The 56,586-nt window shown below is 43.9% G+C and carries 61 protein-coding genes (2 of these 61 running past the window's edge); 23 read left to right on the forward strand and 38 right to left on the reverse strand.

Going from position 1 to position 56,586, the window contains the following annotated elements; all coding sequences use genetic code 11:
• Positions 1–313, forward strand: the end of a protein-coding gene (locus tag ACFGVR_RS05005; RefSeq protein ID WP_448701552.1) for a transglutaminase family protein. It extends 665 nt beyond the left edge of the window; the window shows 313 of its 978 coding nt (coding positions 666–978); the start codon falls outside the window, past its left edge; its stop codon occupies positions 311–313.
• Between the two features lie 83 nt (positions 314–396).
• Here the strand turns inward: ACFGVR_RS05005 and ACFGVR_RS05010 are convergent, their stop codons facing one another.
• Positions 397–1,764 (reverse strand): DEAD/DEAH box helicase, encoded by a 1,368-nt coding sequence (locus ACFGVR_RS05010; RefSeq protein WP_448701553.1) that lies wholly within the window; start codon positions 1,762–1,764, stop codon positions 397–399.
• 463 nt (positions 1,765–2,227) lie between these two features.
• Between ACFGVR_RS05010 and ACFGVR_RS05015 the strand changes: the two genes are divergently transcribed.
• On the forward strand, positions 2,228–2,569 hold the full coding sequence (locus tag ACFGVR_RS05015; RefSeq protein ID WP_448701554.1) for a hypothetical protein: 342 nt from the start codon (positions 2,228–2,230) through the stop codon (positions 2,567–2,569).
• Between the two features lie 63 nt (positions 2,570–2,632).
• Here ACFGVR_RS05015 and ACFGVR_RS05020 read toward each other — a convergent pair whose 3' ends face one another.
• Positions 2,633–4,024 carry a DNA/RNA non-specific endonuclease gene (locus ACFGVR_RS05020; RefSeq protein ID WP_448701555.1) on the reverse strand — a complete coding sequence of 464 codons (1,392 nt, stop codon included), beginning with the start codon at positions 4,022–4,024 and terminating at the stop codon, positions 2,633–2,635.
• 203 nt (positions 4,025–4,227) lie between these two features.
• On the opposite strand from ACFGVR_RS05020, the gene ACFGVR_RS05025 reads away from it, so the two are divergent.
• Complete coding sequence (locus tag ACFGVR_RS05025) at positions 4,228–4,704, forward strand: nuclear transport factor 2 family protein (RefSeq protein WP_448701556.1); 477 nt, start codon at positions 4,228–4,230, stop codon at positions 4,702–4,704.
• A 201-nt stretch (positions 4,705–4,905) separates the two neighbouring features.
• On the opposite strand, the gene ACFGVR_RS05030 is transcribed toward ACFGVR_RS05025, so the two are convergent.
• Complete coding sequence (locus ACFGVR_RS05030) at positions 4,906–5,394, reverse strand: hypothetical protein (protein WP_448701557.1); 489 nt, start codon at positions 5,392–5,394, stop codon at positions 4,906–4,908.
• A gap of 74 nt (positions 5,395–5,468) precedes the next feature.
• The gene (pepT, locus tag ACFGVR_RS05035) at positions 5,469–6,701 is read right to left on the reverse strand and encodes a peptidase T (RefSeq protein WP_448701558.1); all 1,233 of its coding nucleotides are present in this window, start codon (positions 6,699–6,701) and stop codon (positions 5,469–5,471) included.
• 121 nt (positions 6,702–6,822) lie between these two features.
• On the opposite strand from pepT, the gene ACFGVR_RS05040 reads away from it, so the two are divergent.
• The 4 genes from ACFGVR_RS05040 to ACFGVR_RS05055 all read left to right on the forward strand — a co-directional run bounded on the left by ACFGVR_RS05040 (position 6,823) and on the right by ACFGVR_RS05055 (position 10,139).
• On the forward strand, positions 6,823–7,611 hold the full coding sequence (locus tag ACFGVR_RS05040) for a hypothetical protein (RefSeq protein WP_448701559.1): 789 nt from the start codon (positions 6,823–6,825) through the stop codon (positions 7,609–7,611).
• Between the two features lie 124 nt (positions 7,612–7,735).
• Complete coding sequence (locus tag ACFGVR_RS05045; RefSeq protein WP_448701560.1) at positions 7,736–9,040, forward strand: serine hydrolase domain-containing protein; 1,305 nt, start codon at positions 7,736–7,738, stop codon at positions 9,038–9,040.
• A gap of 45 nt (positions 9,041–9,085) precedes the next feature.
• Positions 9,086–9,400, forward strand: a complete 315-nt coding sequence (locus ACFGVR_RS05050; protein WP_448701561.1) for a YbaB/EbfC family nucleoid-associated protein — start codon at positions 9,086–9,088, stop codon at positions 9,398–9,400.
• 61 nt (positions 9,401–9,461) lie between these two features.
• Positions 9,462–10,139, forward strand: coding sequence for a metal-dependent hydrolase (locus ACFGVR_RS05055; protein ID WP_448701562.1), 678 nt, complete (start codon positions 9,462–9,464; stop codon positions 10,137–10,139).
• Between the two features lie 48 nt (positions 10,140–10,187).
• Here the strand turns inward: ACFGVR_RS05055 and ACFGVR_RS05060 are convergent, their stop codons facing one another.
• The 3 genes from ACFGVR_RS05060 to polA all read right to left on the reverse strand — a co-directional run bounded on the left by ACFGVR_RS05060 (position 10,188) and on the right by polA (position 16,065).
• Positions 10,188–11,450, reverse strand: a complete 1,263-nt coding sequence (locus ACFGVR_RS05060; protein WP_448701563.1) for a glucose-1-phosphate adenylyltransferase — start codon at positions 11,448–11,450, stop codon at positions 10,188–10,190.
• 12 nt (positions 11,451–11,462) lie between these two features.
• A complete protein-coding gene (locus ACFGVR_RS05065) occupies positions 11,463–12,875 on the reverse strand; it encodes a glycogen synthase (protein ID WP_448701564.1) in 1,413 nt (470 codons plus the stop codon).
• 412 nt (positions 12,876–13,287) lie between these two features.
• Positions 13,288–16,065 carry a DNA polymerase I gene (gene polA / locus ACFGVR_RS05070; protein WP_448703029.1) on the reverse strand — a complete coding sequence of 926 codons (2,778 nt, stop codon included), beginning with the start codon at positions 16,063–16,065 and terminating at the stop codon, positions 13,288–13,290.
• Positions 16,066–16,244: 179 nt separating this feature from the next.
• On the opposite strand from polA, the gene ACFGVR_RS05075 reads away from it, so the two are divergent.
• Complete coding sequence (locus tag ACFGVR_RS05075; protein ID WP_448701565.1) at positions 16,245–16,736, forward strand: hypothetical protein; 492 nt, start codon at positions 16,245–16,247, stop codon at positions 16,734–16,736.
• An 11-nt stretch (positions 16,737–16,747) separates the two neighbouring features.
• Positions 16,748–17,071: a hypothetical protein gene (locus tag ACFGVR_RS05080; RefSeq protein ID WP_448701566.1), complete on the forward strand. Its 324-nt coding sequence runs from the start codon at positions 16,748–16,750 to the stop codon at positions 17,069–17,071.
• On the opposite strand, the gene ACFGVR_RS05085 is transcribed toward ACFGVR_RS05080, so the two are convergent.
• Complete coding sequence (locus ACFGVR_RS05085; RefSeq protein ID WP_448701567.1) at positions 17,064–17,636, reverse strand: DNA-3-methyladenine glycosylase I; 573 nt, start codon at positions 17,634–17,636, stop codon at positions 17,064–17,066. The two genes, ACFGVR_RS05080 and ACFGVR_RS05085, sit on opposite strands and share 8 nt — an antisense overlap.
• Before the next feature lie 108 nt (positions 17,637–17,744).
• Positions 17,745–19,040, reverse strand: coding sequence for a nucleoside hydrolase-like domain-containing protein (locus tag ACFGVR_RS05090; protein ID WP_448701568.1), 1,296 nt, complete (start codon positions 19,038–19,040; stop codon positions 17,745–17,747).
• 63 nt (positions 19,041–19,103) lie between these two features.
• On the opposite strand from ACFGVR_RS05090, the gene ACFGVR_RS05095 reads away from it, so the two are divergent.
• Positions 19,104–19,250: a hypothetical protein gene (locus ACFGVR_RS05095; protein WP_448701569.1), complete on the forward strand. Its 147-nt coding sequence runs from the start codon at positions 19,104–19,106 to the stop codon at positions 19,248–19,250.
• Between the two features lie 8 nt (positions 19,251–19,258).
• On the opposite strand, the gene ACFGVR_RS05100 is transcribed toward ACFGVR_RS05095, so the two are convergent.
• From ACFGVR_RS05100 to trmB, 5 genes are all read right to left on the reverse strand, one after another.
• On the reverse strand, positions 19,259–19,603 hold the full coding sequence (locus ACFGVR_RS05100) for a carboxymuconolactone decarboxylase family protein (RefSeq protein WP_448701570.1): 345 nt from the start codon (positions 19,601–19,603) through the stop codon (positions 19,259–19,261).
• 115 nt (positions 19,604–19,718) lie between these two features.
• Positions 19,719–21,515, reverse strand: a complete 1,797-nt coding sequence (locus tag ACFGVR_RS05105; RefSeq protein ID WP_448701571.1) for an ABC transporter ATP-binding protein — start codon at positions 21,513–21,515, stop codon at positions 19,719–19,721.
• Entirely contained in the window at positions 21,499–23,253 is a 1,755-nt protein-coding gene (locus tag ACFGVR_RS05110; protein WP_448701572.1) for an ABC transporter ATP-binding protein, read from the reverse strand. The genes ACFGVR_RS05105 and ACFGVR_RS05110 overlap by 17 nt, the downstream gene beginning before the upstream one ends.
• A 55-nt stretch (positions 23,254–23,308) precedes the next feature.
• A complete protein-coding gene (locus ACFGVR_RS05115; RefSeq protein WP_448701573.1) occupies positions 23,309–23,644 on the reverse strand; it encodes an MGMT family protein in 336 nt (111 codons plus the stop codon).
• Positions 23,645–23,733: 89 nt separating this feature from the next.
• Positions 23,734–24,384 carry a tRNA (guanosine(46)-N7)-methyltransferase TrmB gene (gene trmB, locus ACFGVR_RS05120; RefSeq protein WP_448701574.1) on the reverse strand — a complete coding sequence of 217 codons (651 nt, stop codon included), beginning with the start codon at positions 24,382–24,384 and terminating at the stop codon, positions 23,734–23,736.
• An 82-nt stretch (positions 24,385–24,466) separates the two neighbouring features.
• Here trmB and ACFGVR_RS05125 point away from each other — a divergent pair, with 82 nt between their 5' ends.
• Positions 24,467–25,405 (forward strand): GDP-L-fucose synthase family protein, encoded by a 939-nt coding sequence (locus tag ACFGVR_RS05125; RefSeq protein ID WP_448701575.1) that lies wholly within the window; start codon positions 24,467–24,469, stop codon positions 25,403–25,405.
• A gap of 8 nt (positions 25,406–25,413) precedes the next feature.
• Here the strand turns inward: ACFGVR_RS05125 and ACFGVR_RS05130 are convergent, their stop codons facing one another.
• From ACFGVR_RS05130 to ACFGVR_RS05170, 9 genes are all read right to left on the reverse strand, one after another.
• Positions 25,414–25,833 (reverse strand): hypothetical protein, encoded by a 420-nt coding sequence (locus tag ACFGVR_RS05130; protein ID WP_448701576.1) that lies wholly within the window; start codon positions 25,831–25,833, stop codon positions 25,414–25,416.
• Positions 25,830–26,207, reverse strand: a complete 378-nt coding sequence (locus tag ACFGVR_RS05135) for a phage holin family protein (RefSeq protein ID WP_448701577.1) — start codon at positions 26,205–26,207, stop codon at positions 25,830–25,832. The genes ACFGVR_RS05130 and ACFGVR_RS05135 overlap by 4 nt, the downstream gene beginning before the upstream one ends.
• Before the next feature lie 47 nt (positions 26,208–26,254).
• Positions 26,255–26,524 (reverse strand): YtxH domain-containing protein, encoded by a 270-nt coding sequence (locus ACFGVR_RS05140; RefSeq protein WP_448701578.1) that lies wholly within the window; start codon positions 26,522–26,524, stop codon positions 26,255–26,257.
• Positions 26,525–26,623: 99 nt separating this feature from the next.
• Positions 26,624–27,673, reverse strand: a complete 1,050-nt coding sequence (locus tag ACFGVR_RS05145) for an AI-2E family transporter (RefSeq protein WP_448701579.1) — start codon at positions 27,671–27,673, stop codon at positions 26,624–26,626.
• A 75-nt stretch (positions 27,674–27,748) separates the two neighbouring features.
• Positions 27,749–27,955 carry a histidine kinase dimerization/phospho-acceptor domain-containing protein gene (locus ACFGVR_RS05150; protein ID WP_448701580.1) on the reverse strand — a complete coding sequence of 69 codons (207 nt, stop codon included), beginning with the start codon at positions 27,953–27,955 and terminating at the stop codon, positions 27,749–27,751.
• Position 27,956: 1 nt separating this feature from the next.
• Positions 27,957–29,366 (reverse strand): sigma-54-dependent transcriptional regulator, encoded by a 1,410-nt coding sequence (locus tag ACFGVR_RS05155; protein ID WP_448701581.1) that lies wholly within the window; start codon positions 29,364–29,366, stop codon positions 27,957–27,959.
• Between the two features lie 181 nt (positions 29,367–29,547).
• A complete protein-coding gene (locus ACFGVR_RS05160; RefSeq protein WP_448701582.1) occupies positions 29,548–30,123 on the reverse strand; it encodes a hypothetical protein in 576 nt (191 codons plus the stop codon).
• 179 nt (positions 30,124–30,302) lie between these two features.
• Entirely contained in the window at positions 30,303–31,085 is a 783-nt protein-coding gene (locus tag ACFGVR_RS05165; protein ID WP_448701583.1) for an enoyl-CoA hydratase/isomerase family protein, read from the reverse strand.
• A gap of 52 nt (positions 31,086–31,137) precedes the next feature.
• Positions 31,138–31,626: a cobalamin B12-binding domain-containing protein gene (locus tag ACFGVR_RS05170; protein WP_448701584.1), complete on the reverse strand. Its 489-nt coding sequence runs from the start codon at positions 31,624–31,626 to the stop codon at positions 31,138–31,140.
• A 397-nt stretch (positions 31,627–32,023) separates the two neighbouring features.
• On the opposite strand from ACFGVR_RS05170, the gene ACFGVR_RS05175 reads away from it, so the two are divergent.
• Positions 32,024–33,682 carry a glutamine--tRNA ligase/YqeY domain fusion protein gene (locus ACFGVR_RS05175; protein WP_448701585.1) on the forward strand — a complete coding sequence of 553 codons (1,659 nt, stop codon included), beginning with the start codon at positions 32,024–32,026 and terminating at the stop codon, positions 33,680–33,682.
• Between the two features lie 6 nt (positions 33,683–33,688).
• Here ACFGVR_RS05175 and ACFGVR_RS05180 read toward each other — a convergent pair whose 3' ends face one another.
• Positions 33,689–34,207 carry a hypothetical protein gene (locus tag ACFGVR_RS05180; RefSeq protein ID WP_448701586.1) on the reverse strand — a complete coding sequence of 173 codons (519 nt, stop codon included), beginning with the start codon at positions 34,205–34,207 and terminating at the stop codon, positions 33,689–33,691.
• Positions 34,208–34,562: 355 nt separating this feature from the next.
• Between ACFGVR_RS05180 and ACFGVR_RS05185 the strand changes: the two genes are divergently transcribed.
• A complete protein-coding gene (locus tag ACFGVR_RS05185; protein WP_448701587.1) occupies positions 34,563–35,864 on the forward strand; it encodes a UDP-N-acetylmuramoyl-tripeptide--D-alanyl-D-alanine ligase in 1,302 nt (433 codons plus the stop codon).
• A gap of 10 nt (positions 35,865–35,874) precedes the next feature.
• The gene (locus ACFGVR_RS05190) at positions 35,875–36,990 is read left to right on the forward strand and encodes a redoxin domain-containing protein (RefSeq protein WP_448701588.1); all 1,116 of its coding nucleotides are present in this window, start codon (positions 35,875–35,877) and stop codon (positions 36,988–36,990) included.
• A 1-nt stretch (position 36,991) separates the two neighbouring features.
• Here the strand turns inward: ACFGVR_RS05190 and ACFGVR_RS05195 are convergent, their stop codons facing one another.
• A complete protein-coding gene (locus ACFGVR_RS05195) occupies positions 36,992–38,131 on the reverse strand; it encodes an NAD(P)/FAD-dependent oxidoreductase (RefSeq protein WP_448701589.1) in 1,140 nt (379 codons plus the stop codon).
• A gap of 65 nt (positions 38,132–38,196) precedes the next feature.
• Between ACFGVR_RS05195 and ACFGVR_RS05200 the strand changes: the two genes are divergently transcribed.
• A complete protein-coding gene (locus ACFGVR_RS05200) occupies positions 38,197–38,925 on the forward strand; it encodes a zinc metallopeptidase (RefSeq protein ID WP_448701590.1) in 729 nt (242 codons plus the stop codon).
• Between the two features lie 64 nt (positions 38,926–38,989).
• The gene (locus ACFGVR_RS05205; protein WP_448701591.1) at positions 38,990–39,469 is read left to right on the forward strand and encodes a DUF6252 family protein; all 480 of its coding nucleotides are present in this window, start codon (positions 38,990–38,992) and stop codon (positions 39,467–39,469) included.
• Positions 39,470–39,559: 90 nt separating this feature from the next.
• Here ACFGVR_RS05205 and ACFGVR_RS05210 read toward each other — a convergent pair whose 3' ends face one another.
• Positions 39,560–40,159 carry a matrixin family metalloprotease gene (locus tag ACFGVR_RS05210; RefSeq protein WP_448701592.1) on the reverse strand — a complete coding sequence of 200 codons (600 nt, stop codon included), beginning with the start codon at positions 40,157–40,159 and terminating at the stop codon, positions 39,560–39,562.
• An 81-nt stretch (positions 40,160–40,240) separates the two neighbouring features.
• Here ACFGVR_RS05210 and ACFGVR_RS05215 point away from each other — a divergent pair, with 81 nt between their 5' ends.
• Positions 40,241–41,149 (forward strand): hypothetical protein, encoded by a 909-nt coding sequence (locus ACFGVR_RS05215; protein WP_448701593.1) that lies wholly within the window; start codon positions 40,241–40,243, stop codon positions 41,147–41,149.
• A gap of 188 nt (positions 41,150–41,337) precedes the next feature.
• The gene (locus ACFGVR_RS05220) at positions 41,338–42,087 is read left to right on the forward strand and encodes a hypothetical protein (RefSeq protein ID WP_448701594.1); all 750 of its coding nucleotides are present in this window, start codon (positions 41,338–41,340) and stop codon (positions 42,085–42,087) included.
• Positions 42,088–42,097: 10 nt separating this feature from the next.
• On the opposite strand, the gene ACFGVR_RS05225 is transcribed toward ACFGVR_RS05220, so the two are convergent.
• From ACFGVR_RS05225 to ACFGVR_RS05235, 3 genes are all read right to left on the reverse strand, one after another.
• Positions 42,098–42,499 (reverse strand): hypothetical protein, encoded by a 402-nt coding sequence (locus ACFGVR_RS05225; protein WP_448701595.1) that lies wholly within the window; start codon positions 42,497–42,499, stop codon positions 42,098–42,100.
• 164 nt (positions 42,500–42,663) lie between these two features.
• Positions 42,664–43,179: a YcxB family protein gene (locus ACFGVR_RS05230; RefSeq protein WP_448701596.1), complete on the reverse strand. Its 516-nt coding sequence runs from the start codon at positions 43,177–43,179 to the stop codon at positions 42,664–42,666.
• 80 nt (positions 43,180–43,259) lie between these two features.
• A complete protein-coding gene (locus ACFGVR_RS05235; protein WP_448701598.1) occupies positions 43,260–44,798 on the reverse strand; it encodes a YifB family Mg chelatase-like AAA ATPase in 1,539 nt (512 codons plus the stop codon).
• A gap of 154 nt (positions 44,799–44,952) precedes the next feature.
• Between ACFGVR_RS05235 and ACFGVR_RS05240 the strand changes: the two genes are divergently transcribed.
• Positions 44,953–45,318: a hypothetical protein gene (locus ACFGVR_RS05240; RefSeq protein WP_448701599.1), complete on the forward strand. Its 366-nt coding sequence runs from the start codon at positions 44,953–44,955 to the stop codon at positions 45,316–45,318.
• A 94-nt stretch (positions 45,319–45,412) separates the two neighbouring features.
• Here the strand turns inward: ACFGVR_RS05240 and ACFGVR_RS05245 are convergent, their stop codons facing one another.
• Both ACFGVR_RS05245 and ACFGVR_RS05250 read right to left on the reverse strand, forming a co-directional pair.
• Positions 45,413–47,908, reverse strand: coding sequence for a TonB-dependent receptor (locus ACFGVR_RS05245; RefSeq protein ID WP_448701600.1), 2,496 nt, complete (start codon positions 47,906–47,908; stop codon positions 45,413–45,415).
• 168 nt (positions 47,909–48,076) lie between these two features.
• Positions 48,077–48,397 (reverse strand): hypothetical protein, encoded by a 321-nt coding sequence (locus ACFGVR_RS05250; protein ID WP_448701601.1) that lies wholly within the window; start codon positions 48,395–48,397, stop codon positions 48,077–48,079.
• 798 nt (positions 48,398–49,195) lie between these two features.
• Between ACFGVR_RS05250 and ACFGVR_RS05255 the strand changes: the two genes are divergently transcribed.
• The gene (locus tag ACFGVR_RS05255; protein WP_448701602.1) at positions 49,196–49,543 is read left to right on the forward strand and encodes a hypothetical protein; all 348 of its coding nucleotides are present in this window, start codon (positions 49,196–49,198) and stop codon (positions 49,541–49,543) included.
• Between the two features lies 1 nt (position 49,544).
• Positions 49,545–50,252, forward strand: coding sequence for a peptidylprolyl isomerase (locus ACFGVR_RS05260; RefSeq protein WP_448701603.1), 708 nt, complete (start codon positions 49,545–49,547; stop codon positions 50,250–50,252).
• A 17-nt stretch (positions 50,253–50,269) separates the two neighbouring features.
• Here the strand turns inward: ACFGVR_RS05260 and ACFGVR_RS05265 are convergent, their stop codons facing one another.
• Positions 50,270–50,449: a hypothetical protein gene (locus ACFGVR_RS05265; RefSeq protein WP_448701604.1), complete on the reverse strand. Its 180-nt coding sequence runs from the start codon at positions 50,447–50,449 to the stop codon at positions 50,270–50,272.
• 121 nt (positions 50,450–50,570) lie between these two features.
• Between ACFGVR_RS05265 and ACFGVR_RS05270 the strand changes: the two genes are divergently transcribed.
• A complete protein-coding gene (locus ACFGVR_RS05270) occupies positions 50,571–51,338 on the forward strand; it encodes an exodeoxyribonuclease III (RefSeq protein ID WP_448701605.1) in 768 nt (255 codons plus the stop codon).
• A 366-nt stretch (positions 51,339–51,704) separates the two neighbouring features.
• Here the strand turns inward: ACFGVR_RS05270 and ACFGVR_RS05275 are convergent, their stop codons facing one another.
• Positions 51,705–52,442: a 4'-phosphopantetheinyl transferase family protein gene (locus ACFGVR_RS05275; protein ID WP_448701606.1), complete on the reverse strand. Its 738-nt coding sequence runs from the start codon at positions 52,440–52,442 to the stop codon at positions 51,705–51,707.
• Positions 52,443–52,531: 89 nt separating this feature from the next.
• Between ACFGVR_RS05275 and ACFGVR_RS05280 the strand changes: the two genes are divergently transcribed.
• Complete coding sequence (locus ACFGVR_RS05280; protein ID WP_448701607.1) at positions 52,532–52,837, forward strand: hypothetical protein; 306 nt, start codon at positions 52,532–52,534, stop codon at positions 52,835–52,837.
• 88 nt (positions 52,838–52,925) lie between these two features.
• Here the strand turns inward: ACFGVR_RS05280 and ACFGVR_RS05285 are convergent, their stop codons facing one another.
• The 5 genes in view from ACFGVR_RS05285 to ACFGVR_RS05305 are tightly spaced (at most 31 nt apart) and all read right to left on the reverse strand, a layout consistent with a single transcriptional unit that may run on beyond the window.
• Complete coding sequence (locus ACFGVR_RS05285) at positions 52,926–53,363, reverse strand: QcrA and Rieske domain-containing protein (protein ID WP_448701608.1); 438 nt, start codon at positions 53,361–53,363, stop codon at positions 52,926–52,928.
• 4 nt (positions 53,364–53,367) lie between these two features.
• Complete coding sequence (locus ACFGVR_RS05290) at positions 53,368–54,282, reverse strand: DUF5777 family beta-barrel protein (RefSeq protein ID WP_448701609.1); 915 nt, start codon at positions 54,280–54,282, stop codon at positions 53,368–53,370.
• Between the two features lie 31 nt (positions 54,283–54,313).
• On the reverse strand, positions 54,314–54,862 hold the full coding sequence (locus ACFGVR_RS05295; RefSeq protein ID WP_448701610.1) for a YceI family protein: 549 nt from the start codon (positions 54,860–54,862) through the stop codon (positions 54,314–54,316).
• Positions 54,863–54,867: 5 nt separating this feature from the next.
• On the reverse strand, positions 54,868–56,121 hold the full coding sequence (locus tag ACFGVR_RS05300) for a hypothetical protein (RefSeq protein ID WP_448701611.1): 1,254 nt from the start codon (positions 56,119–56,121) through the stop codon (positions 54,868–54,870).
• Positions 56,121–56,586: the 3' portion of an RNA polymerase sigma factor gene (locus ACFGVR_RS05305; protein WP_448701612.1), read on the reverse strand. It continues 176 nt past the right edge of the window; 466 of the gene's 642 nt are visible here — the last part of the coding sequence; its start codon lies off the right edge, out of view; it ends in the stop codon at positions 56,121–56,123. The genes ACFGVR_RS05300 and ACFGVR_RS05305 overlap by 1 nt, the downstream gene beginning before the upstream one ends.

Here is a 56,586-nt window from a genome sequence, read left to right on the forward strand (position 1 = left end):
AGCTTTCATCCCAAATTACGGCTGGCTGGGTATCGATCCTACCAACAACATTATCGCCAACGAAAACCACGTACGCTTAGCCGTTGGTCGTAATTTTACCGATTGCTCGCCCGTAAAAGGTGTTTACAAAGGCTCTGCCAGTCATATGCTCGAAGTTGCCGTATCTGTAGGTAGCCACGAAGATGAACATCCTATTGAAGTACACGAACACGAAACGCATCCGGCACCGCCAATAAAACCTATCAATAAAATTGCCAAAAACAGCTACCGCGAGTATCTGGAAATGATTCAGCAGCAACAGCAGCAGCAATGAGCCCCACCCAAACCCTCCCCGGAAGGGAGGGCTTTAAGAACAAAAGAAATAAGCTATAAAAAGTCTCCCCTACAGGGGGAGATTTAGAGGGGGCTTGGCCCCTGCGGCCCCTGTGGTTTTGGTTTCCGCTTACCTTTCCACCTCCGCTTTTCACCACCTTTTTCATGACCATGATCGGCCTTGGGTGCTGTATTTCCATCAGCGCTTTGCGGAGCTGTACGGTTACCACCCCGATTGTTATTCGGCCTTTTATCGCGGTTGTTATTACCACCACCCCGGCGGTTGCCTTCACTAAACGTACCCGGTTTACGGAATACCGGCGGTTCGCCCAGTTCGGCAGGCAGTTCCTTTTCAGGAACGGGGCGGTCTATCATCTTTTCAATGTTCATCAGCTTACGCTGATCGCGCTCGTTGATCAAAGTGATCGCAGTGCCCGTTGTTGCAGCCCGTGCGGTACGGCCAATACGGTGAATATAATCTTCCGGGTCGCCGGGTGCATCGTAATTGATCACCAGGTCAATACCTTCCACATCTATCCCCCGCGAAAGCACATCAGTGCCAACCAAAACTTTAAGCTTACGATTCTTAAAGTCAAGCAATATCTCCTCGCGTTCGGCCTGTTTTAAGTCGGAGTGAAAGGCTTCTACCTGTATTTTTAAAGCGCGTAATGCTTTATACACCTCTTTTACCTTATCCTTGGTTCCGGCAAAAATAATCACGCTGGTATAAGCGGCATCTTTTAGCAACATTTGTATCAGCGGTGTTTTCTGGCTATCGTGCACCTTATAGATCTGCTGGTCTATCCCAACAGCCGGCTGCGATATCGCCAGGCTTACCTGCTGCGGCTCATGCAAAATGCTCTTGGCCAGGTTTCGGATCCGGCCAGGCATCGTAGCCGAAAAAAGCAAGGTTTGACGCTTCTTTGGTAAAAAGCTGATGATACGCATAATATCATCCTGAAAACCCATATCCAGCATCCGGTCGGCTTCGTCCAGTATCAGGTGCTGTACGGTATCCAGTTTAAGTATCCCGCTGGCCAAATGCGCTAAAAAGCGACCTGGCGTAGCGATCAGGATATTAGCCCCATGCTGTATACCGCGGCGCTGCTGCTCGTAAACCATGCCATCGCCACCACCAAAAACAGCCATGCTGGTTGCCCCGGTAAAATAAGCCAGGCCCTGCACCTGCTGGTCTATCTGTTGGGCCAGTTCGCGCGTAGGCGCTAAGATCAGTGTATTGATCTTAGGGCTGTGCAGGTTACTGATATTGTGCAGTATGGGTAACAAGTAAGCGGCCGTTTTGCCGGTACCGGTTTGTGCACAGGCAATCAGGTCATGGCCTGCAAGTATGATCGGGATCGCCTCGGCTTGTATCGGGGTTGGCGTATTAAAACCCATTGCCGAGAGGCCCTCGAATAAGTGTTCGTTAAAATTAAAATCAGCGAATGTCAATGTATTTCTATTAAAAAGTGCAAGGTACTGCTTTTAGTTCATTTGCCTATCAACAATGTGCAGTTGATTTGATTTCGGATGTCGGATTTATCAAAACAGGGGGGAAATTGTAAGAATATTCACCATTGTTTTAGTCTTGATTCCTGACTCTTGATTCTTGCCTCTGTTCCCAGGGGGGAAATTGTAAGAAATTTTTCGACCTCCTTTTTATTCAATCATTCAAAAATCAATCCTTCAATCATTGTCTCAAGGGGGGAAATTGTAAGAAATTTTCGATCTCCTTTTTATTCAATCATTCAAAAATCAATCATTCAATCATTGATCCTGGCCTCGCGCTTCACACCCAATATACGTAAAATACTGCTAAAATCCAACTAATCAACATTATAATAAATAAATAGTACTATGTATTGCATAATACCATGTTTAATTATACCTTTGTGATTATCAAATTTAATCTCACATGAAAAAGTTGCATTTATTGATCATTATCGCAGCCTTTGCGTTTGCAGCCTGCCAAACCGGGCACCACACTACTATTGTAACCAACAACAACGGCAGGTATGTCAAGCTCGAATATGCCGGCAATATCTCTTTAACCAATGATGGCGCTGCTATCAGTGGTATCTCGCCCGGTGGTTACTTAAAATACCAAACCAATGATGAAAAGATCGTAGCCAAAAGCAATATGGACGGAGATATCCTTTACGAACTTAACGGAGAAAAACAAAACCAATTGAATACCGAAGGCAAACGGCTCATCGCTCTTGCCGCTAAAGAGATAGCCAAACACGATCATCGTTAAAATAACTGCATAAAAAAGCCATCCCCTTTCGGGAATGGCTTTCAGCAATTAGTTTTAGGTGATTTATATCGTTCCGGTTCCGCTGTCACGCTCAACACGCAATGCCGCGCGAACGGTAGCCGGCAAAGCCGAGAAGAAAGTATAACCTGTTGCCGCTTCAATAGCCGCCGGAGTAGTTAAATACTGTGTCCAGTCGCTGCTAACGGTATTCAGGTTTGGCACATCAATAGTAATAACCCGTGTGGTAGCGGTAATGCGGCTTAAGTCATTATTGCCGTTAGGTATCACCACATAAATTTTCCAGATGTGTGCAGGTACGCGTACTTTGCCACCATCAATGGTCGTAGCTGATGCGCCCGATCCGGTACCACCGGTGCCATAAGTACCCATAATTACATACACTTCGTCGCCGCTGCCGGTAACCAGCGAGCGGCCGTAATCTTCAAAATTGGCCCAGGTATGCTGGTTATTATTGGGCGCCTGCGGTATCATATTATCCATTAAAAACGTAGCCTGATTTGCTGCTACGGTTAAAGTACGGTCGGCCGAAGGACAGTTGTGGCCACGGTCAAAACCGGTACCCGAGTAATCACTCGGGCCAACTTCAAACCAACCCGAAGGCAGGTTGGTATCAGCCCTGAAATCGTCCTGGCGGGCTGTACTACCTAAGGTAGTGGCACCCACATACCAGCTTGTCCAGTTTGGCACACCCGCGTCACGGTTATATGAGTCGATATAATAAGTATGGTCGTACAGGTAATTGTTAAAATTGGAGGTTACACTGGTACCTGCATTGCTTGGGTTACCTAACAGCATATTGGTATTATCGCCAACGGTACCTCCACCGCCACCACCACCGCTGCCGGTATCAAAGCTGTTTATTGTAAATTCGTCAATGTTAATACGGCCGCTGCCGCTTAGTTTTAATATTTTAAAGCGCAGCGTTCCGTTAGTATTAACATTAAAGGTAGCGGTTGCCAGCGTTGTTGATGATGTGGTTATGGTTGAACCAACCTGGGTATAAGTGCTGCCGCTGTTGGTCGACATTAACAGTTCCCATGTCGAGCTTGCATCGCTGCCAAAAAGTGCATGTTTAACCGTTACGGTCGATGCACCGGTACTTACGTTAAAATTCATGGCAATACTCCCGGTGGTTTCAATACGTACCGATTTGGAGCCAACCATAGCATCAGATGCACTGGTGCCTATTAATGCGAGGTTAAAATCCCAGCTACCACTCGTCAGCGTAACGTTGGCATCTGCGTAAGCGGTTTTAGTACCCGCTTCAAAGCCTTCGTCAAAGGTTTGGGTAATGGTTTCGATACGGTTCCCAAATGTAGGGACTGTCGAAAATGGTGTTAACGATGCATCGGGTGCCGGGGCCGAGTTGTCTTTGGAGCACGATGCCAGCATGGCAACCGCTACCGGGATGAGAAGTAATCTTTTTAAGTTCATGCGAGGTTGTTTAGTGGTGATGTTAAATTATACGAAAGTGCAAAGTCAAAAGTTAACTGAATTTTAACAAATTATTGTCAAATGGTTTGTACAAGTTATTAAACGAAAAATAAAATTATGCACATTTGTTAATTTGAAGAATAAATCAACTATTACTATATATCACAATTTATGTTTAGATTGGTCATATTTAACCTATCGCCATGAACATAGATCAACAGGTTATCGATCGTTTTTATACTGCGTTTCAAAACAGGGATCATCAAACCATGCAGGATTGTTATGCGGACAATGCCCTATTTAGCGATGCGGTATTTACAAACCTCAGCTCGCGGCAGGTAAAAGCCATGTGGCAAATGCTCTGCAAAAGCAGTGGTGCCGATTTTAAGGTGGAGTACCGAATATTATCTGCCGAAGGCGATAAAGTAGAAGCCGGATGGACGGCCTGGTATACCTTTTCGGCAACGGGTAATAAGGTTGTTAACCGCATCAATGCCGATTTTACTTTACAGGATGGGAAAATAGTTACCCATACCGATCATTTTAATTTTTATAAATGGGCACGGCAGGCCTTGGGTACACCCGGACTATTATTGGGGTGGCTGCCCATGTTTAAAAACAAAGTACAAAAATCGGCAATGGGTAAGCTGAAAGCTTATATGGATAAAAACAACCTGTGATTTTATTGAGGAAAAACTGGGTAAGATTTGAATATCGAACACTGAATTTTGAATGTAGAATGTCGAAGTTTACTTCATTATTCGATATTGGATGTTCGGTGTTCGATATTAAATTTCTTTCCGCTGTTCAAAGTCTCCCGACTTTGAACCAATATGCCTGTAGTTTAAAACTACACAAAAACACAACCCTGTCCAAAGTAATCAATAAAACTTCCGTTCTATTAACTGCACCTGCTGCCGTATCCACTTGGGTGGCTTGGTTTGCGCTTCGCTTTTTAACAGCAATTGTTTTTGCTGAGCGGCAAAGTAAACATCGCGCATTTCGTTATATTTAAAGGTTAGCGCGGCGGCACATTTCACTTCAAGCAACTCATACTCATGTTGTAAACGCCTGCTCTCCAGGTGCACTACATCCATTTCTAAAGCAATATGCAGTGCGGCCAGCAAAACTGCTGTAAACGAACAGGCTACGGCTATGATGGTATTTTGCGTGGTTAGGTAATCCAGCGGGCGCAGCAGGACGTTAAACAGCGCGGTAACTATCAGCAGGCCGGCACCCCCTATCATCCCAAAACGGATCAGCGTGATCAGGTCAACCCAGCGCTGATAGGCTTCTTTTTCTATCCTGCAGGCTAACTCTTTTTGCTTCAGCAATTCAACCATTTTGTTAAAATCCTCTTCGCCGGCCATTATCTTAGTTTGTGTTCCTAAATTAATAATTTTAAACTTTTTAGACGTTTAAAACCTAAAGCATGTTCCAAACATCATGCCCGTTCTTCCCAAACCTGGCATAAGTTAATAATGGTGAGCACCGCCTTTTCCATATCCTGTACCGATACCCATTCCTGCCTGCCATGAAAAGCATGCTCGCCGGCAAATATATTGGGGCAGGGCAGTCCCATAAACGATAAACGCGAACCATCCGTACCACCCCGTATACTGCGCAGGCGTGGTTCCATACCCGCGCGTTTAATGGCTTCCATTCCGTTTTCCACAATCTGCGGATGCTTATCCAGCACCTGTTTCATATTGCGGTATTGTGGTTTGACATCCAAACGATAACTTGCTCCCGGGTGTTGTTTCAGCACATCTTCGGTTATTTTACCGATCACCGCGGCATGCTCCTGCAATTTGGCATCTTCAAAATCGCGGATGATAAACTCAATTTTGGCTTCTTCCACATGTCCGCTAATGCCAACCGGGTGCACAAAGCCTTGTTTACCCGATGTGCCTTCCGGCGAAAGCTCAAACGGCAATGCCGCCGCTATAGCACCGGCAATTTTAATGGCGCTTTGCATTTTACCTTTGGCAAAGCCCGGGTGCGCACTGATGCCGGCAATAATTAACACCGCACCATCAGCGCTAAAAGTTTCATTTTCCATGGTGCCCGTGCTTTCGCCGTCAATGGTATAGCCTACATCGGCGCCTAATTTTTTCAGGTCGGCTTTATCAACGCCCCGGCCAATCTCCTCATCGGGTGTAAACAATATCCTGATCTTGCCGTGCTTAAGTTCCGGGTGATTAACCAACTGATAACAGGCATCCATAATTTCGGCTATCCCTGCTTTGTTATCCGCGCCAAGCAAAGTGGTGCCGCTGGCGGTTATCACATCATTCCCCACCTGGTTTTTAAGGTCGGGGTGTTCATTCATACGGATAACCTGGGTATGATCATCAGGTAAGATCAGATCGTTCCCCTGGTAATTTTGATGTACAATGGGCTTAACATCAAGGCCGCTGCAATCGGGCGAGGTATCCATATGCGAGCAAAAACAAATTACCGGCACATTTTTTTTATCGGTATTGGCCTCAATTGTGGCATAAACGTAACCAAATTCGTCCAAATGCGTATCAGTGATACCTATGGCAAGTAACTCATCGACTAAAATTTTACCCAGGTTTTTCTGTTTAAGTGTTGACGGGCAGGTAGAAGATGCGGGATCAGACTGGGTATCCACAATAACATAACGTAAAAATCGTTCTGCTACTGTAAACATAAAATCAGAATTTTTTAAAGAAGGCATGATTATATCAAATGAAACTTTATTTTTGGTAAACTTAGCAAAAAATATAAGTGATGTTTTTAAAACATTATTGACTATATAACAACCCTACATTTTGAAAAAAGTTATAATAATTATCCTGTTCATCCAGGCGGCCGTTTTTACAGCTAAGGCACAACTTGGTTACAATTACTCACAATACCAAATGGGCCTCGGTATCGACTATATCAAGGCTTATACCAGCGTACCCAACCAATTGTCGTATCCGGCATTCCATTTCAGCTTGGGTTATAATGTAAGCCCATATACTACTATTGGTCTTCAGTTCCAGTTTGGCACCCTATCCGGCGGTTTCGATCATTATTACAGTACCAAAGTGGCATCGCTCGATCCGTTGTCGGCCAAATACGATTCTTTATTAAACGATATCCCTATTCAATACACAAAAACCGACCCATATGAGTTAAACTATACTAACCATTTCCAAATGTTTAACATCCACGCCGATATGGCTATGGGCGAATTTCTCGACCTCGGCGATGGCTGGATGAGTGTCTTTAAGGATTTCTATTTTGGTAGCGGTGTTGGCATGGTGTTCAACAATATTTCAGATAACCACTCACGCTTAAGTCCCGACTCTACTTACTACATCGGCGGAAGCGATAAAAGTCAGAACATCATCATACCTATGCGTATGGGGTATCAATATAAAATATACAACTCTTACGATATCCCGTCTATAATACTCGAAATAGGTTATCAGCACAATTTTGTATTAGGATATGGCCTTGATGGCTTTGCCGATCCGGTAGTGGCCAAATCAAATGAATCTTATGGTGGTATCCATTTCAGCATTAAATTTAACTTTGGCAGCATAACGTCCTGGCGAAAGTCGTTCCATTAGCGACATATCTACCGCCTTATTTTCTGTTTTCTCATCACAATGTGAGATTGTTTAAAACTATTGTATCAGTTTACAGTTGATAATTAATAATTTTCGCCTCTGTTAATTTTGATACCGTCGTTTTATGAGTTTCTTTTCTAAAAAATTTTACATTCCAGCAATTTTTCTACTCTCTATACAAGCCTGCTCCTCTCACAATACCGAAAAAGCCGAAACTACTAATGCTGCTGCCCCGCTTGCTAAAATGGACACTTCCATTTTAAAGTACGATCCCGATAAGGCCGATAAACGTATTGATGCTTATATGCAAAACCTGCACCTGCACTCGGGCTTTAACGGCAACGTGCTGGTGGCCAAAAACGGAAAGATAGTTTACCAAAATGCTTTTGGCTGGGCCGATTATCCAAATCAAAACAAGCTTACTCTCAACTCGCAGTTTGAACTGGCCTCCATCAGCAAAACCCTCACGGCTACTGCCATATTGCAATTAATGGAACGTGGCAAGCTGCGGCTTTCCGACTCGGTACAGCGCTTTTTCCCTAATTTCCCCTACCATGGGGTAACCATCCGTATGCTGCTTACACACCGGTCGGGCCTGCCTAATTATGTTTATTCTATTGATGATGTTTTCCGTAAAGAGCACCGCGATCAGAAAAAAGGAGTTACCAACCAGCAGATGATGGATTTGCTGGCCCAATACAAACCCGCCCGGTATAACGTGCCCGATAAAGGATATCACTATAACAACTCTAATTTTATGGTGCTGGGCTCTATTATAGAAAAAGCCGCGCAAATGCCTTATGCACAGTATATGATGCAGAATGTTTTTTTGCCGGCCGGGATGTATCATACCAATGTATACTCAAAGGCTAATTATGATAAGATCCCGACTAAGGTGCTGGGCCACGATCGCAATAGCTGGCGGTATTCGGTAGCGCAAAACTACCTTGACGGCCCGGTAGGCGACAAAGGTATTTACAGCACCGTTGGCGACCTTTTTATGTTTGACCGCGCCCTGCGTGCCGGCAGACTCATTAAACAATCAACACAAGACTCGGCTTATACCAATCGTGTTCCGTTAAAAAACGGGCATTTTGGCTATGGCTACGGTTGGCACTTATTTGAGGGGCCCAATCAAAAAGTGGTTTATCATACAGGCTGGTGGCATGGGTTCCGTCATAACTTTTTGCGCGATATGAAAGAGGATGTAGTGATCGTGCTACTGGATAACATGACAAACGGCAGCCTGCTGCATCTGGATGACCTGTTTAAAATGACGGGCATGCCCGTAGTACGTGCAGGAGCCTATGGCCGCGATGGCGAAGAAGAAGACGAACAGTCGCGGGCGCCCGCTGCAGTAAAGCAGAAGAAAAAAGAAATCAGGGTAAAACACACTAGCACCAAAAAACATAAAGCCGCTAAACATTAACCGTTTAAAAATGTTCTGTTAAGTAAGCAATATCCATAAATAGCCATGTTTGATAAATTATTAGAAGCGCAGCAAAAAGCCGGCGAAGTAAAAAAACGTTTGGATGCCATTACCGTAACCGGCTCGGCAGGTGGTGGCGTAGTGGTGGTTACCGCTAATGGCAACAAGCAAATAAAATCGATAAAAATAGACCCGATAGTTTTAAAAGAAGGCGATATTGAGATGCTGGAAGATGTAATACTCACCGCCGTTAACCAGGCCATTGAGCAGGCCGAAAACATCAGCCAAAGCGAAACTGCCGCCATGACCAAGGAAATGTTGGGCGGAATGGGCGGCTTAGGCGCCTTGTTTGGCAAATAGCGTTAACCTATTGTTAAACATTCAATTCCAAATATTTTAATTAGCAAAAAACTGTTCCGTCATGAAATTAACTTACTACGGCCAATCGTGCCTCCAACTCGAAATTAACGGGATAAAAGTATTGTTCGATCCTTTTATTACCCATAACCCATTGGCTAAAAACATTGATGTGAATAGCCTTAAACCCGATTATATTTTACTGAGCCACGGTCACGGCGATCATATTGCCGACCTGGTTACCATCCAGAAAAACAGCGGGGCCCAGGTTGTTTGTATTGCCGATATTGTTGGCTGGCTGAACAAGCAGGGCGTTGAAAAAGTTGCCGGTATGAACATTGGCGGTAACTTTAAAATGGAGTTCGGCAACGTTAAAATGGTAGTGGCCATTCATTCGAGCGGTTTACCCGACGGCTCATACGGCGGCAACCCAGCCGGTTTTGTAATAACCACCACTGATAAAAAGATCTATTTTGCCGGCGATACCGCTTTAACCTATGATATGAAATTACTGGCCGACGAAAACCTCGACTGGGCAATTTTACCCATCGGCGACTATTTCACCATGGGTGTTGATGATGCCATTAAGGCCGCTGGCTTTGTAAACTGCAAAAATGTGGTTGGTGTACATTACGATTCCTTCCCTGTTATCAAGATCGATCACGAAGAGGCTAAAACCAAATTCAGCAAAGCCGGACTTAAGCTTAATCTCCCGGCTATCGGCGAGACGATAGAATTATAAAACAAGAAAGCCCCGGAAATTCCGGGGCTTTCTTGTTTTGTATCAAGCTTATATCACCGTACCATCCGGTATCACAGCCCGCTTTTTAAGCACCACAATACCATCCATTACTGTATACTTATCATAGTCGCCATTGGCCAAAGGTTCGCCGCAGTTAATTTTAACATCGTTACCTATGTAGCAGTTCTTATCTACAATGGCGTTTTTGATACAGCACCTGTCGCCTATGCCCATTATAGGCGTGCCGTTTTCCCGCGATTGTTGAATTTGTTCCAGCGTTTGATAATTATCGCTGCCCATAATATAGCAGTTTTCAATAACGGTATCAAAGCCAATACGGGTACGTATACCAATTACCGATCGTGTAATATGGCTGGCATTAATAATACAGCCATCGGCTATAATGGTATTCTTGAGGGTTGGCCCCGATATTTTTGATGGCGGCAACATCCGCGAACGCGTATAAATGTGGTTCTTATCAAACAGGTTAAACTTGGGTATCTCGTCTGTCAGCTCCAGGTTAGCCTCAAAAAACGACGGGATGGTACCAATATCTTCCCAATAACCTTCGTATTGATAGCTCAATACTTTATGATTATTGATGGATTGCGGGATGATCTCCTTACCAAAATCGGTACGCTCATTACCCTGCAGCAAATCGTATAAAACCTTACGGTTAAATACGTAAATACCCATCGACGCCAGGTACACCCGCCCCTCTTTTTCCATTTCGGCGCCAACTTCGGATGTCAGGCTTTCCAAACCGGTTTTAGGTTTTTCAACAAACTGTGTTATCCACTTATTTTTGTCAGTTTTTAAAATGCCAAAGCCTGGTGCATCGGTGGCATTAACGGGTATGGTAGCTATAGAAATATCAGCCTTGGCTTTTTCATGCTGCTCAATCATTTCCATAAAATCCATCTGGTAAAGCTGGTCGCCCGACAGGATGAGCACATATTCAAACTCATACACATTCATATGGTGCAAGCTTTGCCTTACCGCATCGGCCGTACCCTGAAACCAGGCCACGCTTGTAGGCGTTTGCTCGGCTGCCAGGATATCAACAAACGCGCTGCTGAAATTGCTGAAATGATAGGTATTTTTAATATGCTTGTTTAACGACGCCGAATTGAACTGCGTGAGTACGAATATGCGGTTAATGCCAGAGTGCAGGCAGTTAGAGATAGGTATATCAACCAAACGGTATTTACCCGCAATAGGTACCGCCGGTTTTGACCGTGAAGCTGTAAGCGGAAACAGACGGCTCCCCTGGCCGCCCCCCAATACGATGCACATTACTTTCGATGTCATAATATATAATAATTAAAGGCTTTCATATAGTTCAATATATTCCCTGGCCGATTTATCCCACGAAAAATCGAGTTCCATCATCCGCTTACGCAACAGTTTTAAATGCGGGGTATTGGCGTATAATGTTTTAGCGCGGTCAACAGCAACACAGGCTTCAGCAGCGCTTATATTGGTAAAGGTAATGCCGTAGCCATTTTCATCGCCAAAGTCAATCACGGTATCTTTTAATCCGCCGGTACTGCGTACAATGGGTACGGTGCCATAACGCAGGGCATAAAGCTGGTTTAAGCCGCAAGGCTCCACCCGCGATGGCATCAGTAAAAAGTCGCCCGAGGCATACACCTGATGCGCCAGTTCTTCGTTGTAGCCAATGTACACACTGCACTCGCCGGCAAATTGGTCCTGCAGTTGTTTCAGCTCCAGTTCCAGGCCCGATTCGCCCGAACCAAGTATCATAAAGCTTAATTCGCCTTTGTGCTTATCCAAACTCTGCCTGATGATCTTAGGTAGCAGGTCGGCACCCTTTTCATCAACCAAACGGCCAATAAAAACAAACAAGGGCTTATCCGGCGAAAGCCCGAACTTTTCGCAAAACGCCACCTTGTTTTCGTGCTTGCCTTTGTCAACTGTTTTGAGGTGATAGTTTTTTACCAGCATCGGGTCGGTTTCGGGGTTCCAAACCTGGGTATCAATACCGTTAATAATGCCTTTCCCTTTTTGGCCTTCGGTATAAAACAAATATTCCAACCCGTTCGACTGGATGGTCAATTCGTGCAAATAAGTTGGCGATACCGTAGTATATTTCCATGCGCATTTTACCGCCGATGCCAATGGATTAATGCCTCCACGCCAGTCTAACAGCCCTTTTGCGTTAGGGTCAATTTCGGGCAGGTAATTAAACTTATCCCAGCCAAAGGCGCCGTGATATTGCCCGTTGTGTATGGTTAATACGGTGGGGATATGCGATATGCGGCGGTACAATGCCGAGTGATATAACAGGAATGGTATCAGTCCGCTGTGATGATCATGACAATGGATCACATCGGCAGTTTGCTGCGACCAGTTTAGCCAGTCGAGAAACGCCAGCTGAAAAAACACAAATTGCTCCGTTTCGTCGGGATAGCTGTAAATGTTTTCGCGGTCAAGCAAACCAGGCACGCTGATAAGGTATAAAGGAAAACCCAATTTGTTGGTTTTTTCCTTTAAGACCTGAAACTCGTACCGCCTGTCGCCCAGTTTTGAAGAAGCTTCAAAAACCACATCAAACTGGTTTTCGCGGGTAAACTTCCTGTCGTAATAAGGCATTACTACCGAGGTATCAAGCCCGGCATTATTTAAATATTTAGGGAGCGAGCCAACTACATCGCCCAGGCCGCCAACTTTGGCTACCGGGTAACATTCAGCACTCAGATGGAATATCTTCATTGAGCAATATTATGGCATTAAATTAGGTAAACATATCCTAAATTAATAACCTATAACAGGTAAATGTGTTTTTTAAACAAATTTTTACACTCAATTTAATAAATGCTGGCTTACACTACAAGCATTAATATAATAGGGCGATTTTGTTTAATAATTGATAGTGATTACCCGGGCACAAAAATGCCAAATTGGCAAAATGACATGTGTTTTGAGTCGTGTTTTTGAGAAAATGGTAAATATTTTCATTAAAAAACTTGTCATCTCGAGCAATAGTGAGAGATCTTCTATTGTATACCAGTATGCCGGAGAGGATTTTTTCGCTCGCTATATCCAGGCACTATCCCGCTCAAGAGATAGTTCCCTCTCGTACATCGTTCAAAATGACAGCTTTTATATTGCTTAGGTCAGATTCTTAATGCGCTTCCAGCCAGTTACTACCACTACCTATTTCCACCACAATTGGTACAGTTGTTTTAATGGCATTTTTCATATTTTCCATAATAATGGGTTTCACCAGTTCGATCTCGTTTTTGTGGACATCAAACACCAACTCATCATGCACCTGCATCGTCATACGGCTGTCGAATTTACGTGCCTTAAACTCGCGGTGAATATTGATCATCGCTATCTTGATCATATCGGCAGCCGAACCCTGTATCGGTGCATTAATGGCGTTTCGCTCGGCAAAACCGCGCACCGTCTGGTTGGCCGAATTGATATCGCGCAGGTAACGCCTACGCCCCATTAACGTTTGCACATAGCCGTTCTCGCGGGCAAAGTTCATGGTATCGGCCATATATTGTTTAATACCCGGGTATTGCGCAAAGTATTGCTCGATGATTTCAGCTGCTTCCTTACGGGGAATGCCTAAGTTTTGCGACAGGCCAAAAGCCGATTGCCCATAAATAATACCGAAGTTTACCGCTTTTGCATTACGGCGCATGGTGCCGTCAACTTCTTCTAAAGTTTTGCCATACACCTTTGCTGCTGTAGCGGTGTGGATGTCGATGCCCTGAACAAAAGCATCCATCATATTGGCATCCTTACTGATCTCGGCAATAATACGTAGCTCTATCTGCGAATAATCCGCCGATACGATCACATGGTCTTCATTACGCGGGATAAACGCCTTACGCACTTCGCGGCCACGCTCGGTACGGATGGGTATGTTTTGCAGGTTAGGATTAACCGAACTTAACCTGCCGGTAGCAGCCACAGCCTGGTTGTACGAGGTATGCACCCGGCCTGTTTTGGGGTTTACCATCAGCGGCAGTGCATCAACATAAGTTGATTTGAGCTTTTGCAGCTGACGGAAGTCTAAAATATCGCGCACGATATCACTCTTCGCTGCCAACCCCATCAGTACATCTTCGCCGGTTTGGTACTGGCCGGTTTTGGTTTTTTTAGCTTTCGGGTCAAGCAGCAGTTTTTCAAACAGCACTTCGCCCAATTGCTTTGGCGAAGCGATATTGAACCGAACACCTGCTTTTTCGTAAACCGTTTTTTCAAGTTTGGCTATATCGGTTTCCAGTTCTTTCGAAAACTCTTTCAGCGTTTCGTGGTCTATTTTTACACCCTCAAATTCAATATCCGCCAACGCGTAAATTAAAGGGTTTTCAATATCCGTAGCCAGTTTGGTGCCGTTAACTTCTTTTAGTTTAGGTTCAAAAATCTCTTTAAGCTGCAGTGTAATATCGGCATCCTCGGCGGCATATTCTTTTATCTTCTCTATCTCCACATCACGCATGTTACCTTGGTTCTTGCCTTTGGCGCCAATCAGCGTAGTGATGGAAACCGGAGAGTAACCCAGGTAATTTTCCGACAATACATCCATACCGTGGCGGGTATCCGGGTCGATGATATAATGCGCCAGCATGGTGTCAAACAGTTCGCCACGCATTTCAACACCGTAGTATTTCAGCACCAGCATATCAAATTTGATGTTCTGCCCTATTTTGCCGATCGCCTCGTTCTCAAATATGGGTTTAAATTCATCAACTATCGGTTGGATCAAATCACAGTCAACAGGCACCGGCACGTACCAGGCCTCGCCCTTTTTTATGGAGAACGACATGCCTACCAGATCGCATTGGTTAGCATCGGTACCCGTAGTTTCGGTATCAAAACAAATGCTTTTTTGCTGGCTCAATATTTTGATCAGTTCGGCACGTTTCTCAAAGGTATCTGCCAAATGGTATTCGTGTTCGGTATTACCGATGTGTTTTGCCGGCAATGGCTCTTCGTGGATGTCGGTCACGTCAACAGTCATGGTGGTGTGTCCGCCATCAACGGGAGCTCCAAACAAGTCGGTTTGTATGCTTACTGCTTTGGTTTCGGTAATACTAAAGCCATCGCCAAATACACGGCGGCCAAGTGTTCTAAATTCCAGCTCAGCAAACAGCGGCTCTAACAGGTCGCGACTCGGGTCGCACATTTCCAGCCCGGCTTCATCCAGTTCAACCGGCGCATCCAAAATAATAGTCGCCAGTTTTTTTGACATGATGCCCTGCTCGGCAAACTGCTCCACATTTTCGCGCAGCTTGCCTTTTAACTCGTGGCTGTTGGCAATGATATTCTCCATCGAGCCATATTGTTTGATGAGCTGCTTGGCTGTTTTTTCGCCAACGCCGGGAATGCCCGGAATGCCATCAACGGCATCACCCCATAAGCCTAAAATATCGATAACCTGCTCGGGGCGTTCAATTTCCCATTTCTCCAAAACTTCCTTTACACCTAGTATCTCCATTTCGTTCCCCATACGGGCGGGCTTGTAAATAAATATATTTTCGGATACCAGCTGCGCAAAATCCTTATCCGGTGTCATGCAGTAAACCTGGTAACCGGCTTTTTCGGCTTTTTTAGCCAGTGTACCAATGATGTCATCGGCCTCAAAACCATCCGAAGTGATGAGCGGTATGTTAAAACCTAAAACCACTTTGAAGATATAGGGTAAGGCAGTTGCCAGATCTTCGGGCATGGCCTGGCGGTGCGCCTTGTAATCCGCAAAATCGGTATGGCGCTCGGTTGGCGCTTCGGTATCAAAAACCACGGCCATGTGTGTTGGCTTTTCTTTTTTCAAAACCTCTAACAGGGTATTGGTAAAGCCCATTACTGCCGATGTGTTGATACCCGTAGAGGTAAAGCGCGGGGTTTTACTTAACGCAAAGTGAGCCCGGTAAATAAGGGCCATACCATCCAATAAAAAAAGTTTTTTGTTCACGGTGCCTGATTTTTGATCAGTTACAAATTTAGAATTATTGACATGTTAACGAAACATATTATTTTGTTGGCTAACCCACATTTTATAGTTAAGTATTAAAATATAATTCTATTTTTATGATAATTTAAAACATCTCTATAATACCGGGCATGAACAAACTCATCATCCAAAAACGCAGAATAGTTTTATTATTATTAACTGCTTTTACCCTGTCGATTACGGCATGTAAGGTTCAGTTAATATCGGCTTATGATAGCACTATACACACCCAGATAACTACAACCACTACTAATATTGATAGCTTTTATACCCAAATGTTAGCTACCACCACTGCTGGCAATCCTAACAGGGCCTATACTAACTTTGCATCTGCTTATGCTGCTATCGAGGTACAATTACGTTCGTTGTACAACATTAACTGTACACGCGCAAAAAACGCCCAGCAGGATACTATTTGCAAGCTTACGCTTAACCAATGGATAAAATACGAGGCCATGCATAAAACCGCCGGTACACTACAGGATTTCCAGATAACGCTTAACCGCGATTTTATGCTGAGCAAAATGCAGGCTATGGAAGTATCCGAGCGTGTGAAAACCCTTGGGGCCAGCCAAACCAGCACAACAACCACTAACCCTTAAACTATTAAAATATGGCATTTGATATTTCTGCGGTACTTCAAAGCATGGAAGGCGCTGTACAAAGCACAGTCACCACCGCATGGCCGCAGGCGCAAGCGATCTGGTTAACTTTTGAACAGACCAATAAAAATATTTTGGCAGATATGGCCATGGCAACCATCAGCGGCGGCATGACCACCGATCAACTGAAATCGTACCTCGATGATATGAAAACTACCCTGCAGGCTCAGTTGCTGGCCACCGAAGTAATGGCGTTGGCCGTTGCCCAGGCTGCAGCCAACGCGGCCTTGGATATATTCTGGACAGCTGTAAACGCGGCGCTCACCATCATCTAAATGAACAATTGGCTACATGGTCGTTCACCATGCCGGTGGCCTGCATGTGCGCATAGCAAATGGTGGTGCCAAAAAATTTAAAGCCTCGTTTTTTCATGTCTTTACTGATCGCGTCGGATATTTCCGTCCGTGCCGGGATATCGCCCATGCCGGTTACATGGTTTTTGATCGATTTTCCCTCCGGCATAAAACTGTAAAGGTATTTGTCAAACGAGCCAAACTCTTTTTGTACATCTAAAAACAGCTGCGCATTTTTTATGGCGGCAGCGACTTTGAGCTTATTGCGGATAATGCCCTCGTCGTTTAACAAGCGCTCTACATCTTTTTCATTAAATTTAGCAACCTTTTCTACATCGAAATCTGCAAATGCCTTGCGATAATTTTCACGCCTGCGTAAAATGGTGATCCAGCTCAAACCTGCCTGTGCACCTTCTAAAAGCAAAAATTCAAACAATATTTTATCGTCGTGTACCTCTTTACCCCACTCTTCGTCGTGGTATTTCATATACAGTGGATCAGTCCCGCACCATCTACAGCGGATTAATTCATTGGTTGATTGGCTCATTGGTTGATTAATTTAGTGATGTGAAGATAAAAACTAATAATTAAAAAGCTAATTTTTTTAGCAATTCAACACGTGACTAACTCCAGACTAAAGACTCTCGACTCAGGACTAATCCTCACGTAACCAATCCCAGCGCTTAGCCCAATCCAGAAATATAGCACTGCGCCATTTTAAAATGGTTTTTGCTCCTTGTAATTTACCGTCGAATAGTTCAGGATCAGGACGGTCGGTATACCAGTTATTGCCCAGTTTATAGTCGGTTGCCCGCGATTTACCCGGCCACAAATTGTCAACTACAAATTGCCCGCTCTGCTCTGTAAAACCGGGTATCGGCGATGTAACTTTATAGTTTACCGTTTCCGATTGTTTCGGGCAATAGCGCACCACGTAATCGCCATTACCCAGGTAGTAGCCTGCCCAGTTTTGTACACCTATTTTTGCTTTTACGGCCATGGTGATACACGCCGAATCGGGCGAGATATTAATGTTTGGACCTTTAAAATGAAATTCCATTACCGCGCAAACGGTAGCGGTATCGGCAACGGTGGTATTGCGGTTGTAAATAAACCGCGGACTATGATCAAATTTAACAAAGCTGCCGCCCCAGCTCTCCCGCGAAGGGTTGTTCGGGTCGCCATCCATCATGTATAGCAATGACGGCGTATCGCCCATTTTGGGCACACCTTTGTAATAGTTTTTAAAATCCTCACCCAAATATCCCGCGCCCCGGATATACCTGTCGTAATAATCATTGCTCTTTAAACTATCCGGCGCGTTGCTGCTGGAGAAAAAGCCATAGTATGAACTATTATTTTCGATAAACCACAGCTTAGGGAAATTTTGCACGATATAGGCATAACTGTTGGCGCTCCATTTTTTGTTGGGGCCGCCAATCCAGTAAACCCTGATATTTGACACTATCGAGGGGTCATCATGCAGCGCCTGGGCCACATCTTCCAAACCGCCCCAGCCTAATATCCAAAGCGGCTGTGTGCTTTTCTTTTTGGCGCATTTAATGATCCAGTCCGAACCTTCGGTAGCTTTGCCATAACCCTTAAATGGTGCCGCGCCCTGCCTGCCCTGTTTACAAATGGCGCGCAAGGAAGCGGGCGATGGATAATTTTTAATGTGCTTTTCCAATTTAGGCAGATCTTTCTCATACAGATCGATCATCGTTAAAATATTCTGCTTGGTCCCGTAGCCGTAAGACGGCGATGATACCAGCCCCTCAGTTTGAAACTTGTCGCTGTACATCAGAAAATGCGCCATCGATTGATTATCGTCTGGGTCGGTGCCGCCGATATCGGTGCTGATGAGTATGCGTGGTTTAACTGGTACAGGTTTTTGCGCAAATAAACACAACGGAGTTATAACGGCTAAAAAAAGCCACAGAGGTTTTTTCATATCGGGGGCGAACTTTAGACAAATAAAGATGTAAATTTATTACCTTGCAAAAAATACAGGTATATGAAAACTAAAGCACCCCGTATTGCAACCTTTATAGCCGTTTTTGTAATGTTATTTGGCTACACCGTTTGCAAAGATATTTTTAAAATAGGCATTAAAGATGGTAAACAAACCGCTTTAAAAATGCATATGGTGAAAGTTAAATAGCAGCTAAACTAAACCTCGTTCAGCTCATCCCAATACTCAACCGCCCTGCGGTAATGCGGGATAACTATCGAACCGCCAACCAGGTTAGCGATCATAAACACTTCATTCATCTCGTCGTGCTTAACACCGGCTTCGTGGCATTTGCCCAGGTGGTATTTAATACAATCGTCGCAACGGAGCACCATACTGGCTACCAGGCCCAGCATTTCTTTGGTCTTTACATCCAAAGCGCCATCGGCATAGGTGGTGGTATCCAAAGCAAAAAACCGTTTGATATTGGTGTTGGCGGTTTCCATTATCCTATCGTTCATTTTGGTACGATAGGTTTCAAAGTCTTCTATCAATTTTCCCATGGGTTTGGTTATTGTGTTATCAGGTTAATGAGTTATTGCTTTGTCACGAAGCACTAGTGTATTGGTTTTATCTATCGCAAAGGCGTCAAGGCGCTAAGTTTTCCTTTGTGGCTGATCAGCTTTTCCGCTTACCTTTCAATAACATATCCATCGCATGGCTTAACGAACCCGCCTTGATCACTTCGCCACTGTTTACAAAGTATATTTCGTCTGCATTCTCAATGGTATTTAAGCGGTGCGCTATGGTTACTATGGTCGTTTCTTTCGGTAGCTTTTTCAGGATATCGCCCAGTAGCTTTTCGGTTATCGTATCGATATTTGCTGTCGCTTCATCCAATATCAGCAATTCGGGATTGCGCAGTACCGCGCGGATAAAGGCGATGAGCTGCTTTTGCCCTAAACTGATGCTATCCGCACCCTGGGTAACTTTGGTTTGCAAGCCGCTCTCAAACAGGGGCAGCAAGCTTTCCAGGTTCGAGTCATGCAGCACTTTTTCCAGTTGCTCGTCGGTATAATCGCGGTATTCGGCGTTACCGTATAAAATATTATCGCGCAGGGTGCCGGTAAACAAAAATGGTTCCTGTAAAATAAAGCCTATTTTTTTCGTACGTTCATTGGCCGGGTATGAGCGAATGTCGCGACCGCTGAGCATTACCGTGCCGTTTGTAGCATCGTACAGACGCGCAATAAGCGAGGCCGTTGTTGTTTTACCGCCTCCGGTGGGGCCAACCAGGGCATAGGTTTTACCTTTCTCAAATTTTAAGCTGATATTGTGTAAGATCTCTTTATCATCCGAATACGAAAAATGCACGTTACGAAATTCCAGTAAAGGCGCGTTAGCTTCTTCCGCTGCAGCGGGAACCGATGCGAGGTCACTATCCAGGCCCAATATTACCGATATCCTGTCCCAGCTGGCCATTGCAGTTTGGAAACTGGCCCAAAGCGCTGCCAGTTGTCTTAGCGGGTTATAAAAATAGGTAGCATAAGCCAGATATCCCACCAAAAAACCAATGGTAAAATAACCTTTTGATATTAATACGATGCCGTAAACCAGCACCACTAACTGCGCCAGGCTCGAAAACAAGCCGTAAACCGGTACAAAAATATTATTGGCCAAACCTGCGCCAATAGCCGTTGTATAATTCTCCAGATTAGCCTCGTTAAACTTGTTCCTAAAATAATCGCGGCGGTTAAAAGCGATGATTATTTTAAAATTGTTTAGGCTTTCCTGTATCTCGGCGCTCATGCCACCAACGCTTTTTAAGTTAACGGCATTTTTCTTTTTCACCCATGGCGATATTAAACTGGTAAACAGCAATATCAAAACGGCAGGTACCAGGGTTGCAGCGCCAAGCCGGATATTGAGCACCAGTAAAAAAACGCCTGCCCCCGTCATGGTGGCAATACTGCTGATGAATTGCATTAACGATTGCGAAAAGAACTGGTTGATCTTATCGGTATCGTTGTTGATACGCGATATCAGGTCGCCGGTTTTATTTTGATTGAAGAACGAAACCGGCAGCTCCAGCAGTTTATTAAAGATAGTATTGCGCAGCTTAAACAGCAGGCGCTGGCCAACACCGCCCATAATGCGGGTTTGGGCGAAACCACTCACAAACGCCACTGCATAAATGCCAAACAACAAAACTGCCTGCTGCAATACGCCATGATACCTTTGAGCGAGGGTAAACACAGGACCTTTACTATGTGGATCGATGTGGATATAAGTATCTATCGTATCGCTAATGATGCGCGGCCCGGTTAGCAACAAAGTAGCGTTAACTACAATAACCACCAGCGCCAATATCAAATTACGGCGCTCATCGTCTATAAGCTGTAACAGTTTTTTAAGCGCAGCAAATGTTGACGCCTTTTTTTCGGAGGTGTTAAGGCTATTAAGATTGTAATTCATAGTTGCTGGTGCTTTGTTGTGAATTATAGATCTGAACATACTCCGCACTTGTTTTCATCAGATCGGCGTGGGTACCATTGGCAACAATTTCGCCCTGGGTTAAAACAATGATCTGGTCGTAATGCTCAACGGCGGCAATTTTTTGTGTTACCGATATCAGGGTTAAACCCGGGTAATTGCGCTGCACGTTATCTAATATCTTTTTCTCGGTGTTGTTATCAACGCGTGCGGTAAAATCATCCAACAATAAAACTTTAGGGTTAACTGCCAGCGCGCGTGCCAGCATAATCCGCTGCTTTTGTCCGCCCGAAAGGCTCGAGCCACGTTCAGAAACTATGGTGTTCAGGCCATCGGGTAAACCGTCGATAAACTCTTTCAGTTCGGCGGTCTCAATCGCTTTTTCAAGCGACTGATCGGTAACCGTATCGCTAAAGGCAATGTTTTCGCGGATGCTCATGTTAAAAATGATGCTATCCTGGAAAACAAACCCCACCTGGCTATGAAAAGCTTCCGGGTTGTAAGCGCCAATACTGTGGCCGTCAAACAGTATCTCTCCTTCGTTAGCCGGAATTAAGCCCGTTAACAGGTAAAGTAGTTGCGTTTTGCCTGCGGCGGTTGGCCCGATGATGGCAATTTTTGCGCCCGCCTTCACCGAAAGGGAAACCTGTTTTAACGCCGGCTTTTGCCCGTACAATACCGACACATTTTTGAGTTCGATATCGCCTTTCAGCGTTTCGGTTATGATGCCCTCAACTTTAGGCTCCGGCGCATTGATTACCGCGCCGATACGCATGTACGATGAGGTGGCCTGCGCGATAACGTTGCTCATAAAACCGATAACAATGATAGGGAAGATGAGCATGGCCAGGTAACTGTTAAATGCCGCAAATTGCCCCAGTTGCATAGTGCCGTTAATTACAAAGTGTCCGCCCATCGACAGGATGGCAAGCGATGCCATATTGGAGGTAAAAATGATAAAAGGTATCAATCCGGCAAACAGCCGCAAAATAGAAAAACCCAGTGTTTTTGCTTTGGTATTGGCTTCTAAAAACTTTTGATATTCAGGTATCTGCGAATTGATAACACGGATCAGTGCCGAGCCTAAAATACTTTCGTTGATCACTTTATTTAGCCAGTCGATCACCTCGCGGCTTTGTAAAAATATAGCCCTAACCTTGCGTAAAACAAGGGAGAAGGTGATCCCGATGATGGGGATAATGGCAATAACCATTAGCGCCAGCCGCCAGTTAATAGTAAACAGTAAAATGCTTGCGCCGATAATAATGAACACAGACGATGCAATAGATACCACCGCCTGCGAAACGAACAGCTTAATGGAATCGACATCGGATGTTAAGTTAGTTAACAGCTTGGATGGGGCGACCTTTTCGATATAAGCGTGGCTTTGTTTGGATATCTGGGCCGATAGTTTAGTGCGCAAATCGCGGGCAACACGCTCTGAAGCATATGTTTGCACGATGCTTTGCAGGTAGGTTAAAACAAATACCAATACTACTATCCAAATAAAGGTAAATAAAGTACCATACTGATCAAAAGCCCCGGCTATATAGCCATCAATACCTTTGGCAATAATTTTAGGCACCCACAGGTTAATACCGTTGCTAAACAACGATAGTACCACCAGCAAAACCATAAGCCCTTTATAAGGCTTTAGTAAAGTTGTTATGCCCCGCCCCTGGGGCGGCCCGCCTGCATGCGGTTTTTGCGTATCTGCCATTTGCTATTAATTCGTTTCGTTATTACCTTAAAATTGTATACAGATCTGCAATCAATTACCATCCCACTTCAACCGCCGGATCCCAAAGCAGTTTTTTAAAGTTTTTTACCTCGTCGTTCTCCACTTCAACACCTTCGTTTTCCAGCATCTGCTGCATCAGCGTTGGGCTGGCAAAATGGAAACGGCCGGTTAGCATACCGCGGCTATTCACTACCCGGTGTGCAGGTACCGGCGGGTTTAAGCCACCGGCGTGCATCATGGCATAACCAACCATTCGGGCTGTACCCGCTGTGCCTAAAAATTTGGCAATAGCTCCGTATGATGTTACGCGGCCATGCGGTATTAACCGGGCAACATCATACACTTTATCATAAAACGATTCGGCAGCCATATTACTTTAATTAAAATGAAATTATGAGCCTGCTACTTACAACCCGAACAAACAAGGGGCTCAAGGTAGCTCTGTTGATTTAAAACAAATTACGCAAACGAAAATTTAACATAATTAATGTTTTTGTTATCTTTTAAGTATTTACGTTCGTAATAGGTTTTAATTGATAGTACTTCGTCAGCATGTTCAGAATGATACAGATCTTCGGTTTGCGCGTGCTTTTTTAAACAGTGCTGTTCAATAATAGCCACTGTATAAGCATGCAAACCATCATTATCGGTTTTTAAATGGATAAACCCGCCAGGCTTCAGTATCTGTTTATATTTTTCCAGAAACCGCGGCGAGGTTAGCCTTTTTTTCTCGCGGCTCAACTGCGGCTGCGGGTCGGGAAATGTGATCCATATCTCGTCAACCTCGCCGGGCAAAAAGTAATCGGTAATGTTTTCTATCTGGATGCGTAAAAACCCCACATTAGTAATCCCTTCTTCAATTGCGGTTTTTGCGCCGCGCCAAATACGGTTACCCTTGTAGTCTATCCCCAAAAAATTCTTTTCCGGAAACATTTGCGCAAGGTTCACGGTGTATTCACCCTTACCACAAGCCAGCTCCAAAACCAGCGGACTGTCATTTTTAAAAAAAGCCTGGCTCCATTTTCCGGCCATTGGCTTACCTTCGTCCAACTGTAATACATTGGCAAATCCGGCAATTTCTGCAAAACGTCTTATCTTATCTTTACCCACGTTATTTCATAAAAATGCAAAATTAACTATTATTAGCCACTCATAATTACAAGAGTTTATATATTTGAGGAAATACTTTATTTTGGAAAAAGAAGCAAAAATTTATATCGCCGGACATCGGGGAATGGTGGGTTCGGCTATACATCGCAAGCTAATAAAAGAAGGATTTACAAACTTTATACTTCGTTCATCATCCGAACTTGATCTGCGAAACCAGGCGGATGTAACCAATTTTTTTACGGAGCACAAACCTGATTATGTGTTTTTAGCCGCAGCTAAAGTTGGTGGTATCATCTCTAATAACACGTACCGCGGGCAGTTTTTGTACGAGAATTTACAGATACAAAATAACGTTATTCATAACTCTTATATAAACGGCGTAAAAAAGCTGCTTTTTTTAGGTTCAAGCTGCATATATCCTAAAATGGCACCACAGCCCATAAAGGAAGAATATTTATTAACCGGCTCGCTTGAGGAAACCAACGAGCCCTACGCCATTGCCAAAATTGCAGGTATTGAAATGTGCGATGCTTACCGTGCGCAATATGGCTGTAATTACATATCAGTAATGCCTACCAATTTATACGGTTATAATGATAATTACCATCCGCAAAACTCGCACGTATTACCGGCCATGATACGCCGTTTCCACGAGGCAAAAGTTAACAACTCTCCCACCGTAACCATTTGGGGGACCGGCACACCAATGCGCGAGTTTTTATTTGCCGACGACCTGGCTGACGCCTGCTATTACCTGATGCAGAATTATAACGAGCCACGGCTTATCAATATCGGTTCGGGTAAAGAGCTTTCTATTAAGGATCTGGCCCTGCTGGTTAAAAAGGTAATTGGCTATACCGGTGATATTGATTTTGACCTTACCAAACCCGACGGCACACCACGTAAATTAATGGATGTTTCAAAATTGCACAACAAAGGCTGGCACCATACAATTGAGCTGGAAGAAGGTATCGGGTTAGCCTACCAGGATTTTTTAGAAAGAAAATATCCGGTGGTTTAACCGATAATCTAATAAGTTTCGCTTAACGGCGGTATGCCATAATCAACAGGTATATTGCTCTTTTTGGTCCACTTTTGCGGGATAAGGTTTTTGATCGTATCCCATAGAGAAGAAAGGTTTTTTTCGTTGATTAAACCCGAGGCCGATTGAGAAACTAAGCCAACCAGAGTTTTAATTATAAAATTAGACTTACGGAAAATCGTTTTATTTAAAATAAAGGGCAGCACAAACCGCGATACCATGCTGATGATATCATCGGCTTTAAAAAAACCTTCTTTATTGCTGCCAAAACCAGAAAACACGGTACTGATAATTGCCGACGGGCTGCTGAAATGCTGCTTAATGGCAACTTCCTGTTCGGCCTTTACTACCTTTAACCGGGCAATTTCGTTACGCAGATCAGTAATGTTATTAATAGGTTCACTCATGGTTGTGACGGCTCAGGTGTGGGTATAGGTTTAGGCTTTAACAGTTTACGCACCAAAAAGTTAACAATACGTGGCTCAATCAATTTACGCTTAATTTTAGAAACCACTAAAGCCGTAAAAAAGTACAATAAGGTTACACAACCAAAGCCCTCCCAGTACGAACCCAGTACACTACCCAGGTATAAACCCAGGGTAACAGTTGCAAAAAACAAGGTAAACGCGATACATATCAACACAAAAACCTCGGTTATCAGGTTGGCGAAAAAAGATGTGCCTTTTTCAATAGCCTGGTAGCGGGCAAGTTTGATACGGGTTTCAATATATTGCTTAAGCTGGTCGGTTAACCCGGGCTTTGCTTCTTTGGTGTCTTCCATAATTGTATAAGTAAAATAATGCCCGGGTTTATCCGGGCATTACTCATTTATGCGTGTTCAACGTCGTCCTGGTGGAATTCCTCTTCCGCACCTTTCAATTTCGATTTAAAGTTATTGATCACTTTATCCTTCATATTGGTCAGGTTATCGATCTCGGCGGCGGCTGTTTCTTTGATCGAATCGCCAAGGTTTTTTAGCGATTCGGATAATTTATCGCGGGTTTCAGTTCCGGCATCGGGTGCAAATAAAATCCCCAATGCAGCTCCTGCTGCCAGTCCGGCAAGCAAGGCAACTACTACTTTTGTGTTATCGCTCATGATATTGATTTTAATGATTAAAGTTTAGTGTAATATATACTGCCAAAATAACAAATTACTTACGTAATAAACGCCAATATTATGGCTTTGTTTCAAATACTATTCATCAAGTCCGGTATTTGTGTGTATCCTGTCGAGCCTGTCGGCAGCCATGCGATTGGTTTCGTAAATTTCAACCAGCAGCAAAAAGAACGACAGCAATACCGGCCCGAAAACCAAACCCAATATACCAAACAGCGGGATACCCATTACAACACCTATTACCGTGATGAGCGGATGCGTATTGGCCAGCCTTTTATTGATAACAAGCCGTAAAAAGTTATCCATATAACTTATAAATGCAAAGCCATATACCGCTAAAAATACACCCTGCCATGTTTTGCCGTTCAGCAAAAGTATTACGCTGAAAACGATGGATAAAAAAGGCACGCCTACAACCGGTAAAAACGAAATAAATGTGCCTATTACACCCCAAAATATCGGGTCGGCTACGCCAACTATGGTAAGCCCTATTGTAAATAAAATGCCCTGTGACAATGATATGATACCTTGCCCCAATACATTTGAGTAGGTGGCATTTTGCAACTCTTTGGCAAATTTTAAAGCATGCTGTTCTCTAAATGGCGCATATTTGATCAGCGTTGTTTCAAACTCGTTTATTTGCGTAAACATATAATACAGCAGAAAATACAGAATAAGCAGCGTTAAAAAAATATTGGCAGCACTGCCCAGCAGCGATGGAAAAAGTTCGGTAGCATACGAGCCCAGGTTTTTGGTAATGCTATCTACAAAATGCGGCTGGTTTAAGTGCGACCCTGCGAAAGCATCAATTTTTGAAAACCATTCGTGAATAGGAAAATTATTCGATTTTAAATCGCCTATCCTGTCAATGATCATGATGCTGAGCGCCAAAAATGGGATAACGATCACAATAAATGATATGATAATGATCAGTACTGCGGCCCAGCCCCTTCCCCAGCTTTTTTTATCAACCAGATATAAATAAAACGGCCTGAAAATGGTAAAAAGCACAATTGCACCTAATATGGAGCTAAACAATCCCTGTAAAGCATAAATTAAAAAACAGCCTAAAACAATTATACCTACCAGTATAATGTTATTGCGTTGCTTATAGTTAAAGAGTGACATGGCTTATATATTGTATCATATAACAATATAGGGCTTAAATGTTTGCGGTAGTATTAAATTAAAGCAAAGAGGGTGTTATATTTCGTTAAGCAGCTGGTTTATTTTTTTACAGCTATCGTTTATCGTGTCCAAATAAAATTTCTGGTCAGCATTGGTTTCGGGCATCTCATACTCCAGCTGACTAAGCGCCAATACAATATTGGAAAGCTGATTCTTAATATCATGTTTCAACATCCGCACGCTTGCGTTTTCTTCAAATCCATCCATTGCGGTATTATCCATGTTATTTATCCAGGTTATTGGCCTTCATTTTATTGTAAAGCGTTTTCCGGTCGATGTTTAAGATTGCGGCCGCCTTGGTTTTATTAAAGTTAACCTCACGCAGTACACGCAAAATAGTTTCATATTCGGCTTCCATGGCCGCGTTTTTTAAATCGTTACGTGGTACAACAGACGCAGGGGCACTTTGTTGTACTGTATTTTCATAAACGGGCATTTTGTTGTAGCTCGATATTTCTAAAGGCAGCGCCTTTATTTGCACTTCCAACCCTTCTGTGAGCAGCGTTGCCCGGCGGATCACATTTTTCAGTTCGCGGATATTTCCGGGCCAGCGGTAACTCAGCAAGCTTTCAATAACCTCGGGCGAAAAGCTGGCTACGTTGCGGCCAAGCTCTTCGTTAGCCTCCTCCAAAAAGTGGTCGGCAAGTAGCAGTATATCTTTACCACGCTCGCGCAGTGGTGGCAAATTAATACCAAATTCGTTAAAACGGTGGTAAAGGTCTTCCCTGAATTTTCCGTTGCGGATGGCCTCCTGCAGGTTTTCGTTGGTAGCCACAATAATGCGCACATCCAGATCGATCTCTTTAGTGCCGCCTATACGCCTCACCTTACGCTCTTGCACAGTGCGCAGCAATGCCGCCTGTATATCGTACGATAAGTTTGATATCTCATCCAAAAACAGAGTACCACCGTTGGCTAGTTCAAAGTGACCTATTTTAGTACCCAGTGCACCGGTGAATGAGCCCTTTTCGTGACCAAAAAACTCGCTTCCGGCAAGCTCCTTGGTTAGCGATCCGCAATCCATCGCAATAAAAGGTTTATCACGGCGGGTACTATTGAGGTGTATGCTTTTGGCTACCGATTCTTTACCGGTGCCGCTTTCGCCGATGATAATTACACTGTAGGTTGTTGGCGCTACCAGCTCTATCTGATGTACCAGCTCTTTTGATGCGCGGCTGCTGCCCACCACAAAATCGTGCGTGGCTATTTGCTTTTTGGTTTCTTTTACCTCTGTTGCTTCATTTGCCTCGGCCGGACTATCGGATAACGCCATCTGCGTTTCGATGGCTTTGTTTATGGTTGTTAAAATCTCATCGGGGTATAATGGTTTGGTAATATAATCGTAAGCACCCATTTTAATGAGCTCTACGGCCATTTTAATATCAGAGTACCCGGTGATGATGATCACACCGGTTTTAGGATATTCGCTCCTGATCTTTCTCAATATTTCGCGACCGTCGGTATCCTCCAGCCTGAAATCGCAAAGCACCAGGTTATAACTGTTGTTCTTTAAGTATTCGAATGCAATTGACCCCGTTGATGCCGTGGTAACATTAAATCCGTTCCGCGTTAAAAACTTGGACAGGAGTGTGGCTACGTTAACTTCGTCATCAACGATGAGAATATTTTTCATGAGAGCATATTAATTGTACGTATGAAGTTACTACATTTTATTAAATGGGAAAAATATTCTACAATTTTTAACTATGTCATTTACCGCCAATTATATTTTAAAGCACGATTTTGGTAAAGTAAAAACATAAAAAAAGAGGCCTGAGCCTCTTTTTTGCTAACTAATAAATCAAGAATAAATATTATAAACCAAAAGCATAAGCTACCCTTAAGCCAAATGTGCTGAATGAATTGCCATTGGTATAATAAGATTGGGTGTTTTCAAAACGAACACCGGCATCAATAAAGCTTTTGCCGCCAACAGGGAATACCACACCAACTTGCGGTGCGTATACAAACGCTGCTGAGTTGTTAGCTTCAAGATCGTTTTTGTTAACCAGGAACGATGCACCGGCCTCGCCTTGTATATACACGTTTTGTATCGGGAAGTATTTAAGGCCGGCCTTTACAGGTATCAATTGCACATCGGTATATTTTAACGAAGTACCGTTGATTGTTTTGCCGAAAATATTATTGTAGCCGCCGTTAACGGTAACAAATAATTGTTTAACAACCGGGATATCGGCCTGTAGCGAACCGCCTAAGCTCCAGTTGTGGGTATCAGAAAAATCGCCTGTAGGTAAACCTGCGTCAACGCCAACGCTATAACGAATTGAAGAAGATGTTGATGGATTTTGTGATGTTGTTTGTGCTTTAGCACCAAAAGATAATGCTGATACTACTAAAGCTACTGCTGAAATTTTAAATAAAGTTTTCATGTTATTATGTATTAAATTATTGTGTGTTTTAAATCACGCAACAAAGTAACAACACAAAACACATAAGATTTTTCATCCTATTGTAAACATTAATCAATCGATTGATTAATAATAGAATATAATTCTACGATTTTAATAAAAAGTCAGCCCATTGTCAGTAAAATAAGGTTTTTGTCATCTTATCGTCCTTTGAAGGCGGGCTTGCGTTTGTTTAAAAAAGCATCCACACCCTCTTTCAGGTCTTCGGTACCGAAGCATTTGCCAAATTCGGCTATCTCGGTTTCGTAACCATCAACACTATGTTTTAGAGAAGCATTGATAGCGGTGATTGATGCGGCCACGGCAAGCGGGGCTTTCTGCAATATCTTGTTCAATATCTCTTCGGCTTTGGCAAGTAATTGATCGGGGGCAACCACGTGGTTTACAAGTCCCAGTTGTAAAGCCTCGGTCGCGTTAAGCATATCGGCAGTTAAGATCAACTCCATTGCTTTACCTTTGCCAACCAACTGGGTTAAACGCTGCGTACCGCCATAGCCGGGTATTAAACCCAGGGTCACCTCGGGCTGGCCAACCCTGGCATTATCTGACGCGATGCGGATATGGCAGGCCATGGCCAGTTCTAAACCACCGCCCAAAGCAAAACCATTAATGGCTGCAATAACCGGTTTCGGGCCATTTTCGATTAGGTTGAAAACCCTGGTTTGCCCATCCCGTGCAAGCGCCTGGCCTTGTTCTATATTAAAAGCAGCAAATTCGGATATATCGGCACCGGCTACAAAAGCTTTACTGCCTGCCCCGGTTATAATGATACCGCCAACAGCATCATCGGCGAAAGCCTGCGAAACAGCAGTATTTAATTCGGCCAGCGTGGCTTTGTTTAACGCATTCAGTTTGCTTTCGCGATTAATGGTGATGTATTGAATGCGTTCTTTGGTTTCGATCAGCAGGTTTTCGTAGCTCATGATGGTATTAGTTATTGTGTTAGTGGTTATTGAGTTATTAGATCAATAACTTCTAAAAATTCCGGTTTTGTTTTACCCAGCCGGTAATATAGCTTACAATATCTTCGGTACTGGTGCCGGGCGGAAAAAGCTTACCGGCGCCCATTTCATTCAATGCAACAATATCTTTTTCGGGGATGATGCCTCCGCCGGTAACCAGTACATCGTCCATCCCTTTTTCTTTCATCAGGTTAATGATCTTGGGGAAAACCGTCATATGCGCGCCGGATAAAATAGAGATGCCGATAGCATCCACGTCTTCCTGTAAAGCGGTGTTCACCACCATTTCGGGCGTTTGGCGCAGGCCGGTATAAATAACTTCCATACCCGCATCGCGCAGGGTGGTAGCAATTATCTTTGCGCCACGGTCGTGCCCATCAAGGCCTACTTTGGCTACCAGTACACGTATGGGGCGGTTAAACTCGGTGTTAATCATAAAAGTGACGATGGTCCGTTTTGGTAAAAGTAGCAAGAAAAATGGATTGATGGTAATGTTCATCATATTACTGCTTATACTTTTACCTGCCGGTTAATTTGGTTATATTTGTATATGGATGCGCTTGAGGTTTATCCGGAGTACGTAATTGAGGGTATAAGAATATCACTTGACCAGGCTGACCAAGGTCTGTTATTTCCATTTGAAAGTGTTATAGACATGTTGAATAGCGAACAGGCATAGTTTATAAAAATACCGACAAATACCCACCTGCTGTTTAATGATTGAAGGATTGATTGACTAAATTAATTGCAGAGCCGCTCTGTATGATGGGATGCTGAAACAAGTTCAGCATGACGTCTTAAAAAATCCGAAATCGAACATTCGAAATTCGAAATCAAAAAACACCCATTTTTACCCATGTCCTTTATTAATTACCCACATTAATTAACTTTGCCTTACTATGAGCGAAGAACGATCGTTAAATTTTTTAGAAGAAATAGTTGCAGAAGATATTGCCGAAGGCAAAAACGACGGCCGTGTGTTAACGCGCTTCCCGCCGGAACCTAACGGGTACCTGCATATTGGTCATGCCAAATCCATCTGTTTAAACTTTGGGCTTGCGCTTAACTATGGCGGCAAAACCAATTTGCGTTTTGATGATACCAACCCCGTTACCGAAGATACCGAATACGTTGACAGCATTAAAGAAGACGTAAAATGGCTGGGCTTTAACTGGGCCAACGAGCTTTATGCATCCGACTATTTTGACCAACTGTATGCATTTGCCGTTAAGCTGATAGAAGCCGGCCTGGCTTATGTTGACGATAGCACTGCCGAAGAGATTGCCGCACAAAAAGGCACGCCAACAGAACCGGGCACAGGTAATGAATACCGCAACCGCAGTGTTGAAGAGAACCTGCGTTTGTTTACCGAAATGAAAGAGGGCAAATACCCTGATGGTGCCAAGGTGCTGCGTGCCAAGGTTGACCTGGCATCGCCGAACATGCTGATGCGCGACCCTTTGATGTACCGCATTAAACATGCACACCACCACCGCACCGGCGATAAATGGTGCATTTACCCCATGTACGATTTTGCGCACGGCCAAAGCGATTCGATAGAAAACATTACCCACTCGATATGCACGCTGGAGTTTGTATCGCATCGCGATATGTACGACTGGTTTATCGAAAAACTCAATATATTCCCATCGCATCAATACGAGTTTGCGCGTTTGAATATGACCTATACCGTAATGAGCAAGCGCAAGCTGCTGCAACTGGTAAAAGAAGGCCATGTAGAAGACTGGGACGATCCGCGCATGCCAACCATCAGCGGTTTGCGCCGCCGTGGTTACACTCCGGGTTCTATCCGTGAGTTTTGCGAGCGCATCGGCGTAGCCAAACGCGAAAACATGATCGACGTAAGTTTATTAGAGTTTTGCATTCGCGAAGACTTGAATAAAACCGCATGGCGCCGTATGGCTGTGTTAGACCCGGTAAAATGTATCATTACCAACTATCCCGAAGGGCAGGAAGAAATGCTGCACGGCGAAAACAACCCCGAAGTTGAAGGTGGCGATGGTGGCCGCGACATTCCGTTTAGCCGCGAATTATGGATAGAGCGGGATGACTTTATGGAAGAGGCGCCTAAAAAGTTCTTCAGGTTAGGTCCGGGTTTAATGGTGCGGTTAAAAAATGCGTATATTATTAAATGCGATGATTTTGTGAAGGATGCCGATGGCAACATTACTGAGATACATTGCAGTTATATCCCCGAATCAAAATCAGGGCATGATACCAGCGGTATTAACGTAAAGGGAACCATCCATTGGGTGAGTGTACCGCATGCGCACACTGCCGAGGTGCGTTTGTACGAAAGGTTATTTAAAGTTGAAGACCCATCGAGCGAGGAAGGCGATTTTAAAGACTTTTTAAACCCGGAAAGTTTACATATCCAAACTGCATACATTGAGGCCGACCTGGCTCATGCGGAAAGCGGTAAAGGTTATCAGTTTATACGCAAGGGTTATTTTTGTGTGGATAAAACTTCTGCGCCCGGTAAACTGGTATTTAACCGCACCGTTACCTTGAAGGACGGCTGGGCTAAAAAGAATTAAAACCGCTTAATAGTTCAACGTTATGGCCTCGGTAATTGAACCGATGCCATAAGGTACCGAATGATTGCGCTTTGGTTCGGGTTTGGTTGAATGATCAAACCCTAACTGATGGCACCACTCATGTGTTAAATGACCGGCGTATTCGGCAAGCGATACGCTGTTAAACCAATCACGGTAGGTGAATATCTTGCGGGCATTGGTATCGGTATAGCCAATATGCTCATCGCCACCACCGGGTAACAATTCCAGGTGTAGGTCAATCTGTTTGATCTCGGTGCCGCTATCGCCCAGGTTTTGAGTAACGATCTCATAAACCTGGTGATTGCTGTAAGGCTTATCTATCCATTTACCTAAAAACGAACGGCGATAGTGAAACCTGAACAAACCGTCGGTTGTGAATCTCAATACCCGCTCCCTGAATTTTTCGCTGTTCAATATATTGTTAAGCGTATGGTTTGCCGCTTCTACTTTTTTTAACTCTTCGGTGGTAAAACCGCTTGCCGTAGCAATGTTGATCCTGATCATAACTATTGGCCTTAAGTACCTGATATTGTTATTGCTAATATAAGCATTCGTGATTGTATATACCCTAACTAAAAGTAGGTTTCCTTAAAATAATAACACACAAACAATTAAAGTGTTGATACATTTATACCTTTAGATTGTTTTTGTTGCCACTTTTTAAAATTTGATAATTGGTTGTGGTTTAAGCGTCTACTTTTTAATAGAATGATACAAATAACCCTAAAACTTTAAACAGATGTCAAAGTGTAATCACTGATATTTTACCGTGTTTTAACGGGTAACATTCGATTTTTAGCAATTTTACCCCCGTTATCCGGGTTCAAATCTTTAAACTTGCATACAACATTGCGTAAAAATGAGCACACAAGAGCTTTATCAGCATTATATTGAACACCCGGTTATCAGTACCGATACCCGGAATATCATTGCCGGCAGTTTGTTTTTTGCCTTAAAGGGCGATAAGTTTGATGCCAATACCTTTGCCAAACAAGCCATTGAGGCCGGTGCCGCTTACGCGATAATCGACAACCCCGATTATCAAAAGGGCGATCAATATGTTTTAGTAGAAGATGTTTTAACTGCCCTGCAGAACCTGGCCAGGTACCATCGCAGCCAGCTGTCAATACCGGTCATCGGGTTAACCGGATCAAACGGAAAAACCACCACTAAAGAGCTGATCAACGCAGTACTATCGCAACATTATAAAACATACGCTACCAAAGGCAATTTAAATAACCACATCGGTGTACCGCTAACCATCTTATCGATAGATGACAGCATCGAGATGGCGGTAATCGAAATGGGCGCCAACCATCAAAAAGAAATTGAGCTGCTTTGCAGTATCGCCCAGCCCAGCCACGGATTAATAACCAACGTGGGCAAAGCGCACCTGGAGGGTTTTGGCGGCGCCGAAGGTGTTAAAAAAGGCAAAGGCGAACTGTTCGACTTTTTGAAAGCGCATTTAGGTGTAACTTTTGTAAACAATGATAGCACCATTTTAAAAGATATGGTTGCCGAAAGGCAACTAACCAATGTGTTTTATTACGGCCATGATCCAAGCAGTACCGTTAGCGGCGAACTATTGGAAAACGCACCATATCTCAAACTGCAATGGAAGCTGAAAGGCGATCAATACCACACCGTGCAATCTCAGTTAACCGGCGCTTACAACCTGGATAATATATTGGCGGCCATCTGCATCGGTAACTTTTTCGGGCTTTCGCCGGATGAGATCAACAATGGTATTGCCGGTTACCAGCCCAAAAACAACCGATCGCAAATAGCGCAAACCGCCAGCAATACCCTGATATGTGATTACTACAATGCCAACCCAAGCAGTATGGTGGTAGCTATAGATAACATCGGTAAACTGGAGGCCCAACATAAGGTGCTGATATTAGGCGATATGTTTGAACTGGGTGAAGAATCACCGGCCGAACATGTGGGCGTTATTGAAAAGGCCATGCAAACACCTGCAGAACAGCGCATATTTATCGGCCGCGAGTTTTACAAAAGCAAGGATAACGTAAGCGCTACTTTTTACGCCACTGCTGATGATGCCATTGCCGCTTTAAAAACACATCCAATAAAAAATGCCACCATCCTGATCAAAGGCTCGCGCGGTATGGCACTTGAGCGTTTGGTAGATCTATTTTAATATCCTGAATATGAAGAAATTCGTTATTATACTGGTTGTGCTGGCAGCAATTATAGCTGCCTTGTTTTTATTCCGTACATCAAAAAAGAACACCGATGGGTTTACCATCAACGGCACGGTAACCGGTTTTGCAGATAGTACCAAACTATATCTCGAAGATGCCACTCCAGACGAAAAGCTTAACATTATCGACTCAACCCAAATTGTAAACGGCAAGTTTACGCTAAAAGGTAAAGTGAACGGCAAAACCATGAATGTAATGCTCACCACCAAAAACAACGAGGATTATAAGTTTTTGTGGATAGAGAACAGCGACATGGAATTTAAGGCAGATAAAGGCAAATTCAGGGGGGCGGTAATTACCGGATCAGAAACCCAGCAGGATGCTGATAAATTAGAGGCAGCCATAAAGCCCGTAAGCCTGTCGGCCGACAGCTTAAACCAGGCAGCAAAAAAGGATAGTTTTGGTTTTAGCCAGGCCAGCATAGCCAAACAATTCGAGGCCCTGCGTAATAAAGAGATCGCGCTGTCGGCAGCTTTTGTTAAAGCCAATCCAAACTCGATAGTAAGCGCCGAAACGCTGAATACCTATGCATCTTCATTGGGTAAAGATAAAGCCCAGCCTTTATACAATAGCCTTTCGGCAGACGCTAAAAACACCATTTACGGCAAAAGTATTGCCGAATATCTTTCACTCAATAAAAACCTGAAGGTTGGCGACAGGTTTGCCGATTTTATCCAACGCACCCCCGATGGCCGGGACGTTAAGCTATCAGATTACACCGGCAAAGTTGTGCTGGTTAACTTTTGGGCATCATGGTGCGAGCCTTGCCGCAGCGAAAACCCAAACCTGGTTAAGATCTATCATCAATACAAAAACAAAGGTTTCGATATTTTAGGTGTATCGCTTGATGCTGATAAAAAGGATTGGATAGATGCTATATTTCAGGATAAACTGACCTGGACAAACGTAAGCGATCTGAAAGGCGACCGTTGCGTACCAGCCCTGATCTATGGCGTATCGGGTATCCCGGATAATGTTTTGATAGGTAAAGACGGAACGATACTGGGCCGAAACCTGCACGGCCAGGCGCTCATCGATCAGCTGAACCTGGTGTTAAGGTAAATCAACTATTTAACGCCAGCTCCGCAACCTGTTCGCCAACCAGTGTACCCATCGCTACGCCCATGCCGTTGCATCGCACCGCGCAAAAAACATTGGGTTCAACCTGTTTGATGATAGGGTGAATATCTTCGCCAAAACCCATAATACCGCTCCACCAGTAATCTACCTCAAATCGTTGTCCGGGCAAAATAACGTATTGCAGGTAATCAAGTAATTTTTGCTTTATCTTATCAGTGTGGCCAAACCCGGTAGTTTGCTCGGCAGCAAAATCCAGGTTGCGCCCGCCGCCAAACAGTACCCTACCATCAATATTGCGGAAATAATAATACCCCTCATCAAAATGGTAAGTGCCTTTTAGTTTCAGGCCGTCAATTGGTTTGGTTATCAAAACCTGCCCGCGGCCGGGTATTACATCCAATTGCGGAAACAGTTGCTTTGTAAAGGCATTGGTGGCAACAATTACTTTTGTGGTTTCAAAAACGCCTTGCGCTGTTATAATATGGATAGCACGCCCGTGATGCTCAATTCGTTCCACTTCGCAGTTATTCAAAACCAATACACCCAGGCCCTGTGCCCTGGCCAATAAAGCCCGCATCATTTTGCCGGTATGGATCTGCCCTTCACAGCTATTATAGATCATCCGGCTAGCGCCCTTAAAGCCAAAATCTGCAATTTTTTCATTGGCAACTGCATAAATGTCATGCCGGCCAATAACCGGTTTAAGCAGGTTATTCAGGTAATCAATTTGAGCGATACCCTCATCGGCATCAGCCAAATGGTTATCCATAAAAAGCTCATAACCGCCATACTCCTCGTACCCTATGTTTTGATCGCCCAGCTTTTCGCGCAGCTTTTTTAATCCGCGGTACTTGTAGTCAACCATTTGTACAACCTCAGCTTCTGTGGCGTGCTTCAATAGCTCCAATTGTTCAGAAACTGTTCCGAAGCAGGCGAAACCGGCATTTTTTGTGCTGGCGCCGCTTGGTAAAAATCCACGTTCTAAAACCAGCACATTCAACGCGGGCTGTAAAGTTTTGAGTTGCAGCGCCGCATTAAGGCCTACAATACCGCTGCCTATCACTACCACATCGGCTTGCTTTAAAAATGCCGTTTGCTCCCAGTACGAATAATTATGCCCCATTACTGTTTTTACTATTTGGATAATAATCGGAATACTTTTTGAATATATCTATAAAAACAAATACCATGAATAGTTTAACATTCATTACTGCATATATAGGCTATAATTCCGGTTGGTTTTTAATGATCGCCGTTGCCATTGTGAGCTTTTTTGTACAGGCCCGCTTCAGGAGCAAGTTTAAAACCTATTCTGAGATCGGATTGCTTTCAGGCCTTTCGGGACAGGAAGTTGCCGAAAAGATGTTGAAGGACAATATGATCTACGATGTACAGGTGGTCTCGGTTGAAGGCCAGTTAACCGACCATTACAATCCGCAAACCAAAACCGTAAACCTTAGTCCCGGTGTTTATTACAGCCGCAGCGTTGCTGCAGCAGCTATTGCCGCCCACGAATGCGGCCACGCTGTGCAACATGCCAAAGCATACGCCTGGCTAAACTTCCGCTCGTTTATGGTACCGGTAGTCAATACCGCATCAACCCTAACCACCTGGACGCTGATGATAGGCGTATTGCTGCTTATATTCACTAATAACCCGTTTGTATTGGCTATTGGGGTTGCCGCCTTAGCTGTGGTTACCGCCTTTAGCTTTATTACCCTACCCGTTGAATTTGATGCCAGTAACCGTGCACTGGCCTGGCTAAATAACAACTATACCGTAATGAAAACCGCCGAAGAACACGAACAGGCCAAAGATGCTTTGTGGTGGGCGGCCATGACGTATGTTGTAGCCGCATTGGGTTCGCTGGCAACACTGCTATATTATGCCTCGTTTTTATTTAACCGCCGAAACTGATAATAATAGCATACTTGCTTAATATGTCATAAAATATCTATATTTATCATTAGATATAGCCTTTATGAAAAAAGCCGGTACTCTTTTTTGTTTTCTTAGCCTTTATATATTGCTATTTAGTTCGTGCCAAAAAATACCCGGACATACCACAGGTGCGACGCCTGCTGTAACAGCAACCGGTAATATTTCCTTAAAAGTTGACGGAACGTCAATGTCATCAACCCTAAGTATAGCTACTTTATATGTAAGCACCAATACCATACAGATAATTGGCCAGTTGCCCGGTACCCAGGGTATTAACCTGATGGTTGACAATGTTAAAACAGGGACTTTTGATATTGTAATTGACAATCCCATCTTAAGTTACAGCACCACGGCGGCTTATTCCGATACCTTTTTAGGTACTGCGGGAACTATAACCATCACTACATTTACCAGCGATACCATAGCTGGCACTTTCCAGTTTACGGGCACCAACTATACAACCAATACTGTCAAATCAATTACCAGCGGGGTATTCAATTTAAAGTACATCAAAATTTAGATGTTTTGCAGTATCACCGGGTTAATGCGCGAAAAGATTTATCAATTTACGAGTTTTAACCGATCATATCAATTACAAAAGGCCTCCGGATCAGTTATTTATCAGGCTTTTATCAATCAGCTTCCGCCTGCAATCATTACATAAACGTGTTTCGCGGTAAAAGTTATTGTGCCCTTCGGCATCGGCCATTATACAGCTTTTGTTGGCACAATGCGGCAATCCGAAATTATGCCCAAGTTCGTGCACTGCCAGTTTTACCAATTCGGCATCTCTTGTTGCGCCCTGGTGTATTCTGCGGGTCGATACAACACAGGCATCAGCGTTAAGCGTACCCAAACCCATTATACCCCAGTGCGGGTTGCCGTTCTTGCTGGTAAATATATCCTGGTCGGTCAGGCCCATCACGGTGTATGCGCCGTGCTTTCTGTCCGCCAAAAAACTGATCAGGCCATCGGCGTTATAACGTTTCATAGGCTTGTAGCAGGTGGCGGCGGGTAAGGGTATGCTTTTCGCGATGCTGATGTTTACACCGTACACCTTTGTCAAACCAATAGCTATCAACCGGGTTTCCTTATCGGGATAGTTGCCAAAGGGCTGCAATACAATAAGCTTTTTATCTTGTTGCCCGTTACACCCGGCAATAATCAGCAACATATACACCAAAAGGCTTCCCAAAAGTATTTTTTTCATTACCGGGCTAAAAAACTGAATTAAAGCTATATTTTCGAAATTATTGACGTGCCGGTTAAGCCCGCAATACTATTTATACTAATGAAACAAAATTGTAACCTTCTTATCCTCATAATCGCGCTTTTTCATTTTTCGTGTAAGCAGCCGCAAAAACCGCAACCATCGTTTAAAAGTGTTATTGGCATTCATTATACCGAGGTACGCCGTACCTTTAAAAGCGGGGTTATTTTTAACGGGCAAGGATTTCAACTCGCACCCGACTGGCGTTTTACCTTTGTATCTGCCGATTCGATCAATATCTACAGTCCCGAAAAAAAGCGCTTTTTTAACTGCCCGGTAATATTCGATCATGATTCGGTATTCAACATTGCCTGGGCCTGGCTCAAGCTTCGCAAGCTTACTAAGGATAGTATAAAATTCCAGGTGCTGCACGTAGAAAATAAAGTGATCATTGACGACCGCTCCAACCTGTACATGACGATCTACTCCGACGATTATATTAAAAACAAGCTGCATACCGATGCACAAACGCTGCAAAAGCCAACCCGTAAGGATACCTTGTTTATTAAAGCTAAAATTGCCCAGGCAACCCAAATCCCGGATAGCTCTTTTGCCGGCACTGAGCAGCCGGTGCTTAAAAGTAAAAGCCCGCTGCTAATCATTTCACGAGTGGAAGCCCCGGCCGATTCTGCAGAGAGCACCGACCCTAAAGCCGACTATATCAATCCGGAATATAATGTCACGATTAACAAGGCTTATAAAGATTTTCATTATTCGCTTGTTGCTACTGTTGATGCCCTTGGCCAATTGCACTTCTGGAGATCGACGGTAATACCTATTGATAAGGATTTTGAGATCTGGCAAAATCGCATGATGACGGGTATTGTAAACGGTTATTTAAAACTTTATTTAAACATTACGCCCGGTAAAACACTGGGCATACCACACAATAGCTTTGTAATTTTAAACATTACCGGCAGGGCCGGATAAACCCAACCTGTATTTGCATTACAAACAGTTTAAGGCAAGCTGTTACAGTTAAAAATTGTTAAAAATTGCGCCGTGGTGTACAAAAAGCGTAATATTATGGCCTGTAATGCGTTGCATAGGCAAAATTTATTGGGTTATTGCCTTGCTTTGCTATTTTTGCACCAAACAACTGCTACTTGTACTATAATATGAAAAAAAACATAACTATACTTTTTACTTTATTTATTGCATTTATAACCGTTAACGTACAAGCACAGGATGCGCCGCCGGCAGGTAAAAACTATCTTGGTGTTTATATGGGCCTGTCACACCCGTTAGGAGCTTTTAAAAACAGTGATTATTATGACAACCATGCCGGCTTTGCTAAAAATGGTATAACTTACGGTATCAATTGGGCGCACTATTTCAGCAAGCACATTGCCGGTGTTATCGATCTTTCTTTCCAGGATCAGGGGCGCCCCACAACCGATGAGCTGCAGGCTCTGTCGGCAGGTTACAATGCCGATTATAATGCGCAATCCACTACGGTAAGCGTAACATCACGATTCCAAAACTATAATATTTTACTGGGGCCGCAATACTCTTACTTTTTTGGCGATTTTTCGCTGGATGTTGGTGTTTCGGCAGGCTTGTTAAAAAGCCTCAATACTCCCGAGTATGAACTAAGCGTGTATAAAGTTGCTGTGGGCTCCACAAGCGGTACCAGCCAGATCTTTTACCAGCGTAGTTCAAATGCTTCGGCTTTTGCCTATAGCGGTACTATAGGCCTGCACTATAATGTTAGCAGTGGTTTTGGCTTTGCGTTAACAGGTAAATATGTAGGCAGCGAAGGTATCGCTATTACTAACGAAAGCAACCCTTACACAGTTGGCCGCCTGGTTACCAAACAACCTATTGATGTATTGCAAGGTACATTTGGTATCTTCTTCCATTTTTAATTCGCGCCGCTTAATTTTCGCGGTACTCATAAACAATAACCACATTGGTTTTAGGCTGTAAAAAGCATAAAGTATAACCATGTGGTTTTTGCTTTTTATATTCACGGTAATACGAAAAACCGCGATCGCTGTCTGGGATGAACGGGCACACCTGTTTCAGTTTCCAGTTAGCGGGGTATGGCCCAAATTTGTATTTATTTAACAGCGCGGCCTTATCATGGTCACTCACCGAGGCTTCAACATAGGTATCGTGTTCGGTGTAAATGGTTGACCGTAAGGAATAATGACTAATACCCGTAAGCGTCAAAAATAGCCTTTCGGGATAAGTATCCTTATAATACCGCATATATCCATATGCACCACCCGCAAGCAGGATGATGGTACTCAAAGCGATGAGGTAAAACTTTTTCAAGTGATTATTGCGTTAAGTACCCCGGCCTAAAATCGTTATCCACTACAAATATCCCAATCATTTTTTATGTTTTAAAAGTTTATGGGTTACGATCTCTGGCTTTTTCTTTTAGCAGGTCATTGTTGGTCGGGGTTTGCAAATCCGCACTACGCAGGCCTTTATCGCTAATTAAGCACTTTTACTTTGATGCCCTTTTCATTCAAAAGCAATTTCAGATTTTCAATATCAGCAGTGTTAACTTCTTTGATCTTTACAAAGTTCGCCGCCGTTTTACTGTGATATAATAACAGCCAGTCGCTTGTAAAACCTGCCCTATGTAATTTTTGCCATTTATATTCGGATGAAAACGATTCACCACTTGTTTTTATGCCCTCTTCAGAAAACTCATAGGTAATATACTCCTGTAGCATACTATTACTTTTGAATCCTTTTTTTGCAACAAAAAAAACCGTTAAGGGTAATGTAACAGCCATTGTAGCCAAACCAACTCCGAAGCCGTAATAGTCCGAATTGATAATGGTGTAGTAATGAACCATGGACATTACTATAGAGGCAATAACAAAAAGTGCCGAAAATATTGTAATTGCTAATACCCAGTTTTTAGCATAAAGTATTTTAAAATTCAGTTTCCTGAATTCAGGGAAGGTCATTTTAGTAGTAACGGAAAAAGCATTCATCATATGTTTATTAATTGTTTTTTAATTTGTCGTTTTTAACTCAGCTCATTGTTAGTGTTGTCATCGACAACAAAAAACCAACATTACCCGGCCCAGCTTTCCCTATCCAAACTCCTGTAATGTATGGCCTCAGCCAAATGCTCCAGTTCAATAGTTTCGCTATCAGCCAGGTCGGCAATGGTACGCGCTACTTTCAGTATCCTGTCATAGGCCCGTGCCGACAGCCCCAGTTTTTCCATCGCCTTTTTAAGCAGCGCCTGCCCGGCATCGCTGATGATGCAGATCTCGCGCACCAGCTTGGTGCTCATCTGCGCATTGCTGTGCAAACCTTCCTCGGTACCGAACCGTTTGGCCTGTACATCCCGGGCACGTATAACCCGCTCTCGGATCAGTTCGCTTTTTTCGGATAACCTATCGGATGATAGCTCGGCAAAATTTACCGGCGTAACTTCCACATGCAGGTCAATCCTATCCAACAACGGACCCGATATTTTACTCAGGTATTTTTGCACCACGCCCGGCGGGCAAACGCACTCCTTTTCCGGGTGGTTAAAATAACCGCAGGGGCACGGGTTCATGCTCGCTACAAGCATCAGGCTTGAGGGATATTCTACGGATAATCTGGCACGGCTTACAGTAACTTTACGCTCTTCAAGCGGCTGGCGCATTACCTCTAAAACGCTGCGTTTAAACTCGGGCAGTTCATCTAAAAACAACACGCCGTTATGCGCCAGCGATATTTCGCCGGGTTGCGGGTTGCTGCCGCCGCCAACAAGTGCCACATCGCTAATGGTATGGTGCGGTGAGCGGAACGGCCTTACGGTAACCAGCGCATCGCTGGTTGATAGTTTACCCGCTACCGAATGGATCTTCGTAGTTTCTAACGATTCGTGTAAACTAAGCGGCGGCAGTATCGATGGCAGCCTGCGGGCCAGCATGGTTTTCCCCGCCCCCGGCGGGCCGATCAATATCACGTTATGCCCGCCTGCGGCGGCTATCTCCAGGGCGCGTTTGATGTTCTCCTGGCCACGTACTTCGCTAAAGTCGCTGTCGTAATTGTTTACGCTGTTAAAAAATTCCTCGCGGGTATTTACCGTAGTTGGCGTAAGCTGCTCATCGCCGTTAAAAAAGTCGACTACCTCTTTGATGCTTTCAACACCGTAAACATCCAAATCGGCTACTATGGCAGCCTCGCGGGCATTTTGCTTTGGCAGGATGAAACCCTTAAAGCCTTCCTTACGTGCCTGTATGGCAATAGGCAAAGCGCCTTTTATAGGTTGCAAACCACCATCGAGCGATATTTCGCCCATAATGAGATATTTATCCAATTCACCCGCCTCTATCTGCCCGGAGGCGGCCATCATCCCCGTCAGGATAGTGAGATCATAAGCCGAACCTTCTTTGCGCACATCGGCCGGGGCCATATTGACCACCACCTGCTGGCGCGGCATTTTGTAACCGCAATTTTTCAGTGCCGATTCAATGCGGAAATAGCTTTCCTTTACGGCGATATCGGGCAAACCCACAATAAAATATTTTGTGCCAGCGGCTATATTTACCTCAACCGTTATGGTTGTGGCCTCAATACCGTAAACAGCGCTTCCAAAGGTTTTTACTAACACGTATTATTGTTTTGATATATGGCGTAAGTTATAAGTAATCTATAAAAGCGCAAAACCATATTGATATCCGGCGTGAGTAATTTATTGATTACACTTAACTGCCGATTATGCCGTTTAACCTAAAACGCTTTACTTTATGGTAAACTATACACACATGAAAAAGATCAGCTTAGTTTTATTTATAGCCTTCGCGGCGATTAAGACATCGGCGCAAACCATCATCATGGCAAAGGATGCAGCCAAACACATTGGCGAAGACGTTACCATTTGCGATAAGGTATTTGGCGGCAAATTTCTATCCGGCCCCAGCCTTACTTTACTTGATCTTGGCGGCAGCCACCCTAACGAATTATTGAGCCTGGTGATCAAAGGCGACGACCGTAAAAAGTTCAGCACCGCACCCGAAGACAAATTTAAGGGCAGGCAGGTTTGTGTTACCGGCAAACTCATCGACTATAAAGGCAAGCCCGAGATCATGATCACCGATACCACCCAGATCAAGATCGATCCACGGATGTAGACTCTTCAAAAAAGCCCTCTCCGTTAAGAGAGGGCTACAGGTAGATATAGAGTCAAAATTAGATGTCAAATAAATTTCCCTTGCGGGATAGGCGTTAACCCTTGTTCACCGTCTTAGGCGATAAGTCAAACGGCACCACCAGCTTAAAGCTGATGTTACGGCCCATATTAAATATGCCCGGCTGCACGCCCGGCCCCGGGTTGGCGTTATCAAAATACTTCAGCCTGCTCATGTTCGATTGGTAGTTTACATTCCCCAGGTTGGTACCCTCAATAAATAGTTTGATCACAGGTTTACCTGCGGCATTTACCAGGTTGCCGCCAATACCCGCGCTGATCAGGTTATAACCTGCGGTATAGGTTTCTGTACCGTAAGCGGCAAAAAACCTATCCTGTGCACTGTAATGATCAAACCCAACGCTTACATAAACATTTTTAAAGCTGCCAAAGCCTTTATTAAAGTTGCCACGCAGTTCGCTATGGGTATGCAATGGCGGTATAAAAGGCAGGTATTTTAAACTATCCGGAACTTTAGCACCACCGGTACCTTTGTTTTCGCCATAAGTTACGCCTATGGCATTTTCAAAGTGCAGCCACTTGTAGGGGTGGATATCAATATTAGCCTCGCCACCATAAATACGGGCATGGCTTTGCACATAAGTAAACTCGTTATAACCCTGGTTGGTTACCGGTGCGCCGCTGGCATCAAGCACCTGCTGCTGGAAAATGTAATTGTCAATATTGTTATTAAATGCCTCAACACTGGCAGTAACGGTAGGCAGGGTTAAAAACGTACCAATATCTTCCTGTATGCTAAACTCGGGTTTAAAATCGCTGTTACCTACGTGGTAGATCTGCGAACCCGGATCTGGCCCGTTTGCCGACAGCTCAGCAATGCTGGGCGCCCTAAAGCCACGGGCAATATTGGCTTTCAGCAAAAAGCTGTTCGAAAAATTATACGTTGCGCCAAAGCTTCCCGAAAATCCCGAAAAGGTTTTGTTTAAAGCATCAAACTGCTTGGTTACATTGGGTGCCGTTTCCGGACTGGCCCCTGTATATAGTACCGGGTAAAAAGCTTTGGTGGTATCAATATAAGCGGCTTCGCCCGTAAACGAGCGGCTGTCTATACGTGCACCTCCCGAAAGATCGAGCTTACCAAAGCTCTTTTTTACCACAAAAAACGGCCCGATATCAAACTGGTGGTATGCCGGTATCGGAAATTCGGTAGCATCGCCAATGGCATTATTTTGATACTGCCCGTTCACACCCAGTGTGGTTTCGTAATCGCCCAGGTTAAAATTATATTTTACATCATAAGTATAGGTGGACAGATGCAGGTTCAACCCCGGTGTCACATCATCTTGCGGGTGGGTGTACTCGCGGCGGTGGCTAAATTGGTAACCCAGGTTTACCAGCAGCGTACCTTTACCTAAATTAAAGTTACTGTTAGTATAAATACGGTAAAGCTGCACATGCTGGTGCAGCGTTGGTATAGTGTACGAGTTCAGCTCATCGGCCGATACAATAGGCCTGAAAAGATCGGCATCGGTTACCTGTTTGGTAAATGCACGGCTAACCGAATCACGGCTGCCATCAGGTATAGCCTGCTGATCGTCAAATACCGAAGCATTCAGATAGGAGTATCCCCACGATTTATTCAAACCAACCATTACACGGGCATCCTTTTCCTGGTAGTTGGTAGCGTATACAGGACCATCATGTGTGTTTTGATAGTCTTTTGCTGCTTTCGCGGATATTACTGTACCCCAAACCAGGCCATTGTTATTGCCCTGCAGCCTGAACGAGCCGCCAAAAAGGTCCTGGTTGGTACCATACGTTCCGGATACATCGCCCGTTATTTTACCTTCGGGCACTGGTGCGGCGGTAATTAAGTTAACCACACCGCCAATAGCGTCCGACCCGTACGATAAACTTGCCGGGCCCTTGATCACTTCTATTCGGTCAATCGAATTCTGATCTACCTCGATACCATGCTCATCGCCCCATTGCTGCCCTTCCTGGCGGATGCCATCTTCAAGGGTTACTACGCGGTTATAACCCAAACCGTGTATAAAAGGTTTAGATACGTTTGGCCCGGTGGTTACCGCGCTTACGCCCGGCAGGTTAGCAATCTGGTCGATCACGTTACCAGCTGCGGCGTGTTCGTCAATAACGGTTTTACTTACTGCCACCATCGGTATGGGGCTGCGTTTTATTTCGGTAGCTTTTGATACACCGGTTATCACTACTTCAGCGGCTTCTATGGATGATACCTGGAGCTGAAAATCCAATACGCTGGTTTTTGAAAAATCAACTTTCTGGTTAACCGTGCCATAACCTATATAACGCACCTGTAACAGGTAAACGCCTTTGGGTACATGGTTCAATATGTATTTACCGTTCGCATCGGTAACGGTGCCATTGTGCAGATCGGGTATAATAACGGTTACGCCTATCAGGGCTTCGCCGGTGGTTTTATCGGTAACTTTCCCCGTCAGGGTGCCGTTTGCTTCGGGGTCCGAATCTTTTGCCAGAGCCGGAAACAGCGGCAAAAGTAATATATAGAGTAACGCGACTAATTTGAGTTTCATTTTTGTTGTATCATGATCAAATGCCCTGTCGGCTTAAAAGCTTTTATCCTCATACGGTGGGATGATGGTACATTTACGATTAAAAAAGGTGATGATTAACTTGCCTCTTAACATTTTTAGACTGGCCTTAAGCACAACGCTTATACCGGCTAAAACTTTAAATGAAAGTTAAGCACGTGGCGGAGAACGCCCTGCCGAAAGGATAAGCGCGATGCCAATATAATCGTGCTGGCATTTGTACTGTGTTTCGCTGATAGTGTAGTGCGGAACTACCGGCACATCGCTGAACAAGGCAACCGGTGTATGGTGCATCATATCGCACACATAACATTTTTCGGCTACGGTTGGCTGTGGAAATTGTTTTGATACCTGGTATATCCGTTGCTTATAACCCGGTACATGCTGGTGTGCTACTGCCATTAACTGACCTGTTACAAAACAGATCAACACGATCCAGGCGAACGTAATATGGCGTGTGTAGTTTTTCAAAATTAATTGAATGATATCAGCATTAACTCAGTTTAATTCACATCATAACAATCGATTTGCTATTAAACTGCTAACAAAGATAACTTATAATTTTAAATTTTATTTTTTAACTCGCATTGCGACAGTAACATTTTTGTGAACATTTGTTGGATATGACAGGATGATGATAATAGCATGCGGTAGCTTAACCTGTCCTTTATGCCCGCGAACACATAGGTATTCTTCGGTATTTTCATTGCGAACCATAACGCCCCTCGCAATGATGTGTGAAGTTTGGGGGGTATTTGTCGGTATTTTTCACAACCTTTTTATGCTTTCCTTCATTCCAGCGCCCTAAAGCCAATTTTCCGTTTCCCACACCCATTAAACACATAGGTATGCGATGGGTATTACATGGGTATACCCATGCCTCCTAAATCCGGCGCAGCAAAGTAAATATAATCATTTTGCACCGTTTTTAAAAGTTTTTGGCTGTATTTATATAAGTCTATTCCCATCAAAATCAGCTTTGATCAAGCGTTTTAAAAAAGTATTTTTAATTGTTTTTTAACGGTGTTAAATAATTTAACGTAGTTAAAAATTAAAGTAATTGACCGAATTTATGCCTTCATGTTATTGTTTAAGCGTTTTTAAAAATTACAACCTAACAACGTTAAATTATCTAACATTATTAAATATTACGATGAACGCTCGGTCTGAGCAACAATTACATCATGTGTGCTGAAAGCAAAGCGCATATAAAAAAACACCAATGACCAATGAACTAATGACTAATGAACTAAACACTATATTTGCCCTATGACACCAGCGCAGGTAAATATTAAATGGAAAGAACTGCAGGAACGCCTTGCTGCTTATTTTGATACTGATACACCCGACATTAAGGTAGTACTGTTTCTCATCGGTGTGCAGGAACTGGGCAAAGGGCCAAAAAAATTCAGCAAGCGGCAAAAAGAAGAACTGATGCACATTGCCAATTGCCGTCTTTTTAGTAAACTTGGGTTTTACGAGCTCGAAGGTTTGGATCAGGATGGCTGGCCGCACTGGCGGTTGATAAACCCCATACCCGCCTATACCTTGCTCGAGCAGGAAATGATCATTAAATCGTTAATGATCGACTACTTTGACGAAGTTTTTAATCCATAATATGAAAAGATTTTTTACCCTGTTATTGTCGCTCACTTTTATGGCGGCAGCTTTTGCCAAAGCACCCAAAAACCAATACGTGCGTATCAAAACCAGTTACGGGCAGTGCATCATCCGCCTGTATAACGAAACGCCCAAACACCGCGATAACTTTATCAAACTGGCCAAAGAGGGTTATTTTAACGGCACCTTGTTTCACCGGGTTATCCAGAATTTTATGATCCAGGGCGGCGACCCCGATTCAAAAAATGCCAAACCGGGTATCGAACTTGGCAATGGCGGGCCAAAATATACCATTCCTGCCGAATTTAACGACAGCATTTATCACAAACGTGGTGTACTGGCTGCCGCCCGCGATGATAATCCAGAAAAAGCGTCAAACGCTTCGCAATTTTATATTGTGGAAGGCAAACGTTATACCGATGCCGACCTGGATAAAACTGAAAAGCTGCCCCGCTTTAATGGCATGAACTATAAAATACCGGCATCGCAGCGCGAAACCTATAAAACTGTAGGCGGCACGCCAAGTCTCGATCGTAACTATACCGCCTACGGCGAAGTGGTTACCGGTATCGACATGGTCGACAGGATAGCCGCGGTACCTAAAGATAACCGCGACCGGCCAACCGTTGATGTACCCATGACGGTTGAAGTACTAAGCAAACGGCAGTGCAAGCAACTGGATAAGCTATTGGGATTAAACAACTAATTAAACCTCAACGCCGATTAAGAATGGGCTGAGTCAAATGTCATTTTGTTGATATGTATTGTACCCGCAGCATTGTCATATTGTGTGCCGGTTACATGGTGATAATTGGCTTCTTTATTAGAAAACGTATTTTTTTCGATCATATCATTTGTACCAATAACCACTAACGCGGGCCTCTCCCATTTTTTTTTATCCATTGTCATAAAGTTTTCAAGTTTGGGCGATACGCCAGGCATGGTTTTATAAAAATAGCATCGCAATAATCTGTAAAGATTTCGATATTCGCAATTCAACATTCATCATCCGGTATTCAAAAAAATGAAGATCATTACCTATAACGTTAACGGCATCCGCTCGGCAATTACAAAAAACTGGTTCCAGTGGTTACAGGCTACCGATGCCGATGTGGTTTGCCTGCAGGAAATAAAGGCTACACCCGATGTTTTAACTGATTTGCTGCTGGTTGAGCAAATGGGCTACGAGCATTACTGGTATCCCGCCGAAAAAAAGGGGTACAGCGGTACAGCTATCTTCACCAAAAAAACGCCAAAGCATGTCGAGTTTGGTTGCGGTATCAGCGATTACGATCGCGAGGGCCGCAATATCCGTGTTGATTTTGATGACGTATCCGTAATGAGTGTTTATTTCCCATCCGGCTCAAGCGGCGATGAGCGGCAGGGTTTTAAATATCGTTTCCTGGAAGAGTTTGGCGCTTACCTGCACCAGCTAAAATGGGCCTATCCCAACCTGGTGGTATCCGGCGATTATAACATCTGCCACCGCCCCATCGATATCCATAACCCAAAATCAAACGCAAACTCTTCCGGCTTTTTACCCGAGGAACGTGAGTGGATGGAAAATTTTATTCAGTCGGGTTTTGTAGATACCTTCAGGCACGTTAATAAAGAACCGCATAATTATACCTGGTGGAGCTTCAGGGCAAATTCGCGCGCCAAAAACCTGGGGTGGCGTATTGATTATAACATGGCCACAGCCCCGCTTGAACATTTGATCAAACGTGCGGCTATATTATCAGAGGCACGCCATTCCGATCATTGCCCGGTACTGCTCGAGCTCAATCTGTAAATATTGCCTTCTGTGTGAGTTGATTTATCGGGAGCTTCGTAATAGCCTCCGCCCAAAACACGCACACCGCTGTTTTTAGTATCCAATACATAATACCGCCTTAAACAATTAAGGCAGATATATCTTTTTAGTGGCAACCAAAAAAACAGGTATCGCGCAAGTAGTCCCCGCCTTACGCGTTCTTCAAATTCAATATGGCATTTCCGGCAACAGGGACGCCGACCATGAGTATCATTTTTCATCCGTAAGAGGTAGTATGGATACTTATACGGATGTCCGGTGATTAGGTTTCAGGAAAAGATAAAAAAAATTGTAATTTGAAATAATTTGTCCAATAACAACATGTAAAGTTTCAACAGGTCAACATTATTTTAATTCAAAGTTTACGAAATTAATGTTATTTGTACCTGCTGCAACGCTGCCCGAATAACTACCGTCCACTATAAAGCTGTTTACAAACCAGTTAGCGTCCGATCCTATCAATGCACGGTCAATACGATGTTGGCCATCTGTGCACGGAATCAGTTTCATATCATCATCAATGCCTTTTCCGGTCGCTTTTAACAGCGCCTCCTTACGTGTCCATAATCTATAAAAAGTTTCGAGCGGGTTTTCTGATTCATCAATAACACTTATTTCCTGCCGGTTAAAAGTATGTTCCAAAATATCCTGATACGGAAACATAGGCTCTAAATTCTCCACATCAATACCAACAGGCATTGCTGCGATGGCTATCAAAACATCATCGCCCGAGTGGGTTGTATTATAGTGGATATCTAAGCCCCCTGTATTTTTAACAAATGGTTTTCTATTGGGACCGCTTTCAAATACAATAGTTTTAGCATCAGTCTTCAAATACCGGCTTAACAAAATACGCAAAGCGCCCCTGCTTACCACGAACCTTTCGTGGTCATTGGGATAGTGATAGCGCCCGGCCCGGGTATGCTCATCCTTACTAAGCAGTTCTTTAAGATCGTTTATGGCCACTATCCATTTCGGGATCGATATCTTCCACACATTAACCTCATCTGAATTAAGCTCGCACTCGGCGCTATCTACCCAGTTGATCGGGTTGATATGAACGCAGGTTATAATTGGGCGCATTAATTATACAATTTCATTAGGTTCTGCAAAACGTTGTAAATTAATCAATTAGACAGTTTAAACGAAAGATTTGAATCCAGGGTTACTCCATGCAAAATATTCCTGCATTTTATTCATTTAAAAACGATCTGTCAAACTATATTATTACTTCGTTTGTTTACCCTGGTATGGAAGATCAACGCACAACCCCGGCAGCCGACGAGTTCAACATCACACCCATCGTTATCAAAGAACTGGCACTTAACAGCGCCAAAATGGATGTGATATTACAATTACAGGTCGAGATACTGGGCATACTACAAGCCCGCGATCGATCGGAAATATTTGCCGGTGTAAACGAAAGTATTAAGGAATTAACGCTGGAGTGGTACGTACAAAACAGCATTAAAAAATAAGCCCTCTCTTTTCGGAGAGGGCAGGGTCGCTATCTTTGAGATTAGGGGAAAGTGTAGTAAACGTTTAACCCTGGCGCGGTTGGCGTTCTTAGGCTGTTACGGTTAAAGTATTGCCGCTAATGCTCACGGCATATTTTTGCAGCGGTGCAGCTGCAGGGCCCAGTATCACGCTACCGCCTGTACTAAACTCGCTGCCGTGGTTGGGGCAAATAAAAATACCCTGTGATGTATTGTAGTTTATCGATGTACCTTCGTGGGTACAGGCAATTTGCACTGCGGTAAATGAGCTGGCCACATTACCCGCAGCCAACCTTACCAATATCACACCATTTGCGGCTTTGGTTTGTCCCACGCCGGTTAGTTCGCTACCCAGGTCGGCGGTAAATACCGTCCCGCTTCCTGCAGCCGGGGCTCCGCTTCCCGATGCTTTTGCATCACCACCTTTTGAGCATGATCCAAAAGCGCATCCAACACACACTGCTGCTACACCAATGCCCAGTTTCGATAAAAACTCTTGTCTTTCCATTGTCTTAGTATTTAGTCGGCTCTTTCTTTTTCGGTTTTAGATCAAACATCCGCGATATGGTAAACCCCAAACGGAATTGCCCTTTGCCCCAGCTTTGTTGCGTAGCGCTCAGACTGTTTATTTGCGATATCGAGTTTGCATTGCTAAAATTTATCGTAAATACGTGACCTCCTGTTTCTTCTTCTATACCAAAACCCAGTGGGTCGTAAAAACCATGGTCGGTGTTGCGGTAGTCCGAAAACGGATGTTCGTAATCAACCAAAATGCTCATATGTTTGGTCACCTTTAAGCGGCCCGCAGCCGATAATGCTACAAACTCCTTCTCGATACCGGTAATTAATGGCAGTGGTGTGTTATCTTTTACATAAATTGGCGCTACCACTATCGAAAGGCCCGGGGTAAATTTGCGCGAAAATATGGCCTCGGCAATGTACGACATGCGATCGCCAAAAGTATTGTATAAACCGTAACCGTAAGGGTGTACACCCGCACCGCCCAATAAGGTAATGGCAAGCGGCGAACCGCCATTGGTTTCCTGATGTAAAACCGCATATTTAACCTGCAGATCTATTAATTGCCCTATGGTACTGCGGCCCAGATCAATATTAAAATTATCAGTAAGGCCGTATTCAAAACCAATGTAAACATCGTTAACCCGGTCTAAACCAAAATCGGTTTGAGCGCCGCCATCCGCAGTACCAATGTTACCAAAGCGATGTATCACCAAAAAGTTAAGGTTATTCTTTTTTACTGTTTCGGTAGTTTGCGAGAAGATCAGACGGGTTGCCTTAAAAGCAGCGATCACGGGTTCGTTCTTTTTATCACCGGCATTTAAGCTGTTCATCAGCGAATCGGTATTTTGTGCGCTTACGCCTGTCGCGGCAAGCAACAACGCAAAAATCAGGGCATACTTGTTCATGTTAATTAGTTTGTTGAGTGATTATTTAAGGTTATTTTTTATACAGATCGTACGTTGCCGACACCGTTATTTTAATGGTTTCGGCAATGTTATGAAATACAATGGTGGGTATGGTAATTTTATGATCAACGCACTTTACCATAAACTCTGACGACAGGCTTACCACACCGCCTTTTACGGTTATAGTGCCGGTTATAGTGCGGTTTTGAGCCACGCCGTGCACGGTTAGCACCCCAACGGCATTAGCCGGGTATGAGCCGTCTTTAGTTACATCCACTGTTCCGCTTACTTTACCCTTAAAGGTTGCGTTGGGGTATTTATCGCTCTCCATGTAGTTTTCGTTAAAATGCTCCTCCATCAGGCTTTTTTGAAATTTAAACGAACTGATGGGCAGATTAAAAGCAATATCGCCCGTGGCCGAATTATATACCGATGTTCCTTTTTCAGATCTTGCTTCAATATCTTCTATAGGTGCTTTTGAAAAAAGTGTTATCTGGGCGTTTTTACAAACGTATGTGCCTTGCCCCGCCTGGTTAAATATACTTAACCCTGCAAGTAATATTAAACTAATGATTTTCATATTGGTTAGCGTTTTAGTGTATTAATGTTCCAGCTTAACCCTACCGATAAACCTGTTGATTGTAACTTAACCTGGCCATTGCCAATATCGGTTAACGGTAGTTTCATGTACGGCTGCACGGCCACGCTTAGTTTCGAATTAAGCTGCCGCTGATAAGTGGCATCAAGATTAAGCACCCCAAAAAAATGACTATTTTTGTTAACTACACTTACATCACTAAGCCAATATGGATTGGGGTTAGGGGTTGCATAGTTATAGTGATATTTTTCGCTCAGCATAATGTAGGTTGACAAACCCGAGCCAACGCTGAATGAATTTCGTCCTTTTTGGGCAAACTTGTAATCGATATTGAGTGGTATATCCAATACCCGGCAATCAGCATTAACCGATTCGGGGTTAACTTTAAAGTTATAACTGGTATGGTAGTTATAAAACTCGGTATTATATGGTGTTTTGGCATATACTGCACCTGTACTTACTGTAAACCTTTTACTTAAACCCACCGAAAACAAAAACCCACCGGTGGTACCCACTTTACTATCGCCAAAAGTACCCACCCCGTTAAGGTTTGACGAAGCCAGCACGGTTAAAGCATATTGCGGATGAAAACCCGACAGGCTTTTGGCCTTCTGCTGTACAGGGTTCGGCGCGGTATTAGGTACGATGTTAAAACCATTAAATGCAATGTTTTTATTCAGCTCGTCTTTTCCAAAAACCCTCGTATCAACCGCGGCCAAAGTCCCGGCCGATCGATCGATAGTCGTGTTGTCCTGCTCTGGTCCGGCAGCGCGGCCGGCTTCAACAGCAGATAAGGCTAAGAACGATTTGTTATTAGTACTACCGTGGCTGGCGTCACCATTTACCGGTAGCCTAAGTTTTTTTGTGAGAACTGCCTGTTGCTGTGTCAGCCGGTCGTTTTTACCGGGGTTAACTTGATCATTAGGAGTTATATTTGGTTTGGTTATTACAGGTTCTGTACCGTTTAATTCTTTCGGTGTTTGTTTATTAATAGTTTGGGTAATTTGTTTCGGACCTTTGGTGTTTTTTACCCCTGTCCCTAAAAATTGCCAGGCTAAAGCCAGTATTAAAGTTGCCGCTATGCCGCTTACCAAAGGCAGCCAATAGATCACACCGCGCCTTTTCTTTTCGTCAAGCATCGCTTCAAGGGCATCCCAATCGGCCTCGCGGTAATTTTTATAATTACCGGGCTCTTCGAGCCCTTGTTTAAACAGGTTATCTAATTCCTCTTCCGTTTTCATCACCTTATTCCATTGTTAAAATAACCACTATTCATTTCAGATGTACTAATGGCTACAATAGGCGAATAATTTAATCCGTTATATTTACCACGACCGGTATTTGCTTCCGATTCTGAATCTAATATCATTTGTTTAAGCTTTTGACGTGCTTTATGTAAGTTTGATTTTGATGTGCCTGCATTAATGCCCAGCATCTCGCCAATTTCATCGTGGCTGTAACCATCAATTGCAAAAAGGTTAAATACCGTGCGGTAAGCCTGGGGCAACTTTTGCACCATTGCCAAAAGGTCATCGTAATTCAATTTCCTGTCGGCAAACTCACCGTCGCTTAAATGCTCGGCTTTATCCAGGTCATCGCTATAAGCCATTTTTAAATTTGCCCGGTAATAATCAATAGACACATTTGTCATAATTTTACCCAGCCATCCTTTAAATGGGCGCGCAATATCATAGGTTTTAATGTGT

This window comes from Mucilaginibacter aureus (assembly GCF_053514885.1).

What these genes read in the sequence shown, in the direction of transcription:
- ACFGVR_RS05015 (WP_448701554.1), top strand. Translation starts at nt 2,228, where the DNA reads ATGAAAAAGTTGCATTTATTGATCATTATCGCAGCCTTTGCGTTTGCA.
- ACFGVR_RS05020 (WP_448701555.1), bottom strand. Translation starts at nt 4,024, where the DNA reads ATGAACTTAAAAAGATTACTTCTCATCCCGGTAGCGGTTGCCATGCTG.
- ACFGVR_RS05025 (WP_448701556.1), top strand. Translation starts at nt 4,228, where the DNA reads ATGAACATAGATCAACAGGTTATCGATCGTTTTTATACTGCGTTTCAA.
- ACFGVR_RS05030 (WP_448701557.1), bottom strand. Translation starts at nt 5,394, where the DNA reads ATGGCCGGCGAAGAGGATTTTAACAAAATGGTTGAATTGCTGAAGCAA.
- pepT (WP_448701558.1), bottom strand. Translation starts at nt 6,701, where the DNA reads ATGTTTACAGTAGCAGAACGATTTTTACGTTATGTTATTGTGGATACC.
- ACFGVR_RS05045 (WP_448701560.1), top strand. Translation starts at nt 7,736, where the DNA reads ATGAGTTTCTTTTCTAAAAAATTTTACATTCCAGCAATTTTTCTACTC.
- ACFGVR_RS05050 (WP_448701561.1), top strand. Translation starts at nt 9,086, where the DNA reads ATGTTTGATAAATTATTAGAAGCGCAGCAAAAAGCCGGCGAAGTAAAA.
- ACFGVR_RS05055 (WP_448701562.1), top strand. Translation starts at nt 9,462, where the DNA reads ATGAAATTAACTTACTACGGCCAATCGTGCCTCCAACTCGAAATTAAC.
- ACFGVR_RS05060 (WP_448701563.1), bottom strand. Translation starts at nt 11,450, where the DNA reads ATGACATCGAAAGTAATGTGCATCGTATTGGGGGGCGGCCAGGGGAGC.
- ACFGVR_RS05065 (WP_448701564.1), bottom strand. Translation starts at nt 12,875, where the DNA reads ATGAAGATATTCCATCTGAGTGCTGAATGTTACCCGGTAGCCAAAGTT.
- polA (WP_448703029.1), bottom strand. Translation starts at nt 16,065, where the DNA reads ATGGCCCTTATTTACCGGGCTCACTTTGCGTTAAGTAAAACCCCGCGC.
- ACFGVR_RS05075 (WP_448701565.1), top strand. Translation starts at nt 16,245, where the DNA reads ATGAACAAACTCATCATCCAAAAACGCAGAATAGTTTTATTATTATTA.
- ACFGVR_RS05080 (WP_448701566.1), top strand. Translation starts at nt 16,748, where the DNA reads ATGGCATTTGATATTTCTGCGGTACTTCAAAGCATGGAAGGCGCTGTA.
- ACFGVR_RS05085 (WP_448701567.1), bottom strand. Translation starts at nt 17,636, where the DNA reads ATGAGCCAATCAACCAATGAATTAATCCGCTGTAGATGGTGCGGGACT.
- ACFGVR_RS05090 (WP_448701568.1), bottom strand. Translation starts at nt 19,040, where the DNA reads ATGAAAAAACCTCTGTGGCTTTTTTTAGCCGTTATAACTCCGTTGTGT.
- ACFGVR_RS05095 (WP_448701569.1), top strand. Translation starts at nt 19,104, where the DNA reads ATGAAAACTAAAGCACCCCGTATTGCAACCTTTATAGCCGTTTTTGTA.
- ACFGVR_RS05100 (WP_448701570.1), bottom strand. Translation starts at nt 19,603, where the DNA reads ATGGGAAAATTGATAGAAGACTTTGAAACCTATCGTACCAAAATGAAC.
- ACFGVR_RS05105 (WP_448701571.1), bottom strand. Translation starts at nt 21,515, where the DNA reads ATGAATTACAATCTTAATAGCCTTAACACCTCCGAAAAAAAGGCGTCA.
- ACFGVR_RS05110 (WP_448701572.1), bottom strand. Translation starts at nt 23,253, where the DNA reads ATGGCAGATACGCAAAAACCGCATGCAGGCGGGCCGCCCCAGGGGCGG.
- ACFGVR_RS05115 (WP_448701573.1), bottom strand. Translation starts at nt 23,644, where the DNA reads ATGGCTGCCGAATCGTTTTATGATAAAGTGTATGATGTTGCCCGGTTA.
- ACFGVR_RS05130 (WP_448701576.1), bottom strand. Translation starts at nt 25,833, where the DNA reads ATGAGTGAACCTATTAATAACATTACTGATCTGCGTAACGAAATTGCC.
- ACFGVR_RS05135 (WP_448701577.1), bottom strand. Translation starts at nt 26,207, where the DNA reads ATGGAAGACACCAAAGAAGCAAAGCCCGGGTTAACCGACCAGCTTAAG.
- ACFGVR_RS05140 (WP_448701578.1), bottom strand. Translation starts at nt 26,524, where the DNA reads ATGAGCGATAACACAAAAGTAGTAGTTGCCTTGCTTGCCGGACTGGCA.
- ACFGVR_RS05145 (WP_448701579.1), bottom strand. Translation starts at nt 27,673, where the DNA reads ATGTCACTCTTTAACTATAAGCAACGCAATAACATTATACTGGTAGGT.
- ACFGVR_RS05150 (WP_448701580.1), bottom strand. Translation starts at nt 27,955, where the DNA reads ATGGATAATACCGCAATGGATGGATTTGAAGAAAACGCAAGCGTGCGG.
- ACFGVR_RS05155 (WP_448701581.1), bottom strand. Translation starts at nt 29,366, where the DNA reads ATGAAAAATATTCTCATCGTTGATGACGAAGTTAACGTAGCCACACTC.
- ACFGVR_RS05160 (WP_448701582.1), bottom strand. Translation starts at nt 30,123, where the DNA reads ATGAAAACTTTATTTAAAATTTCAGCAGTAGCTTTAGTAGTATCAGCA.
- ACFGVR_RS05165 (WP_448701583.1), bottom strand. Translation starts at nt 31,085, where the DNA reads ATGAGCTACGAAAACCTGCTGATCGAAACCAAAGAACGCATTCAATAC.
- ACFGVR_RS05170 (WP_448701584.1), bottom strand. Translation starts at nt 31,626, where the DNA reads ATGATGAACATTACCATCAATCCATTTTTCTTGCTACTTTTACCAAAA.
- ACFGVR_RS05175 (WP_448701585.1), top strand. Translation starts at nt 32,024, where the DNA reads ATGAGCGAAGAACGATCGTTAAATTTTTTAGAAGAAATAGTTGCAGAA.
- ACFGVR_RS05180 (WP_448701586.1), bottom strand. Translation starts at nt 34,207, where the DNA reads ATGATCAGGATCAACATTGCTACGGCAAGCGGTTTTACCACCGAAGAG.
- ACFGVR_RS05185 (WP_448701587.1), top strand. Translation starts at nt 34,563, where the DNA reads ATGAGCACACAAGAGCTTTATCAGCATTATATTGAACACCCGGTTATC.
- ACFGVR_RS05190 (WP_448701588.1), top strand. Translation starts at nt 35,875, where the DNA reads ATGAAGAAATTCGTTATTATACTGGTTGTGCTGGCAGCAATTATAGCT.
- ACFGVR_RS05195 (WP_448701589.1), bottom strand. Translation starts at nt 38,131, where the DNA reads ATGGGGCATAATTATTCGTACTGGGAGCAAACGGCATTTTTAAAGCAA.
- ACFGVR_RS05200 (WP_448701590.1), top strand. Translation starts at nt 38,197, where the DNA reads ATGAATAGTTTAACATTCATTACTGCATATATAGGCTATAATTCCGGT.
- ACFGVR_RS05205 (WP_448701591.1), top strand. Translation starts at nt 38,990, where the DNA reads ATGAAAAAAGCCGGTACTCTTTTTTGTTTTCTTAGCCTTTATATATTG.
- ACFGVR_RS05210 (WP_448701592.1), bottom strand. Translation starts at nt 40,159, where the DNA reads ATGAAAAAAATACTTTTGGGAAGCCTTTTGGTGTATATGTTGCTGATT.
- ACFGVR_RS05215 (WP_448701593.1), top strand. Translation starts at nt 40,241, where the DNA reads ATGAAACAAAATTGTAACCTTCTTATCCTCATAATCGCGCTTTTTCAT.
- ACFGVR_RS05220 (WP_448701594.1), top strand. Translation starts at nt 41,338, where the DNA reads ATGAAAAAAAACATAACTATACTTTTTACTTTATTTATTGCATTTATA.
- ACFGVR_RS05230 (WP_448701596.1), bottom strand. Translation starts at nt 43,179, where the DNA reads ATGATGAATGCTTTTTCCGTTACTACTAAAATGACCTTCCCTGAATTC.
- ACFGVR_RS05240 (WP_448701599.1), top strand. Translation starts at nt 44,953, where the DNA reads ATGAAAAAGATCAGCTTAGTTTTATTTATAGCCTTCGCGGCGATTAAG.
- ACFGVR_RS05245 (WP_448701600.1), bottom strand. Translation starts at nt 47,908, where the DNA reads ATGAAACTCAAATTAGTCGCGTTACTCTATATATTACTTTTGCCGCTG.
- ACFGVR_RS05255 (WP_448701602.1), top strand. Translation starts at nt 49,196, where the DNA reads ATGACACCAGCGCAGGTAAATATTAAATGGAAAGAACTGCAGGAACGC.
- ACFGVR_RS05260 (WP_448701603.1), top strand. Translation starts at nt 49,545, where the DNA reads ATGAAAAGATTTTTTACCCTGTTATTGTCGCTCACTTTTATGGCGGCA.
- ACFGVR_RS05265 (WP_448701604.1), bottom strand. Translation starts at nt 50,449, where the DNA reads ATGGATAAAAAAAAATGGGAGAGGCCCGCGTTAGTGGTTATTGGTACA.
- ACFGVR_RS05270 (WP_448701605.1), top strand. Translation starts at nt 50,571, where the DNA reads ATGAAGATCATTACCTATAACGTTAACGGCATCCGCTCGGCAATTACA.
- ACFGVR_RS05275 (WP_448701606.1), bottom strand. Translation starts at nt 52,442, where the DNA reads ATGCGCCCAATTATAACCTGCGTTCATATCAACCCGATCAACTGGGTA.
- ACFGVR_RS05280 (WP_448701607.1), top strand. Translation starts at nt 52,532, where the DNA reads ATGCAAAATATTCCTGCATTTTATTCATTTAAAAACGATCTGTCAAAC.
- ACFGVR_RS05285 (WP_448701608.1), bottom strand. Translation starts at nt 53,363, where the DNA reads ATGGAAAGACAAGAGTTTTTATCGAAACTGGGCATTGGTGTAGCAGCA.
- ACFGVR_RS05290 (WP_448701609.1), bottom strand. Translation starts at nt 54,282, where the DNA reads ATGAACAAGTATGCCCTGATTTTTGCGTTGTTGCTTGCCGCGACAGGC.
- ACFGVR_RS05295 (WP_448701610.1), bottom strand. Translation starts at nt 54,862, where the DNA reads ATGAAAATCATTAGTTTAATATTACTTGCAGGGTTAAGTATATTTAAC.
- ACFGVR_RS05300 (WP_448701611.1), bottom strand. Translation starts at nt 56,121, where the DNA reads ATGAAAACGGAAGAGGAATTAGATAACCTGTTTAAACAAGGGCTCGAA.